The organism is Methylobacterium adhaesivum, from assembly GCF_022179065.1.
In the GTDB taxonomy this organism is placed as follows: Bacteria; Pseudomonadota; Alphaproteobacteria; order Rhizobiales; family Beijerinckiaceae; genus Methylobacterium; species Methylobacterium adhaesivum.
Genome location: NZ_BPQD01000006.1, coordinates 55,947 through 111,401 on the forward strand (window position 1 = coordinate 55,947; position 55,455 = coordinate 111,401).

Annotated in this window: 55 protein-coding genes (1 of these 55 cut by a window edge); 28 read left to right on the forward strand and 27 right to left on the reverse strand. The window is 69.9% G+C overall.

What is annotated here, in order from left to right:
* Positions 1-222 precede the first annotated feature (222 nt).
* On the forward strand, positions 223-1,557 hold the full coding sequence (locus tag MFF01_RS06995; protein ID WP_238223361.1) for a GNAT family N-acetyltransferase: 1,335 nt from the start codon (positions 223-225) through the stop codon (positions 1,555-1,557).
* A 77-nt stretch (positions 1,558-1,634) separates the two neighbouring features.
* Positions 1,635-2,804, forward strand: a complete 1,170-nt coding sequence (locus MFF01_RS07000; RefSeq protein WP_238223365.1) for a GNAT family N-acetyltransferase — start codon at positions 1,635-1,637, stop codon at positions 2,802-2,804.
* A gap of 162 nt (positions 2,805-2,966) precedes the next feature.
* On the opposite strand, the gene MFF01_RS07005 is transcribed toward MFF01_RS07000, so the two are convergent.
* Positions 2,967-4,373: a lipopolysaccharide biosynthesis protein gene (locus MFF01_RS07005; protein WP_238223368.1), complete on the reverse strand. Its 1,407-nt coding sequence runs from the start codon at positions 4,371-4,373 to the stop codon at positions 2,967-2,969.
* 76 nt (positions 4,374-4,449) lie between these two features.
* On the reverse strand, positions 4,450-5,592 hold the full coding sequence (locus MFF01_RS07010) for a glycosyltransferase (RefSeq protein ID WP_238223369.1): 1,143 nt from the start codon (positions 5,590-5,592) through the stop codon (positions 4,450-4,452).
* Positions 5,593-6,015: 423 nt separating this feature from the next.
* Between MFF01_RS07010 and aptA the strand changes: the two genes are divergently transcribed.
* From aptA to MFF01_RS07025, 3 genes are all read left to right on the forward strand, one after another.
* Positions 6,016-7,347, forward strand: coding sequence for an omega-aminotransferase AptA (gene aptA / locus MFF01_RS07015; RefSeq protein ID WP_238223370.1), 1,332 nt, complete (start codon positions 6,016-6,018; stop codon positions 7,345-7,347).
* Between the two features lie 126 nt (positions 7,348-7,473).
* Positions 7,474-7,767, forward strand: a complete 294-nt coding sequence (locus tag MFF01_RS07020) for a hypothetical protein (RefSeq protein WP_238223371.1) — start codon at positions 7,474-7,476, stop codon at positions 7,765-7,767.
* A gap of 295 nt (positions 7,768-8,062) precedes the next feature.
* Positions 8,063-8,437, forward strand: a complete 375-nt coding sequence (locus MFF01_RS07025; protein ID WP_238223372.1) for a YciI family protein — start codon at positions 8,063-8,065, stop codon at positions 8,435-8,437.
* A 133-nt stretch (positions 8,438-8,570) separates the two neighbouring features.
* Here MFF01_RS07025 and MFF01_RS07030 read toward each other — a convergent pair whose 3' ends face one another.
* Entirely contained in the window at positions 8,571-8,858 is a 288-nt protein-coding gene (locus tag MFF01_RS07030) for a hypothetical protein (protein WP_238223374.1), read from the reverse strand.
* A gap of 123 nt (positions 8,859-8,981) precedes the next feature.
* Between MFF01_RS07030 and MFF01_RS07035 the strand changes: the two genes are divergently transcribed.
* The gene (locus MFF01_RS07035; protein ID WP_238223376.1) at positions 8,982-9,284 is read left to right on the forward strand and encodes a hypothetical protein; all 303 of its coding nucleotides are present in this window, start codon (positions 8,982-8,984) and stop codon (positions 9,282-9,284) included.
* Between the two features lie 25 nt (positions 9,285-9,309).
* Here MFF01_RS07035 and MFF01_RS07040 read toward each other — a convergent pair whose 3' ends face one another.
* The 6 genes from MFF01_RS07040 to MFF01_RS07065 form a co-directional block, all read right to left on the reverse strand.
* A complete protein-coding gene (locus MFF01_RS07040) occupies positions 9,310-11,295 on the reverse strand; it encodes a methyl-accepting chemotaxis protein (protein WP_238223379.1) in 1,986 nt (661 codons plus the stop codon).
* A 296-nt stretch (positions 11,296-11,591) separates the two neighbouring features.
* A complete protein-coding gene (locus MFF01_RS07045; protein WP_238223380.1) occupies positions 11,592-12,572 on the reverse strand; it encodes a DctP family TRAP transporter solute-binding subunit in 981 nt (326 codons plus the stop codon).
* 483 nt (positions 12,573-13,055) lie between these two features.
* Positions 13,056-14,129 carry a tartrate dehydrogenase gene (locus MFF01_RS07050; RefSeq protein ID WP_238223381.1) on the reverse strand — a complete coding sequence of 358 codons (1,074 nt, stop codon included), beginning with the start codon at positions 14,127-14,129 and terminating at the stop codon, positions 13,056-13,058.
* A gap of 174 nt (positions 14,130-14,303) precedes the next feature.
* Positions 14,304-14,708 carry a hypothetical protein gene (locus tag MFF01_RS07055; protein ID WP_238223382.1) on the reverse strand — a complete coding sequence of 135 codons (405 nt, stop codon included), beginning with the start codon at positions 14,706-14,708 and terminating at the stop codon, positions 14,304-14,306.
* A gap of 259 nt (positions 14,709-14,967) precedes the next feature.
* Positions 14,968-16,080, reverse strand: coding sequence for an asparaginase (locus MFF01_RS07060; protein WP_238223383.1), 1,113 nt, complete (start codon positions 16,078-16,080; stop codon positions 14,968-14,970).
* Between the two features lie 172 nt (positions 16,081-16,252).
* Positions 16,253-16,612, reverse strand: coding sequence for a hypothetical protein (locus tag MFF01_RS07065; protein WP_238223385.1), 360 nt, complete (start codon positions 16,610-16,612; stop codon positions 16,253-16,255).
* A 102-nt stretch (positions 16,613-16,714) separates the two neighbouring features.
* On the opposite strand from MFF01_RS07065, the gene MFF01_RS07070 reads away from it, so the two are divergent.
* The 5 genes from MFF01_RS07070 (at position 16,715) to MFF01_RS07090 (ending at position 20,433) form a co-directional block, all read left to right on the forward strand.
* Positions 16,715-17,665: a LysR family transcriptional regulator gene (locus MFF01_RS07070; protein ID WP_238223388.1), complete on the forward strand. Its 951-nt coding sequence runs from the start codon at positions 16,715-16,717 to the stop codon at positions 17,663-17,665.
* A 19-nt stretch (positions 17,666-17,684) separates the two neighbouring features.
* Positions 17,685-17,861 carry a hypothetical protein gene (locus tag MFF01_RS07075; protein WP_238223390.1) on the forward strand — a complete coding sequence of 59 codons (177 nt, stop codon included), beginning with the start codon at positions 17,685-17,687 and terminating at the stop codon, positions 17,859-17,861.
* Between the two features lie 172 nt (positions 17,862-18,033).
* Positions 18,034-19,677, forward strand: coding sequence for an acyl-CoA synthetase (locus MFF01_RS07080; RefSeq protein ID WP_238223392.1), 1,644 nt, complete (start codon positions 18,034-18,036; stop codon positions 19,675-19,677).
* Between the two features lie 295 nt (positions 19,678-19,972).
* The gene (locus MFF01_RS07085) at positions 19,973-20,122 is read left to right on the forward strand and encodes a hypothetical protein (protein WP_238223394.1); all 150 of its coding nucleotides are present in this window, start codon (positions 19,973-19,975) and stop codon (positions 20,120-20,122) included.
* On the forward strand, positions 20,119-20,433 hold the full coding sequence (locus MFF01_RS07090; protein WP_238223396.1) for a hypothetical protein: 315 nt from the start codon (positions 20,119-20,121) through the stop codon (positions 20,431-20,433). Before MFF01_RS07085 ends, MFF01_RS07090 begins: the two co-directional genes overlap by 4 nt.
* A gap of 184 nt (positions 20,434-20,617) precedes the next feature.
* Here the strand turns inward: MFF01_RS07090 and typA are convergent, their stop codons facing one another.
* The 3 genes from typA to MFF01_RS07105 all read right to left on the reverse strand — a co-directional run bounded on the left by typA (position 20,618) and on the right by MFF01_RS07105 (position 25,513).
* Positions 20,618-22,438 carry a translational GTPase TypA gene (typA, locus tag MFF01_RS07095; protein WP_238223398.1) on the reverse strand — a complete coding sequence of 607 codons (1,821 nt, stop codon included), beginning with the start codon at positions 22,436-22,438 and terminating at the stop codon, positions 20,618-20,620.
* Between the two features lie 187 nt (positions 22,439-22,625).
* Positions 22,626-24,068: a hypothetical protein gene (locus tag MFF01_RS07100; protein ID WP_238223401.1), complete on the reverse strand. Its 1,443-nt coding sequence runs from the start codon at positions 24,066-24,068 to the stop codon at positions 22,626-22,628.
* 323 nt (positions 24,069-24,391) lie between these two features.
* A complete protein-coding gene (locus tag MFF01_RS07105; protein WP_238223403.1) occupies positions 24,392-25,513 on the reverse strand; it encodes an aldo/keto reductase in 1,122 nt (373 codons plus the stop codon).
* Positions 25,514-25,609: 96 nt separating this feature from the next.
* On the opposite strand from MFF01_RS07105, the gene MFF01_RS07110 reads away from it, so the two are divergent.
* Entirely contained in the window at positions 25,610-26,503 is an 894-nt protein-coding gene (locus MFF01_RS07110) for a LysR family transcriptional regulator (protein WP_238223405.1), read from the forward strand.
* 175 nt (positions 26,504-26,678) lie between these two features.
* Here MFF01_RS07110 and MFF01_RS07115 read toward each other — a convergent pair whose 3' ends face one another.
* From MFF01_RS07115 to MFF01_RS07145, 7 genes are all read right to left on the reverse strand, one after another.
* Complete coding sequence (locus MFF01_RS07115) at positions 26,679-27,932, reverse strand: cytochrome P450 (RefSeq protein ID WP_238223407.1); 1,254 nt, start codon at positions 27,930-27,932, stop codon at positions 26,679-26,681.
* Entirely contained in the window at positions 27,925-29,244 is a 1,320-nt protein-coding gene (locus tag MFF01_RS07120; protein WP_238223410.1) for an NAD(P)/FAD-dependent oxidoreductase, read from the reverse strand. The genes MFF01_RS07115 and MFF01_RS07120 overlap by 8 nt, the downstream gene beginning before the upstream one ends.
* Positions 29,241-29,489, reverse strand: a complete 249-nt coding sequence (locus MFF01_RS07125) for a ferredoxin (protein ID WP_238223413.1) — start codon at positions 29,487-29,489, stop codon at positions 29,241-29,243. The genes MFF01_RS07120 and MFF01_RS07125 overlap by 4 nt, the downstream gene beginning before the upstream one ends.
* Before the next feature lie 19 nt (positions 29,490-29,508).
* Complete coding sequence (locus MFF01_RS07130; RefSeq protein WP_238223414.1) at positions 29,509-29,691, reverse strand: hypothetical protein; 183 nt, start codon at positions 29,689-29,691, stop codon at positions 29,509-29,511.
* Positions 29,688-30,977: a glycosyltransferase gene (locus MFF01_RS07135; protein ID WP_238223415.1), complete on the reverse strand. Its 1,290-nt coding sequence runs from the start codon at positions 30,975-30,977 to the stop codon at positions 29,688-29,690. The genes MFF01_RS07130 and MFF01_RS07135 overlap by 4 nt, the downstream gene beginning before the upstream one ends.
* 118 nt (positions 30,978-31,095) lie before the next feature.
* Positions 31,096-32,841 carry a patatin-like phospholipase family protein gene (locus MFF01_RS07140; RefSeq protein WP_238223416.1) on the reverse strand — a complete coding sequence of 582 codons (1,746 nt, stop codon included), beginning with the start codon at positions 32,839-32,841 and terminating at the stop codon, positions 31,096-31,098.
* Positions 32,838-34,004 carry a DUF3095 domain-containing protein gene (locus MFF01_RS07145; protein ID WP_238223417.1) on the reverse strand — a complete coding sequence of 389 codons (1,167 nt, stop codon included), beginning with the start codon at positions 34,002-34,004 and terminating at the stop codon, positions 32,838-32,840. The genes MFF01_RS07140 and MFF01_RS07145 overlap by 4 nt, the downstream gene beginning before the upstream one ends.
* 380 nt (positions 34,005-34,384) lie before the next feature.
* On the opposite strand from MFF01_RS07145, the gene MFF01_RS07150 reads away from it, so the two are divergent.
* From MFF01_RS07150 to MFF01_RS07200, 11 genes are all read left to right on the forward strand, one after another.
* Positions 34,385-35,080 (forward strand): DUF1223 domain-containing protein, encoded by a 696-nt coding sequence (locus tag MFF01_RS07150; protein WP_238223418.1) that lies wholly within the window; start codon positions 34,385-34,387, stop codon positions 35,078-35,080.
* 3 nt (positions 35,081-35,083) lie between these two features.
* The gene (locus tag MFF01_RS07155) at positions 35,084-35,752 is read left to right on the forward strand and encodes an NrsF family protein (RefSeq protein ID WP_238223419.1); all 669 of its coding nucleotides are present in this window, start codon (positions 35,084-35,086) and stop codon (positions 35,750-35,752) included.
* A gap of 8 nt (positions 35,753-35,760) precedes the next feature.
* The gene (locus MFF01_RS07160; protein ID WP_238223421.1) at positions 35,761-37,848 is read left to right on the forward strand and encodes a protein-disulfide reductase DsbD family protein; all 2,088 of its coding nucleotides are present in this window, start codon (positions 35,761-35,763) and stop codon (positions 37,846-37,848) included.
* An 83-nt stretch (positions 37,849-37,931) separates the two neighbouring features.
* Complete coding sequence (locus tag MFF01_RS07165; RefSeq protein WP_238223423.1) at positions 37,932-38,174, forward strand: pentapeptide MXKDX repeat protein; 243 nt, start codon at positions 37,932-37,934, stop codon at positions 38,172-38,174.
* A 91-nt stretch (positions 38,175-38,265) separates the two neighbouring features.
* Complete coding sequence (locus MFF01_RS07170; protein WP_238223424.1) at positions 38,266-38,856, forward strand: sigma-70 family RNA polymerase sigma factor; 591 nt, start codon at positions 38,266-38,268, stop codon at positions 38,854-38,856.
* Positions 38,849-39,538 carry an NrsF family protein gene (locus tag MFF01_RS07175; RefSeq protein ID WP_238223425.1) on the forward strand — a complete coding sequence of 230 codons (690 nt, stop codon included), beginning with the start codon at positions 38,849-38,851 and terminating at the stop codon, positions 39,536-39,538. The genes MFF01_RS07170 and MFF01_RS07175 overlap by 8 nt, the downstream gene beginning before the upstream one ends.
* An 84-nt stretch (positions 39,539-39,622) precedes the next feature.
* Positions 39,623-40,117, forward strand: coding sequence for a peptide-methionine (R)-S-oxide reductase MsrB (msrB, locus tag MFF01_RS07180; protein ID WP_238223426.1), 495 nt, complete (start codon positions 39,623-39,625; stop codon positions 40,115-40,117).
* A gap of 38 nt (positions 40,118-40,155) precedes the next feature.
* Positions 40,156-40,899, forward strand: coding sequence for a peptide-methionine (S)-S-oxide reductase MsrA (gene msrA, locus MFF01_RS07185; protein ID WP_238223427.1), 744 nt, complete (start codon positions 40,156-40,158; stop codon positions 40,897-40,899).
* 59 nt (positions 40,900-40,958) lie between these two features.
* Positions 40,959-41,603 (forward strand): cytochrome b/b6 domain-containing protein, encoded by a 645-nt coding sequence (locus tag MFF01_RS07190; RefSeq protein ID WP_238223429.1) that lies wholly within the window; start codon positions 40,959-40,961, stop codon positions 41,601-41,603.
* Positions 41,600-42,370, forward strand: coding sequence for a molybdopterin-dependent oxidoreductase (locus MFF01_RS07195; RefSeq protein WP_238223431.1), 771 nt, complete (start codon positions 41,600-41,602; stop codon positions 42,368-42,370). Before MFF01_RS07190 ends, MFF01_RS07195 begins: the two co-directional genes overlap by 4 nt.
* Before the next feature lie 291 nt (positions 42,371-42,661).
* Positions 42,662-43,336 carry a glutathione S-transferase family protein gene (locus MFF01_RS07200; protein ID WP_238223433.1) on the forward strand — a complete coding sequence of 225 codons (675 nt, stop codon included), beginning with the start codon at positions 42,662-42,664 and terminating at the stop codon, positions 43,334-43,336.
* Positions 43,337-43,667: 331 nt separating this feature from the next.
* On the opposite strand, the gene MFF01_RS07205 is transcribed toward MFF01_RS07200, so the two are convergent.
* Genes MFF01_RS07205 through MFF01_RS07220 form a run of 4 tightly spaced genes read right to left on the reverse strand, consistent with a single transcriptional unit; the run spans position 43,668 to position 47,218 of the window.
* A complete protein-coding gene (locus MFF01_RS07205; RefSeq protein WP_238223435.1) occupies positions 43,668-44,960 on the reverse strand; it encodes an ArgE/DapE family deacylase in 1,293 nt (430 codons plus the stop codon).
* 39 nt (positions 44,961-44,999) lie between these two features.
* Positions 45,000-45,338 carry a DUF3325 domain-containing protein gene (locus MFF01_RS07210; RefSeq protein ID WP_238223436.1) on the reverse strand — a complete coding sequence of 113 codons (339 nt, stop codon included), beginning with the start codon at positions 45,336-45,338 and terminating at the stop codon, positions 45,000-45,002.
* Between the two features lie 33 nt (positions 45,339-45,371).
* Positions 45,372-46,892 carry a PepSY-associated TM helix domain-containing protein gene (locus tag MFF01_RS07215; RefSeq protein WP_238223438.1) on the reverse strand — a complete coding sequence of 507 codons (1,521 nt, stop codon included), beginning with the start codon at positions 46,890-46,892 and terminating at the stop codon, positions 45,372-45,374.
* A complete protein-coding gene (locus MFF01_RS07220) occupies positions 46,889-47,218 on the reverse strand; it encodes an iron transporter (RefSeq protein WP_238223440.1) in 330 nt (109 codons plus the stop codon). The genes MFF01_RS07215 and MFF01_RS07220 overlap by 4 nt, the downstream gene beginning before the upstream one ends.
* Positions 47,219-47,646: 428 nt before the next feature.
* On the opposite strand from MFF01_RS07220, the gene minC (MFF01_RS07225) reads away from it, so the two are divergent.
* The 4 genes from minC (MFF01_RS07225) to minE all read left to right on the forward strand — a co-directional run bounded on the left by minC (MFF01_RS07225) (position 47,647) and on the right by minE (position 50,291).
* Positions 47,647-48,306 carry a septum site-determining protein MinC gene (gene minC / locus MFF01_RS07225; RefSeq protein WP_238223491.1) on the forward strand — a complete coding sequence of 220 codons (660 nt, stop codon included), beginning with the start codon at positions 47,647-47,649 and terminating at the stop codon, positions 48,304-48,306.
* 187 nt (positions 48,307-48,493) lie between these two features.
* Positions 48,494-49,195: a septum site-determining protein MinC gene (minC, locus tag MFF01_RS07230; protein WP_238223441.1), complete on the forward strand. Its 702-nt coding sequence runs from the start codon at positions 48,494-48,496 to the stop codon at positions 49,193-49,195.
* A gap of 14 nt (positions 49,196-49,209) precedes the next feature.
* Positions 49,210-50,025, forward strand: a complete 816-nt coding sequence (gene minD, locus MFF01_RS07235; RefSeq protein WP_091970454.1) for a septum site-determining protein MinD — start codon at positions 49,210-49,212, stop codon at positions 50,023-50,025.
* Positions 50,022-50,291: a cell division topological specificity factor MinE gene (gene minE / locus MFF01_RS07240; RefSeq protein ID WP_238223444.1), complete on the forward strand. Its 270-nt coding sequence runs from the start codon at positions 50,022-50,024 to the stop codon at positions 50,289-50,291. Before minD ends, minE begins: the two co-directional genes overlap by 4 nt.
* 75 nt (positions 50,292-50,366) lie before the next feature.
* Here the strand turns inward: minE and MFF01_RS07245 are convergent, their stop codons facing one another.
* A complete protein-coding gene (locus tag MFF01_RS07245) occupies positions 50,367-51,617 on the reverse strand; it encodes a NupC/NupG family nucleoside CNT transporter (protein WP_238223446.1) in 1,251 nt (416 codons plus the stop codon).
* Between the two features lie 140 nt (positions 51,618-51,757).
* Here MFF01_RS07245 and MFF01_RS07250 point away from each other — a divergent pair, with 140 nt between their 5' ends.
* On the forward strand, positions 51,758-51,886 hold the full coding sequence (locus MFF01_RS07250; RefSeq protein WP_238223448.1) for a TFIIS helical bundle-like domain containing protein: 129 nt from the start codon (positions 51,758-51,760) through the stop codon (positions 51,884-51,886).
* A 68-nt stretch (positions 51,887-51,954) separates the two neighbouring features.
* Here MFF01_RS07250 and MFF01_RS07255 read toward each other — a convergent pair whose 3' ends face one another.
* From MFF01_RS07255 to MFF01_RS07265, 3 genes are all read right to left on the reverse strand, one after another.
* The gene (locus MFF01_RS07255) at positions 51,955-53,595 is read right to left on the reverse strand and encodes an ABC-F family ATP-binding cassette domain-containing protein (protein WP_238223449.1); all 1,641 of its coding nucleotides are present in this window, start codon (positions 53,593-53,595) and stop codon (positions 51,955-51,957) included.
* Positions 53,596-53,753: 158 nt separating this feature from the next.
* The gene (locus MFF01_RS07260; protein WP_238223450.1) at positions 53,754-54,938 is read right to left on the reverse strand and encodes a patatin-like phospholipase family protein; all 1,185 of its coding nucleotides are present in this window, start codon (positions 54,936-54,938) and stop codon (positions 53,754-53,756) included.
* Positions 54,939-55,059: 121 nt separating this feature from the next.
* Positions 55,060-55,455, reverse strand: partial view of an ABC transporter ATP-binding protein gene (locus tag MFF01_RS07265; protein WP_238223452.1) — the 3' portion only. 1,482 nt of this gene lie beyond the right edge of the window; only the last 396 of its 1,878 coding nucleotides appear in the window; its start codon lies beyond the right edge, outside the window — the gene reads right to left on this strand; the stop codon is at positions 55,060-55,062.

The window sequence follows — 55,455 nt, forward strand, 5'->3', positions numbered from 1 at the left end:
CCCCGAACGTGACGCGACCGCCCCGGTTCGGGACACGTGTCCCCGACGGATCAGATCGCCTCTCTCAATGGCTCAATTTCGTAAATCCCCCGTAACGAGACAGGCGCACCCACCGGATAGTCCCTTCACCAAACGGATACCTCGTCGAGACATCGAAAGTTATCGAATTCAATTCGATAGAGAACCCGATCACTTCGCCTGTGTTTTGAAAGGCCTCCTTCGATGAGCACGCATACGCTCGCGCGGCAGACCGTGGGCTCCCCTCCCGCCGCGACCCGTCCCGTCGTTCGCGTCGCGCACGGGACGATCCGGATCGAGACCGTGCGGACCCTGGAGGGCCTCGCCCGCCATCGGGAGGCCTGGGATCGCCTCGCCACGGAGGCGCCGCAGCAGATCCCGACCCTGACGCCGGTCTGGGTCGAGGCCTATTTCCGGCACGCGCTGCCGGCCTCGCAGGCCTGGCTCTGCTGCTTCGCCTACGCGGGCGACCGCCTCGTCGGGGTGCTGCCCCTCGTGCCCGAGCCCCACCCCCTGCTCGGGCGGCGCCATCCCCGGCTGCGGACCCTGCGGGTGGGCGACTTCGCGCCCTCCGGCGATATCCTGCTCGCACCGGACGTCGCGGGCGCGGCCCTGTCGGCGCTCCTGGGCGAGGCCGACCGCGCGGTACCGGGCCATGTCGGCGTCGCGATCCAGGCGGTCCACGAGGCCTCGCCCCTGTGGGAGGCGGTCCGGGCCGGCGTGACGGACTACACGGCCCATGCCCACGCGCGCCATCGCTATTCCTTCGTCGACACCACCCGTCCCCTCGACGACTACATGGCCAGCCTCGGCAATATGCGCCGGAACCTGAAGCGATACCGCAAGAAGCTCGACGCCCAGGGCCCCGTCACCGTCACGATCGGCCGGGAAGGTGCGGAGGACCCGGCCCTCCTCGACGCCTTCCTCGCCCTTGAGGCCGGAGGCTGGAAGGGCCGCAACGGCACCGCCATCCTCAACCACCCCGACACCACGGCCTTCTACCGGACCCTGGCCCGGGACTTCGCCGCCCTGGGACGCTGGGACTGGCAGGTGATCCGCGTCGACGGCCGGCCCGTCGCGGCCGGGATGGGGATCCGCTGCGGGCGCACGGTGATGCTGCCGAAGATCGCCTTCGACGAGGATTTCTCGGCCGCGATGCCGGGCAACCTCCTGACGGAGGCGGTGGCGCGCGCGGCCTTCGACGATTCCGAGACCGATGCCCTGGCGCATATGAGTTCGGCGCCCTGGCACGAATCCTGGCGGATGGACGCGCACCGCTACGACGACCTCTACCTCGTGCGCCGGACCCTCGCGGCGACCCTGTTCCAGCGCCCCTGGGCGGGGGGGCTCGCGTTCTACAAGACCGAGATCGCCCCGCGCATTCCCGCGCGGCTGAAGCAGTGGCGCGAAACCCTGCGCTCCCGCCGCGTGCGCACCGCCAAGGAAGCGACCTCGGCGGAAACCACTTCGAAGGAAACCACTTCGAAGGGGGCGGCCTCGAAGGACGCCGCGCCCGAGAACCCCGCCGCGAAGGCGTGACCCGGCCGGCGAACGCGCCGGTCGGACCCATTCTCACCGATCGCCCCCGACCAGTGCGGGGCTGCACGGGGACAGACATGACGGCGGCAGCGATGGATGTGCGGATCACCGGGGACTGGGCGTCGATCCGGCCGGCATGGCCGGGCCTGTCCGACCTCGGCCAGGGCATCGACGGGTTCATCTTCCAGACCCGGGACTGGATCGACGGCTGGTTCGCGACCCTCGGCGAGGCGGGGGATACCGAGGGCCTGTTCGCCGTCCTGAGCCAGGGCGGAACGGACCGGGTGTTCCTGCCCTTCGTGGTGCGGCGAGCCCACGGCCTGCGGATCCTCGAAGGCTTCGGGGACGGCACCGCCGACTACCATGCCCCCCTCGTCGCCCACGGCGCCGCCTTCGGACCGGCGGAGGCCGACGCCCTCTGGGCGGCGCTGAACCGCCATCCGCACGCCCCCGACGTCATCCACCTCGTCAAGGCCCTGGCCGAGATCGACGGCCGACCGAACCCCCTCCTCGCCTGGGGGGCCACCCCCTATCCGATGTCGGGCCACATCGCGCGCCTCGAAGGCGGCTGGGAAGCGTGGTTCGGACGCCATTTCGGCCGCGAGACCCAGAAGACCCTCGCACGCAAGCGGCGCAAGCTCGGCGAGATCGGCCCCGTCGAGACCCGCTTCGCCCGCGACGACGCCGAGGCCCTGGCGTGGCTGCGCGCCCTCATCGCCGGCAAGGCGGCCCAGATGGCGGGCGCGGACGTCGCCAACGGCCTCGCGGGCGCGCGCACCGCCGCCTTCTACGAGCGTCTCACCCGCGACGATCCGGCGGCCCGGCACGTGAAGGTCTACGCCCTCACGGTGGGGGGGACGCCCGTGGCCCTGCAATGGGGCGTGGCGGCCGGCAGGCGCTTCACCAACCTGCTCACGAGTTATGCCGCCGGCGACTGGACGCGGTTCTCGCCCGGCCTCATCATGTTCCGCGACCTCCTGGAGGACCGCTTCGCGAACGGTGACGAGACCTTCGATTTCGGGATCGGCGACGAGGGCTACAAGGCCCGCTTCAGCGACGATCCGGCCTTGATCCTCGCCGGCATCCTGCGCGCCCGGACCCTGCGCGGACACGGCTACGTCGCCGCCCAGCACGCCCGCCACCGCCTGCGCGAGGCCGGCTTCGTGCAGCGGCTGCGCCGGACCCTGCGCGGGCTGCGCGTGACCGACCGGGCCGGGGCGACGGACGCGAAGGCCGAGGCGGCGTGAGCCGGGATCGTCGGGCTTAGAGTGCCTCACAAAACTCCCGATCACCGCCGGTTCTCACTCTGGATGCGGCGGCGCAGCGGGAGTTTTGTGAGAGACACTTACGCCCGACATCCGCCGAAGGGACGATCCCTTCAAAAATCCCGTGACCGGGGGGAGCGTCCCTCAGGCCGGCTGGCGGCGGGCGGGCCAGAACTCGCGGAACAGCAGGGCCAGGGCGGCGAGATAGAGCGTGCCCGTGGCCGCCACCGTCGCCGTGAGGATCAGCTTGCTGGGCTGGGCGGGGGCGAGGGCGAGGCCCCCGACCATGAGGACCGTGGCGAGGCCGATCTTCGCCACCGGCCAGAGGGGGATGCGCAGGCCCGCCCTGTAGGCCCGGTAGAAACAGGTGAGGAAGCCGACGATGCTCCCCGCGAGGCAGCCGAGGCAGGCACCGAAGAGGCCGCCCTGGAGGAGGCCGATCCAGCAGCCCGCGAGGGTCGCGACCGCTTCCACGAGGGTGATTTCGAAGAGGACCCGCGGCCGCTCGCAGAGCAGGAACACCTGATCGATGCAGTGGACGCGCAGGTTGCGCACGGCCGCCGCGAGGGCCGCCACGGGCAGGATGAGGCGCGTCGCCTCGCGGAACTCGGCTCCGATGAAGAGATCGACGAGGGCGGGCGTCAGCCAGATCACCCCGGCGGTGGCCGGAACCACCACGGCCATGAGGAAAATCCCGTTGCGTGCGACCTGGGCATAGGCCTCGGCCGGGCCGGCCTGCTCCATGCGCCGCACCGCCAGGGGAAACGCCGCCGCCGTCACCAGCATGGCCGCGACCGACAGGAGCCGCTGGCCCAGCCCCCAGCCGACGGAGAGGAGACCCACGGCCGCCGCCCCGTCGAGGCGCTCGACGAGGATGCGGATGCCGTTCACCGAGACCCAGGCGATGCTGCCGCCGAGCAGGAGCGGCGTGCTGTAGATCAGGGCGACGCGCACGATGCGGGTGTCGAGGCGGATCGTGCGGGTGTGGGGCAGGCGCAGCCACACCAGGGGCAGAACTGCGGCATGCGCGAGGGCGAAGCCCGTGAGCACGGCGGCGGCCGAATTCTCGGCCCGCGCCAGGGCGATCGCCAGGGCGAAGCCCGCCACGGGGCCGGCCGTCTGCGCCAGGGTGTAGACGCCGATGGCACCGCCCGCCCGGGCGCGCTCGGCGAGGTGCGTCGTGAGGGTGCGGGAGATGGTGAAGCCGAGGGCGGCGGCGAGGAAGCCCGGCGTCAACGGCGTCGTTCCCGTCGCGAGCACGGCCCAGGTGACGCCGATCTGCAGCCCCGCGCTGATGAGAAGCACGGCGTTCTCGTGCGCCGCCTGCCCGGCCCGCCCATCGGCGCCGAGGCCGGCGCCGTAGCGCAGGACGTAGGCCGACCACCAGGCGAGGCAGAGCTGGAACACGAGTTCCTGCAGGGCCATGACCAGGGCGACGACGCCGTATTCGTCCGGCGGCAGCCAATGCGTCCAGGCGACGACGGCGGCGAACTGCGCCACGGGCCCGATGAGCTGGGCCGGCAGGTACCGAAGGGTATGGCTCAGAAGCACGGCTCCCCTCCTGTGGTGGTTCGCGCGACGATGGACCGACCTTGACCCGATCCGTCCTTCCAAGCCGTGAACGCCGTCACCGCCGGTCCCGACCCGCGAGCAGCGTGTCGAACAGGGCCTCGTAGCGGGCGACCGCCGCGTCCACCGAGAAGGTGGCGGCGCGGGCGACCCGCCCGTCCGGGGCCCCGGGATCGGCCAGCATCGCGTCGATGGCGGCGGCGAGTGCCGGGGCGTCGCCCACGGGCACGAGGGCGCCGAAGCGCCCGCCCGCGAGGATCTCCACCGGCCCGTCGCAGGCCGTCGAAGCCACGGGCAGGCCGTGGGCCAGGGCTTCCACCAGAACGTTGCCGAAGGCCTCGGCCCGCGAGGAGGCGGCAAAGCAGGCCGCCTCGCGGTAGAGGTGCCAGGGCCGCTCGACATGCCCCGTCAGGGTGACGCGGGCCTGAAGGCCGAGGGTTTCGACGAGGGCTTCGAGGGCCGGGCGCTCGGGCCCCTCCCCCACGATGACGAGGCTGGCGTCGCTCCGGACCCGGGCGAAGGCCCGCAGGAGGGTGGCGAAATCCTTGGCCGGGGCGAGGCGCCCGACGGCGAGCACCCGGCGCGGCCGGGCGAGGAGTTCGGCGGCATCCCGGGCGGGCCGGGCGGCGGCCACCTCCACGGGGTTGTAGAGGCGCACGGCGCGTCCGGGCGCGGCGCCGGCTTTGCGGACGTAATGCGCCATCAGCCCGTCCGAGACGAAGATCGACCCGGCGGTGAGGCGGGTGAGCACCGGCGTCGCGGCGTTGCCGAGGCGGCTGAGGCGTTGCGGCTCGCTCGCCGGATGGCCGTGGAAGGAGAGGACCGCCCGGCGGGCGCGCCCGGCCAGGAGGGCGGCGGCCGCGTGCTTCAGGTTCGAGACGGCCAGGGCCGAGAGCGACAGATCGGGCTTCTCCCGCGCGAGATGGCGGGCGAGGCGCGCCACCGCGACGGCGTGGTTCGCCCCGAGGGCGAGGCGGCGCACGCGCGGGTCGAGGGCCGCCTCCGCCCCGTCGGCATCGTGGTCGTAGGCCAGGGTCACGGTGTGGCCCCGCGCGGCGAGGCCGGATGCCAGGAGGGCCCAGACCCGCTCGGCTCCGCCCCCCGTCACCGCATGGGTGTAGAACAGGAGCGAGCGGCGGACACGGGGGCCCTCGTCGCCATGCCCTCGCGGGCCCTGCCCCGCTTCGCCGTTCGGCGCCATGCGCGATCCTCTCATCCCATCGGCCCCGCACCGAGCGTCGTTCGTAGAACGCCCGGTGGGCCGCCCTGCCCGGAGCGAGACCTGAGGATGACCGGAAATCCTGCAAGGCACCGTTACCACCGGACCATGGCCGGCACCGGGCTCCGCCCATGGCGATCTCGAGGGGCCGCGACGACGGTTCGCCGGTCCGCGCCGCCGTGCGGCTTCGACGCCACGCCGAGGTGCTTCGGGGACCGGCGCCCGCGTAAGGCGCCCCGGCCGATATGGAACGAATCTTGACTGCTCTCCCAAACTGCGGCCCCGAAACGCGATCGGATCGAGCCAACACCCCGTCCGGTCGCCGTGGATTTCGCCGCGATCGAAAACAGCTTGCCCGACCGCGCGAACCGGGATCCCCTGGCGCGGAACCACCGAAGGACCAGCATGCCCGCCACCGCGAACACCCCCGGCCTCGACGCCTACTGGATGCCGTTCACGGCCAACCGGCAGTTCAAGGCCGCGCCGCGCCTCCTCGCGGCGGCCGAGGGCATGCACTATCAAACCCCCGACGGCCGTACCGTCCTCGACGGTACGGCGGGCCTGTGGTGCGTCAATGCCGGGCACGGGCGGCGCGAGATCGCCACGGCCGTCGAGCGCCAGCTCACCACCCTCGACTTCGCACCCTCCTTCCAGATGGGCCACCCCCTCGCGTTCGACTTCGCCGAGCGCCTCGCCGCCGTGGCGCCGGGCGGCCCCGAGGCCGGGCTCGACCGGGTGTTCTTCACGGGCTCGGGCTCGGAATCCGTCGACACCGCCCTCAAGATCGCGCTCGCCTACCAGCGGGCCATCGGCCAGGGCACCCGCACCCGGCTGATCGGGCGCGAGCGCGGCTATCACGGCGTCGGCTTCGGCGGCATCTCGGTGGGGGGCCTCGTCAACAACCGCCGGATGTTCCCCCTGCTGCCGGCCGTCGACCATCTGCGCCACACCCACGACCTCGACCGCAACGCCTTCACGAAGGGCCAGCCCGCGCACGGGGTGGAGCTCGCCGACGACCTCGAACGCCTCGTGGCCCTGCACGGGGCCGAGACCATCGCGGCCTGCATCGTCGAGCCCTTGGCCGGGTCCACCGGCGTCCTCGTCCCGCCGGTCGGCTACCTCGAACGCCTGCGGGAGATCTGCACCCGCCACGGCATCCTGCTCGTCTTCGACGAGGTGATCACCGGATTCGGCCGCCTCGGCGCGCCCTTCGCCACGGATTACTTCGGCGTGGTGCCCGACCTCGTCACCACCGCCAAGGGCCTCACCAACGGGGCGCTGCCCATGGGGGCGGTGTTCGCCGCGCGCCGGGTCCACGACGCCCTGATGCACGGGCCGGAGGCGGCCATCGAACTCTTCCACGGCTACACCTATTCGGGCCATCCGGCGGCCTGCGCGGCCGGGCTCGCGACCCTCGACATCTATGCCCGCGAGGGCCTGCTCACCCGGGCCGCCGCCCTGAGCACGCACTGGGCGGAGGCGGTGCATGGGCTGAGAAGCGCCCCCCACGTCATCGACATCCGCACCCTCGGCCTCGTCGCCGGCATCGAGCTCGGCAGCCGCGAGGGCGCGCCGGGGGCCCGGGCCTACGACGTCTTCGTCGACTGCTTCGAACGCGGATTGCTGGTTCGCGTCACCGGCGACATCGTCGCCCTGTCGCCGCCCCTCATCGTCGCGGCGGAGGAGATCGACACCATGGTGTCGATCCTCGGCGACGCCCTCGCGCGGGTGGCGTGAGCCCCTCGTCCAGAGCCGGGACGGAGCCGGATCCGGCGTGTTTACCGAGCGGTAACCGTGCCGCGCGTGAATGGTGGCCGGGCACCGTCCGTTCGGGCAGGCTTGCCCTCGCCCGGAGGCGCGCCGATGTTCCCCCTGATGTTCGTCGCCATCGCCGCCGGCCTCGGCACGGCCGCCGCCGTGGCCCCGACCAGCATCGCCCTGGCGGTGGTCTCGGCCCCCTTCGGCGGCAGCTTCGCGGCCTTCGTGGCCGGCCTCTACATCGCCCACCGCAACGGCACGGCGCGCGAGCGGCCCCACCCGGACGCCACGGACCACACGGACAGCATGGTGGCGGCCCTGCGCAGCCTCGAAATCCATGATCGCGCCCGAACCCGCCCGCCGGCGGCCGAGCCCGACCCGAAGCGCCACGTCGCCTGATCCGCCGCCCTGAAGCGAGGCCTCATCGGCACAGGAATGTTCGTCCCTTCGTATCCGTCACGACGATACTGACATTCCGCCGACTGTCTCGCCCGATCCTCTGTATCGACGCCGAAGAATGGCGGTTCGGGCATCGTATCCGCGCATTCCGGGCGGAATGGAGCAGTGTCAGAGGCGATAAAGCCTCGTGTTGCGTGCCGTTTTCGCACAAAGCCGCTTTCGCTTTTGCCGCAGCCCCCCTAGCCTGATGCGAACAGGATGCGGGAAAGACCCGCATCTTCGGGGAGATCTAGCGATGCGCGTCATGATCCTGGTCAAGGCGACCGCCGACAGCGAAGCCGGAACCATGCCGTCCCTGGATTTGCTTCAGGCCATGGCTCAGTTCAACATGGAACTGAAGCAGGCCGGAATCCTGCTCTCGGGCGAGGGCCTCCACCCGTCCGCACGCGGGCGGCGGGTCGCCTTCGACGGGGCCGAACGCACGGTGAGCGAAGGCCCGTTCGGGCCGACCGAGAGTCTCGTGGCCGGGTTCTGGATCTGGAACGTGACCGACCTCGACGAAGCCGTGGCCTGGGTGCGGCGCTGCCCCAACCCCATGCCCGGCCCGAGCGAGATCGAGATCCGTCCCCTGTACGAGGAAACGGATTTCCTCGCCGCCGCCACGGACTGACGGTCCGGGCGGGACCTGAGGATCGACTTCATTCTCCGAAAGCCGGACGCCACCGTTCGGGACGATACTTTGGAGTCCTGGTTTTCGCATCGTCTCGTCCCGAAAGCCGGAGGCCACCTTTCGGGACGATGCTCTAGCGCCGGGGCTTCTGCATCTTCACGACGGTGTTCTTCGGCTTGCCGAACGGCCGCAGCGGGGCTCTGGCTTCGAGGGCGATGCGGGCGAGTTCCTGGGGCCGGGGCGCCCCGGCCGCGATGCGCCGCAACGCGTCGGCCATCTCCTCGAGGGTCTGGGCCGCCTCGCCTTCGAGGGTTTCCTCGGGGCGGATGCCGTTGAGTTCGGGGGCGATCTCTTCGGCCGCCTCGCGCAGCTCTTCGATGAGTTCGGCGGCGGTGTAGCGGGGCGGTGGGGACGTGGCCATGGCGGGACCATGGCAGGCCCGCGCGGGCCGGACAAGCGCGACGACGGCTCGGCGCCTCCCCGGCGTGAACCCTCGGGCCGGCTCGGGTGTTGCGTGAGGACACGCAACCGCACGAACGGCCTCATGACGCGCACCTCGCTTGCCCTCGCCACCCTCCTGACGGCGCTTTCCGGCCCCGCCCTCGCGCAGACCCTGGCGCCGACGGGGGGCGCCGGCAACACCGGGGTGACGACCCCCGCGATGCAGCCGGACGAGGGCCTCCAGTCGAAGGACCGGCCCCTGCGTCCCGCCCCCAACGTCGTCGGCAACCCCAGCCCGGCCGCCGTCCCGGGCAGCACGCCGGGCGTCAACGTCGGCGGCACGCCCACCAGCGGCCCACCCGGCACCGGCGGCACGGCGGGCGGCCCGTCCCTCAGCGGCCGCTAGGCGGCGCGGCCGAGATTCGAGCGAATCAGGCAGCCTTCACCTCGACAAGGAAGGCGCTGACCTCGCGGGTCAGGCTCTCGGAGTGCCTTGAGAGCTCCTGGGCGGCGCTCAGTACCTGGGATGCAGCAGCGCCCGTTGCCCCGGCGCCATTCCGCACATCGGCTATGGCGCCAGTGACCTGCTCAGTCCCGCTGGCGGCTTCCTGGACGTTGCGGGCGATCTCGTGCGTCGCAGCGCCTTGCTGCTCCATGGCCGCCGCGATGGCAGAGGCGGTTCCAGCCATCTCCGAGATGGTCCGGCCAATACCCCGGATGGCGCCCACCGACTCCTGCGTCGCCCGCTGGATGGCGCCGATCTGGGCGGCGATCTCGTTCGTCGCATGTGATGTCTGCCCCGCCAGATCCTTTACCTCGGCGGCGACTACGGCGAACCCTCGACCCGCCTCGCCCGCGCGCGCCGCTTCGATGGTGGCGTTGAGGGCGAGGAGGTTGGTCTGGCCGGCGATCTGGCCGATCAACGCCACGATGGTGCCGATCCGCTCGGCGCCCGCGGCGAGTTCCTGAACGAGACCGTCGGTGCGACGCGCCTCGGCGGCGGCTTCGAGCGCGATCCGGGCCGACTGGCCGACCTGCTGCGTGATCTCCTGGATCGAGGCCGACATCTCCTCGCTGGCGGCGGCCACCGTCTGGACGTTGGCCGAGGTCAGTTCCGCCGCCCGTGTCGCCGTCACCGATTGGTGGCTGGTCACATCGGCGGTTCCAGTCATGGACCGGGCGGTGGCTTCCATCTCCGTCGCCGCACCCGAGAGGCCCTCGGTGAGAAGCGACACGTTGGACTCGAAGGTTCGGGTCAGGTGGTCGAGCCGTTCAGCTCGCCGCAGCTTGGCCTCAGCTTCCTCGGCATCCCGCAGCTCGGCGAGGCCCTTGGCGATGAGGGCGTCCTTGAACACTTGCACGGCCCGCGCCATAGCGCCGAGCTCGTCCCGGCGGTCGCCGCCTGGGATCGCCGCAGTGACGTCCCCCTGGGCCAAGCGCACCATCGCCCCGGTCATGGCGGTGACGGGCAACGCGACGCCACGGCCGACGCGCCACGCGAGCGCGCCACCGACGATCAACGCGAATGCCCCCACGGTGAGGACGAAGGTCTGCAATCCGTCAGCGTCCGCGCTCATCACTCGCATGAGTCGGGTCTGCTCACCGGCGGCGGAACTGTGCGCATCGCGGACCGCACCCAGGAGGGCGTCACCGGTCTGGCGCAGTCGCTGGAAGGCGGCGTCGATCTCGGCGGCGCCACCGATAACGCTGGCGAAGGCGGCCTTGAATGCGGCCGCCTTGGCGGCGACCACCGCCAGGGGCGCCCGCAAGGCGCCCGTCACGTCGGCCGCGCCGAGGGCGGCGATCTCGCGGCCGTAGCGCTCGAACTCGACCGCCGCCGCATCGGCGTCGGCGGGATTGCCGCTGGACCGGAAACCTGCGAGGGCGCCGAGGCTGTCCTGCAGGGCTCGGTCGGCGCGGAAGGCCGCGAAGGCGAGGGTCGGGTCCGCCGCGCCGCGATCCGCCATGGCGTAGCCTGCATTCGACAGGGCGACGCCGACCTTGGTCAGGTCGAAGACGGCCGACTTACGCTTCTTGACCTCGGCCATGAAAACCTTCGCCTGGGATACGTAGTCCCGGCTGTTCGCCCGGACCCTTTCCGCCTGCGCCGAGTCGCCGAGTTCATCGCCTGCGGTCGCGAGGGCGGTGAAGTTCTTCTCGATGTCGACCAGCATGTCGCCGGCCCCCGTGCGGAGGTAGTTCAGGAGGAGACGACGGGTCTCGTTCAGCTGCAGCTCGAAGGCGCTCGTGCGGTCCGCGAGATGCACGCTCTCTTCCGCGGCGGTGATGTCGGTGTTGAGGCGCGCGACGCTCAGGAAGGTCGCGAGCGCTGAGGCTATCAGAAGAAGCAGGACGACGCCGAATCCCGCACGGATGCGTTGCGCGACGGAGAGACGATCGAAACGAAGAGCAGACATCGGGAATTCTCACGCACCGAACGCATGGCCCCGGACGGGAGGCATCGCGTTTCGATTGGAAAGAGGACGGCACCTGATTGCCGCGAACCGGTCACTGCTTCGGTGGATGAAGCTTTGAGCAGGTTCCGCAACAGGGATTACTGGTCTTGTGAAGCGAATGAAGAAAACACGGCCCTCGGAGGGCGAAGCGGCGGCCTAACCAGCGCAGAAGTGCCTTACGAAAATCCCTGTCGGCATCGGTTCTCGCTCTGGCCACGGCGGCGCGGAGGGAGTTTTGTAAGAGGCACGGAGTCCGCTCATGGGACGGCCTTGATCCGCCGGACGATCTCGGGGCCGAAGGTCCGACCGAACTCCGCGTTCGTCTCTTGAAGGCGGCGCTCGAACGCGGCGCGGTCGATGCCAGCGACGACCTGCATGCCGGCTTGGCGCAACCTGTCCACGCCCTCCGCCTCGGCCCGGCCCGCGGCCTCGCGAGAGACTTGGCCGCCAGCCCGGGCGGCTTCGACGAAGGCCTTCCGGCCGCCCGAATCGAGGGTGTTCCACACGGAATTCGAGACGACGATGACCGCCCAGGAATAGACGTGCCCGCTGAGGGTGAGATGCTTCTGAACTTTTTCGAAATGCGACGCGGAGATGACCGCGATGGGGTTCTCCTGGCCGTCGAACTGCCCTGTCTGGAGGGCGCCGTAGAGCGCCGGGAAGGCCAGGGGCTCTGCCTTGACGCCAAGGGCACGGAAGCCCTTCAGCATCACGTCCGATTGCGGCACCCGCATCGACAGGCCCTCGAGATCCTCCGGCTTCGTCACGGGCCGCTTCGCGTTCGTGATGTGGCGCATGCCGTTTTCGCCCCAGGCGAGGGCGACGAGGCCCTTCTGCGCGAACTTCTCGAGATAGGCCTGGCCGATGGGGCCATCGAAGACGGCTTGGGCATGCGCGGCGTTTCGGAAAAGGAACGGGATGTCGAACACCCCGAATTCGGAGATGAGATTGGCGAAGGGGGCGTTCGTGATGAAGGCCATGTCGAGGTGGCCGAGGCGCAGCTCCTCCACCATCTCGACCTCTCCGCCCACCGTCCCGTTCGGGTAGGGCTCGATCCGGTAGGCCCCGCCCGTCCGCTTCGCGACCTCTCGGGCGAAGGTTTCCGCCCCCGCGCCGAGATGCGAGGTCTGAGAGAAGAGATAACCGAGGCGTAGGACCCGTTCGGCGGCCGCCACGGGCGAGGCGATCCAGATCGACAGAAGAGCCGCCCAGGCGGCGATCGAAAGCTGCTTTCTCACGGCACATCCCTTCTAACAGTGGATGCCTTATAAAAAAGACAACTTAATTTGGAGTTTCGATGATTTGCAGCTTGCTCAGGACAATATGGCAATTAACCCTGGACATTCCATCATATAATACGACTAAAAAGTATCATTCATCTCGCGGCGGCCATCTCTTGCCATTTCAGGTCTGATTACGAAATTTATATCAAAGAATGGGACTCAGGTCCCGCCATCCGAAGAAAGACATCAATGGCGTAGGAACCACAGCTCTGCTGTAAAAGCATGGACCGCATGTGCTTTATGCGGTGCTGATCGCCGCCGGTTGTCGCTCCGAGATCGCCGGCGTGGCCAGTCTGCCCCAGCGGACAGTGAATTCACCCATCGGCGAATTCACCGATCGACCGGTCTCTCGAGACCGGCCGGGTGGCCGAGACCCGAGGCCTCAACCCCAAGCCCTCACCCTAAAGTCCTTTTCCCCCAGTCTTTAGCTCAAAATTCTCAGCCCAGGGCCTCCGCGACGGCCTTGCCGCATTCCTCCGTGCTGGCCCGGCCGCCGAGGTCGCTGGTCCTCCCGGTCGGCTCCGCCAGCACCCGCTCGATGGCCGTGACGATCTCGGCCGCCGCGTCCGTCTCGCCGAGGTGTTCGAGCATCATGGCCCCCGACCAGATCTGCCCGATGGGGTTGGCGATGCCCTGACCGAAGATATCGGGGGCCGAACCGTGGACGGGCTCGAACAGGGAGGGCTGGCCGAGGTCGGGATTGATGTTGCCCGACGGCGCGATGCCGATGGTGCCGGTGCAGGCGGGACCGAGATCGGACAGGATGTCGCCGAACAGGTTCGAGGCCACCACCACGTCGAACCGATCCGGGTTCAGGACGAAATGCGCCGTGAGAATGTCGATGTGGTACTGGTCCCAGCGCACGTCCGGATAACGGCCCGCCATGGCGCGGACCCGCTCGTCCCAGTACGGCATGGTGATGGAGATGCCGTTCGACTTCGTCGCCGAGGTGAGGTGCTTCTTCGGGCGCTTCTGGGCGAGGTCGAAGGCGTAGCGCAGGATGCGGTCGACCCCATGGCGGGTCATGATCGTCTCCTGCAGGACGAATTCCCGGTCGGTGTCGGCGAACATGCGCCCGCCGGCATTCGAGTATTCGCCTTCGGTGTTCTCGCGCACGACGTAGAAGTCGATGTCGCCAGGGTTGCGGCCGACGAGGGGACACGGCACGCCGGGCATCAGCCGGGCCGGGCGCAGGCTGACATACTGGTCGAAGGTCCGCCGGAACTGGATCAGCGAGCCCCACAGCGAGATGTGGTCGGGCACCCGATCGGGCATGCCGACGGCGCCGAAGAAGATGGCCCGGGGATTTCCGAGCTGCTCCTTCCAGTCCTCCGGCATCATCCGCCCGTGCGCCGCGTAGTAATCGCACGAGGCGAAATCGAACCAGGCGAGGTCGAGGGTGAAGCCGTGGCGCCGGGCCGCCGCCTCCAGCACCCGCACGCCCTCGGGGACGACCTCCTTGCCGATGCCGTCACCGGGGATGACGGCGATGCGATAGTGGCGGTCGGTCATGGGAGCTCCCTGGCGTGCCGGCGGGGTCGAGGCCGGTCCTTCGCGCGGGTCGCACGATAGGACGGGCGCACCCGCCCCGCCAACCGGGCGGGCGCGCCGGTCGGACGGAATTGGCCGGACGTCCCGTGGTCCCGCTGGTCTCCCGATCCGCCGGCGGCGTGGGCGAGGGTTCGATCAGCGCACGGTCACGTGGTAGCGCACCTGCAGCGGAGCGCCGTAGGGATCGACCCGTTCGATCGTGAATTCGTCTTCGCCCGTATACCCCGCCGGCGCGGTGTAGAGGAGTTGCGTGGCCGCCACCTTGCGCGTGTTGCAATGCGCGCGGGCATTGGCCTGCACGAAGCTTGGGAATTCGCGCCCCTCGGCGACTTCGACCCGGCCGGCATGCGGTCCGCTGAGCATGTTGATGGTGATCGGACCGATGGTGTGACAGGTCGGATCGAGGGCGAGAAAATAACCGAGCTTCTGGGTCTTGCCCGCGCTGACGACCCGCTCGGCGCGGAAGGTCGGCTGCGCGAGGGCGAATCCCGGCGCCGCGATGAGAAGAACGGTGGTGGCGAGGAGACGGATCGACGACATCCCGGTATGCCCCGAAGAGAGTAGTGGCCACACGAACCCGCAACGTATGGGTGTGGCGGACTCCTTCTAAGGGCGGTTTCGCGCGCCTGTCGATCAGCGATGTGTAAGGATTTGTGTCTGGACGATCGGCCTTCGTCGACCGCCCGGCTTCGAGGTTCGGCGCCTGATCGAGCCCCCTCGGAGGGCTTCACGGAATGCCCGATCCCCGCCGGTTCCCGCCCTGGGCACGACGGGGCGGCGGGAGTTCTGCGAACGCCCCTCAGTATTCCCAGAAGATGCGCTGCAGATCCTTGGCGTCGCGGGGTTTCGTCAGGGCCACGGCGGCCAGGATCTTGGCCTTCTGCGGGTTGAGGTCATGGGCCACGACCCAATCGTACTTGTCGTCGGGCTGTTCGGCGTTGCGCAGGACGAAGCCGTCGCCGACGCGCGACGAGCGGATGATCTGCACGCCCTTGGCGCGGATGTCCTTCAGGGTGTCGACGAGGTAGCCGGCCACCGAGCCGTTGCCGGTGCCCGCATGGACGATGGCCTTGGCGCCGCCCGCGACGGCGGAGGTGTAGGCCTCCGGATGCATGTTGCCCGAGCCGTACACGATGGCGACCTCCGGCAGGGCGTCGATGCTGTCGATGTCGAACTCCGATGTGGTGCCGTGGCGCTTCACCGGCGCGCGGAACCAGTAGGTCTTGCCCTCCACCACCATGCCGAGGGGCCCCCACTGGCTGAAGAAGGCCGAGGGCTTGATGTTGACGCGTTTGGTGGTGTCGCGGCCCGCCTGGATCTCGTCGTTCATGGTGAGGAGCACGCCCTTGGCGCGGGCATCCTTGGCGCCCGCCACGGTCACGGCGTCGAGGAGGTTGAGGGCGCCGTCGGCGGAGATCGCGGTCGAGGGCCGCATGGAGGCCACCATGACGATGGGCTTGTCGGTCTTCACCACGAGGTCGAGGAAATACGCCGTCTCCTCCACGGTGTCGGTGCCGTGGGTGATGACGACGCCGTCGACGTCGTCGCGCTTGACCAGCGCCGAGACCTTCTTCGCGAGGTCGACGAGCTGCGCGTTGGTGAAGCTCTCGGACGCGATCTGGAACGCCTGCTCGCCGCGCACGTCGGCGACATTCGCGATGGCCGGCACGGCGGCGATGAGTTTGTCCACCGGCACCTTGGCGGCCTGGTAGGTGGCGCTGTTGGCCGCATCCGCGCCCGCGCCCGCGATGGTCCCGCCCGTGGCGACGATGACGACGCGGGGTTTGGCCGGTGCGGCGGGCGATGTCGCGACCGTGGCGCCGGGGGCGGCGGGGGCCGGGCCTTCGAGGGCGACGGCGGATGACGCCCCCGCCAGCATCAGGGCCAGGAGGGCGGCCGGGGTGCGTCGCATGAATCGGTCCTGGGTCGGTTGCAATCGGGCCATTGTGTCCCGCGCGGCCGCGCGCGCCCAGGCCAAAAGTTGGCGCCCCCTGCCTTTCGCGAGGCATCCGGCCCAGTCCGTCATCGAACGGACCCTCCCGGCCGGTCCGGCCGGGAGGGCGAAGGGCGGCAACGGCGCCGCCTCAGTTCAGCGCCGCCGCCTCACGGGCCGGCGCCGGACGCTGCCGGGACACCGCGACGGTGTCGCCGGTGCGGCTGATCTCGACGGCGTCCGCCGCCGCGCCGAGTTCCTGCGGGGTCGAGAGGATCACGCTCTGGCCCGAGGCGAGGACCGCCTCGAACCGGACGGCGCGGGCGGCGTCCGTGCGGGCCAGGGTCACGACGACCCGATAGCCCTTGGGCTCAGGCGTGTAATAGGCGACGCCGGAAAGGTCGCCGAGGTTGACGCTGCCGCCGTCGAGGGGGCGGATGGTCTCGGCCGAGGCGGTACCCGTGAGGGCGGCGACGGCGGCGGCGGCGAGGGTGAAGGTACGGAACGTCATGGGGTCGGGTCTCGCTCTCGTATGGGCAGGGGCCGGTGTGTCCCTGCGTCTGGACCCGATATGCAGTGCGGTGCATCATGGATCAAACAGAACGAATCGATAATGACTATTGATCACATCGATCTGAGCCGGATCGATCTCAACGGCCTGGTCGCCCTCGATGCCCTGCTGACGGAGCGCAGTGTCACCCGGGCGGCGGCGCGGGTCGGCATCGGCCAATCAGCCATGAGTTCGTCGCTGGCCCGCCTACGGGTCCTGTTCGGCGACGAACTCCTGACCCGGGCCCCCGAGGGCATGCGGCCGACGCCGCGCGCCCTGGCGCTCGCCGAGCCCGTCCGCGCCCTCCTGCGGCAGGTCCAGTTCCTCGTGCGGCGCGACGCGGCGTTCGATCCGCGCACTGTGACCCGCACCTTCACCCTCGGCCTGCCCGACAGCGCCGAGGTGCTGCTCGGGCCGAAGCTCCTCGCCTACCTGCGGGCGGAGGCGCCGGGCATCAGCCTGCTCCTGCGCTCCGTCGACCGCATCCGCATCCTGCAGGAGCTCGATGCCGACCGGGTCGATCTCGGCATCGGCTTCTTCACGGAGGGCCAGACCCACCACAAGCGCCGCCTGCTCTACCGCGACAACTACCTCTGCATGTTCAACGCCGATCTCGTCGGCGTCACCCCGCCGATCTCGCTCGAAGACTACGTGCGCTTTCCCCACGTGCTGACCAGCCTGAAGGAGACGGCGCACGGAGTGGTAGACGATGCCCTGGCCAAGCTGGGCCTCAGCCGGACCCTCGCGGTGACGACGCCGCGCTTCCTCGCCGTGCCGTTCCTCGTGCGCAGCGCCCCCGTGATCACCACCATGCATGCGCGGCTCGCCACCTTCTTCGCCGGGGCGCTCGGGCTCAGCGTCAGCCCGGCCCCCGTGAATCTGGAGGACGTGGCGGTCTCGATGCTGTGGCACGCCTCCTACGACGACGACCCGGCCCATCGCTGGCTGCGCGCCACCATCCTGCGCCTCGCGGAAGCCGACGAGCCGGGCACCGCCTTCGGTGCGGCGCGTTGAGGGGGACAGGAGGACGCCCGTGACGAACGATCCCAAGACTTCCAATACCCCGAAGACTTCCGACGCCCCGAAGAAACCCGCCAACACCGCCCCCGACGCGGTGAAGGACCCCAACGAGAAGACCGACGGCAAGCCCGGCCTCGGCCCATCCGGCGGCAACACGCCGGACGGCGAGACCGATCCGGGCGGCGGCTGAGCCTGCATTCGGGTTCGAAGGGCAAGCCCTTCGTGGGTCCAGGGCAACGCCCTGGAAAGATGTCGGGCTTGAGCCCGACACCCGCCAAAGGGATGATCCCTTTGGAAGCCCGGTGACTTGCTTTGTTAGCGGGGGCAGGATCGGTACTGTTCTCCCGAGAGGGAGACACGCTATGAATGCCCCCGACCCCAAACCGTCGATCTACGACCGCGACCTCGACCGCAACCCGGCCAATCATCAGCCGCTGACGCCGCTTAGCTACCTCGACCGGGCGGCGCGGGTGTTTCCCGACCACGTCGCGGTGATCCACGGGCCCCTGCGCCGGAGATACGCCGATCTCTACGCGCGCAGCCGGCGCCTCGCCGCAGCCCTCCAGGCACGCGGTATCGGCCGGGGCGACACCGTCGCGGTGATGCTCGCCAATACGCCCGAGATGATCGAGTGCCACTACGGCGTGCCGATGACCGGCGCCGTGCTCAACACCTTGAACACCCGCCTGGACGCCGCCGGCCTCGCCTTCTGCCTCGACCACGGCGAGGCGAAGGTGCTCATCACCGACCGGGAATTCTCGAAGGTGGTGGCCCCCGCCCTGGCGCAGGCGACCGTGAAGCCCCTGGTGATCGATGTCGACGATCCGGTCTTCACCGGCGAGGGCATCGCCGTCGGCAACGTCGCCTACGAGGCGCTCCTCGCCGAGGGCGACCCGGCGGCGGACTGGGCGATGCCGGCGGACGAGTGGGACGCCATCGCCCTCAACTACACCTCGGGTACCACGGGCGACCCGAAGGGCGTGGTCTATCACCATCGCGGCGCCGCCCTGCTGTCGCTGGGCAACGTCATCACTGGCAACCTCGGCCAGCACCCGGTCTATCTCTGGACCCTGCCGATGTTCCACTGCAACGGCTGGTGCTTTCCCTGGACCCTGTCGGTGGTGGCCGGCACCCATGTGTGCCTGCGCCAGGTCCGGGCCGGGGCGCTCTACGAATCAATCGCCGAGCACGGCGTCACGCATCTCTGCGGCGCGCCCATCGTGATGCAGCTTCTCCTCGGCGCCTCCGACGCCGAGCGCCGCCCCCTCCCCCACCGGGTCGCCTTCCTCACGGCCGCAGCCCCCCCGCCCCAGGCGGTGCTGGCCGCCATGGGGGAATCCGGGTTCGACGTCACCCACCTGTACGGACTGACCGAGACCTACGGCCCGGCGGTGGTGAACGCCTGGCACCGGGACTGGGACGCGTTGGATGCGGACGCGCGGGCCGAAAAGATGGCGCGCCAGGGCGTGCGCTACCCCGTGCTCGAGGGGTTCGACATCCGCGATCCCGAGACGGGCGAATCCGTGCCCGCCGACGGCACCACGCTCGGCGAAGCGATGTTTCGCGGCAACGTGGTGATGCGCGGCTACCTCAAGAACCCGGCGGCGACGGAGGCCGCGTTCAAGGGCGGCTGGTTCCGCTCAGGGGACCTCGGGGTGAAGCACCCCGACGGCTACATCCAGCTCAAGGACCGCTCGAAGGACATCATCATCTCGGGGGGCGAGAACATCTCCTCCATCGAGGTCGAGGACGCCCTGTTCCGCCATCCGGCCGTCGCCGCCGCCGCCGTGGTGGCCCGGCCGGACGCCAAGTGGGGCGAGACCCCCGTGGCCTTCGTGGAACTCAAACCCGGCGCCACCCTGGAGGCCGAGACCCTCATCGCGTGGTGCCGGACGCGGCTCGCCGGCTACAAGCTCCCGCGCCACGTGGTGTTCGGCGAGCTGCCGAAGACCGCGACCGGCAAGGTGCAGAAGTATCTTCTCAGGGAACGAGCCAGGGAGGGGTGAGGCCGGCACCGTCGCAGCGGCTCCAATCGAGAAAGGGTTTTAATCCATCAATCTTAAGTGAAATCAGATGGAGGAACGACTTTCTCAAGTCTTGCTTGAGATCATGTGCTTCTAAGCTTTGCGCGATCGCCCAACCCTGCGCCTGCAACCGGGTGCCTCGTTGGGTGCACTCTCGGTCGGACCATCCCAGTCCGACGTCGCTCCTTCGGGCAGCCGGCAAGCTTGGACGCGATGCGATGCCGAGGGCCGCTCAGCGGTGGGTGGCCGAGACAATCGACTCGAGAGGCGCCAGTTCATGGAAACTTCGGCCAAAGCGCACGATGTCCCCGGGGAGAAGCGGTTATCGAAAAAAGCCCTCTCTATCCTGGCGATCCTGGCGGTGCTGATCGCGATCGTGTTCTCCGTGCTGTACGTCTTCGGCGAACGTTTCGGAGTCCCGGTTTGAGAGTGCCTCCGCTCGATACGCTCCCCGGGCCGAGCCATGCGCAGGCCCGGGCGAGACCATCCCGGCGATGGGGCCTCGTCACCGCCCTGTGGGGGTTCGGCTGCCTCATGCTGGCCTGTCCCGAGGCGAGCGCGAGAGCGTCGAGGGCCGATGGCGCCGTGACGAAGGCGGCTTGGACGGCGAAATGCGAGGCGCGGGCCAGCCGCAACGGCATGCGCCGGAAGCTCAGGGCGCCGTTCATCGAGCAATGCGTGGCCGGCTATCGGATCAACGCCAGCCCGGATCTTCAGGACAGGAAGCAGAAGTTCTAGGGCATCGCCCCAGACGGGGTCCGACGTTCGGGACGATGTTCGCGGACCGGCTGCTCTGACGCTTACCGCGTGAGCCACGACACCCGCCCGGGCGCACCCCGTGGGTGCGGGACGATGGTCGCCCCCAAAAGAAAAGGCCGGGCGAGAGACCCGGCCTTTTCAGTCGATCCCGAGGGGGCGTCGCTTACGCGACGCTGCCCGAACGCTCGAAGCGCTTGCGCTCGTTGGGGTCGAGGTAGGTCTTGCGCAGGCGGATCGACTTCGGCGTGACTTCCATGAGCTCGTCGTCCTGAATCCAGGCGAGCGAGCGCTCCAGGGTCATGCGGATCGGAGGCGTCAGGCGCACGGCCTCGTCCTTCGAGGTGGTGCGGATGTTGGTGAGCTTCTTGCCCTTGAGCACGTTCACCTCGAGGTCGTTCTCGCGGTTGTGCTCGCCGATGATCATGCCCTGATAGACCTTGGCGCCGGGCTCGATCATCATCGGGCCGCGATCCTCCAGGTTCCACATGGCGTAGGCCACGGCCTCGCCCTTGTCGTTGGAGATGAGCACGCCGTTGCGGCGGCCGGGCATCTCGCCCTTGTAGGGCTCGTAGGCCTTGAACAGGCGGTTCATGATCGCGGTGCCGCGCGTGTCGGTCATGAGCTCGCCCTGGTAGCCGATGAGGCCGCGGGTGGGCGCATGGAACACGAGGCGCAGGCGCGAGCCGCCCGACGGGCGCATCTCGATCATCTCGGCCTTGCGCTCGGACATCTTCTGCACGACGACGCCGGAATACTCCTCGTCGACGTCGACCACGACCTCTTCCACCGGCTCGAGGACGTTGCCCTCATCGTCCTTGGAAAGGACCACGCGGGGACGCGAGACGGCGATCTCGAAGCCTTCGCGGCGCATGGTCTCGATGAGGATGGCGAGCTGCAACTCACCACGGCCCGAGACGAAGAACGAATCCTTGTCGGCCGCCTCCTCGATCTTGAGCGTGACGTTGCCCTCGGCCTCCTTGAACAGGCGGTCGCGGATCATGCGGCTCGTGACCTTGTCGCCCTCGGTGCCGGCGAGCGGCGAATCGTTGACGATGAACGACATGGTAACGGTGGGCGGATCGATGGGCTGAGCCTGGATCGGGGTCTCGACCTGCGGATCGCAGAACGTGTCGGCGACGGTGCCCTTCACGAGACCCGCGATGGAGACGATGTCGCCCGCCTCACCGACCTCGATGGGCGCGCGCTCGAGGCCGCGGAAGGCCAGGATCTTCGAGACGCGGCCGGTCTCCACGAGCTTGCCCGTGCGGTCCATGACCTTGATGGCCTGGTTCGGCTTCACGGTGCCGGACGCGATGCGGCCGGTGATGATGCGGCCGAGGAACGGGTTGGCCTCGAGCAGGGTGCCGAGCATCCGGAAGGGGCCGTCCTCGACCTTGGCCTGCGGCACGTGCTCGAGCACGAGGTCGAACAGGGGCGCGAGGCCCTGGGACTGATCGCCGTCGGGAGCCGTCGCCATCCAGCCGGAGCGGCCCGAGCCGTAGAGGATCGGGAAGTCGAGCTGCTCGTCGGTGGCGTCCAGAGCCGCGAAGAGGTCGAACACCTCGTTGACGACTTCGGTGATGCGGGCGTCCGGACGGTCGACCTTGTTGATCGCCACGATGGGCTTGAGGCCGATCTTGAGCGCCTTGCCGACCACGAACTTGGTCTGGGGCATCGGGCCCTCGGCGGCGTCGACGAGCACGATCACCCCGTCGACCATGGACAGGATGCGCTCGACCTCACCGCCGAAATCGGCGTGGCCGGGGGTGTCGACGACGTTGACGCGGGTGTCCTTCCAGACGACGGACGTCGCCTTGGCCAGGATGGTGATGCCGCGCTCCTTCTCGAGGTCGTTGGAATCCATGGCGCGCTCTTCGACGCGCTGATTCTCGCGGAACGAGCCCGACTGCGACAGGAGCTTGTCGACGAGCGTGGTCTTGCCGTGATCGACGTGGGCGATGATGGCGATGTTGCGAAGCTTCATAGGGTATCCGGAAGCGAGAAGAGCCCGTCACGCGACGGGCCGCAGGAATGCGGCCGGCTGCGCCGGGTCACGGGATCGAGCTATCGCGTCGCAATAGAAGGTGTCGGGCCATCCGGCAAGGCCCCCAGGCCACGCGCCTGGGCATGGCGGCCGCCCGCCGGGCGCACGGCCCGGCCGCAGAAGGCCGTCACCGCGCCTCCAGCGGCCGCACCGACCACGTGCCCCAGTAGATCGGCCGGCCGAACACCGAGGACGGGCCCGGGCCATCGGACCCCGGGGCGCGGCGGTCGAGCCAGGTCAGGAAGCCGGCCTTGCCGGGATAGCTCGTCGGGGTCGCGAGGTTGCCGTAGCGGTCGGTCATCCAGAAGTGCTGGGCCCGCCCGAACCGGCCGGTGCCGTCGCCGCCCGAGCGCAGGCCGAGATAGGCCGGCGAGCGCATGATCGCCGTGGGCTCGGAATACCAGGCGAGACCCGCAATGGACCCGAGGGCGAGATCGGCGGTGTACTGGACGCACAGGTCCGCCACCGGGCCGTCCATGGTGTTGGAGGGGCGGTTGCAGGTGTAGGCCACGACCCAGCGGTCCATGCCTTTGGCCTTGGCGACGCGCACCAGGGCCTCGCCCGGCAGGGGCTCGGCGACGAGGCGGGCCGACGACCACGGCCGGTCGGCCGCGAGATCCCGGCTCGTGCGCAGGTAGAGGCCGAGGCGGCGCTGAGCCGGGGGCGCGGCGCAATCGGTCGGCAGCACGTCGGTGTAGAAGTAGTGGTAGACCTGATCGACCACGCTGATGGAGCCGACGAGGTCGTTCCGGTCGAAGCCCGTGCCGGGGCAGTTGCCCACGACGCCGCCGCCGGTCTCGTCGAGGACGGGGCTCGGGGCGGGATTGCCGCCGCGCCGCGACCGGCGGCGCCCGCCCGCCTCCGGCGTGAACGGCACCCAGGCCGCGCCGTCCCCATCGGCGCCCCGGATGTCGAACCGCTCGAAATCGGCGGTGCGGGCCTGCATCAGGGCGTGGCGGTTGCCGCTCGGACCCGGGACCGTGGTGAGGAGGAAGACGTAGCTGTAGACGTCCCCGCTCCAGTCGCGCCCGGCCACCACCATGGGATGGCGGGCGGCGATGCCCTCGGGCACGGTCTCGGACGCCTCCGGGGCGCGGGCGCGCCGGCCCCTCCGGCTGCGCCCCTCCGGCTGCGCGACCCGGGCGAGTTCCCACAGGCGGGCCTGCGTCGGCGGCATGGTCGTGGCGAGCTGCTCGGGCATGGAGCCGGAGCGCACGGCGCCGCCGTCGAGGGGGGTGACGGCCCGGCGCGGCGCGCAGGATTCCCCCCGGCGCGCCCGCGCGGGCGTCTCGGCCTGATAGACCACCTGAAGCCGGTTGCTGCCCTCGGCCGGGCGAAAGATCTGGACGCCCGAGGCCGATTCGCACGGCCGGGGCACGAACAGGACACCCTCGGCCTCGCCGCCCCGGCAGATTTCGAGGGCACCACCGGCCGTGGGATAGCAACCCGCATCGGGCGTCTGGGCCGGCGCCGGGCCGGCCGCGGCCGCAGCACTTCCGAGGACGAGGGTGCCCGCAAGGGCCTGACGCGCCCGATGGATCGCGGCGGAGAGAGGGTAGAACTGCGTCACGATCACGGGTGTCGGCGTGCCTTACGAAAACGCCCGGTCCCGGGCCGTGCTCGCTTAAAGCAACTTCGGCCGTAATTGGATGCCGATTGGGCGAAGAAAAAGCGATCGGGCAGAGGGGTCGAACCCGATCCGTTTGACCGCGCGAGGGATGGCCTACCAGTCATTGCAGCCCTGGCGTGTGCTGTCCCGCTCCGCAGCAGCCTGAACAAGCGATCAAAGTCGCAAGATTGATCGGAGCGCGATGGTTCCGATGCCAAGCATTAGCTCATGCGGACATGGGAGGCGGGTCCCCCTGAAACCGCGCAAGCACGGGAGGGTTTTCCTCAGGGCATCTCGCCGGGGGCTTCGACCCGCGCGCCGCCGAACACCACGGCCTGCCGCAACGATGGTCGCGACAGGCCGTAGATCAGGCGCGGTTCCACCGGTGCGCTCACCGCATCCAGCGCGGCGCGATGCTCCGGGGCGAGCACGAGATCGAGCGCCGCGATGTTGTCGGGGACCTGTGCCGGGCGGCTCACCCCCATCAGCGTCGAGGCCACGCCCGGTCGTCCGACCACCCAGGCGAGCGCGACGCGCGCCGGTGACTGCCCGATGGCCTCCGCCACCCGGCGCACCTCTTCGACGATCGTCCAGTTGCGCGGCGTGAACAGGCTGTCGCCGAACGGATTGGCGCCGTCGAGCCGCTTGTCGTCGGCGGGACGCCCCTCGCCCGCCCGCGCCGCATCCTTCGGCAGGCCGCCGGCTCGCGGTCCCGCCGCGTCCACCGTCGCGCGGTCGTACTTGCCGCTCAGCAGCCCGTAGGCGAGGGGCGACCAGGGCACCAACCCCATGCGGGACGCGGCCGCGAGGGGGATGTGCTCGTCCTCCACCTCCCGGTTCACAAGCGCGTAGAAGTATTGCAGCGCGATCGGCCCCGGCAGGCCCCGCAGGGTGGCCAGGGTCGCGAGGGTGGCAACGTACCAGGCGGGCGTGTTCGACAGGCCCCAGTAGCGAATCTTCCCGGCGCGCACGAGACCCGCCATGGTCTCCAGCAACTCCTCGGCCGGCGTGACCCCGTCCCAGACGTGCACCCAGTAGAGATCGACGTAATCGGTCCGCAGGCGGCGAAGCGAACCGTCCAGCGCCGCGTGGACGTGCTTGGCTCCGTTGCCGCCCGCATGCGGTCCCTGGCCCGTGGCGAACCCCGACTTCGTCGCGAGGACGATCCGGTCGCGCAGGGCGGGCGTGTCGATGAAGCGGCCGAGCATCGCCTCGCCCTCGCCCCCCGCATACACGTCGGCCGTATCCACGAAGTTGCCGCCCCGCTCCAGATAGGCGTCGAACACGGCGCGGCTGCCGGCCTCGTCCAGCCCCCAGCGCGCGGTGCCGAAGGTCATGGTGCCAAGCGCCAGCGGACTGACCGCGAGGCCGGAACGGCCGAGCGTGCGGTAATGCGTGAGGTCCATTGTTGCATATCCCTGCTGATGGCCCACAGGGTAGCGGCCCCCGTCACGGGGGATTAGCCACGATGATCGGCATGGGTTTGTGAGCAGGGTTCAGCAATGCGGCGTGGCATGCTCGACGATCTCGCGGCCTTCGCCATGGTCGCGCGCACCCGCAGCTTCACGCGGGCGGCGGCGGAACTCGGCCTGTCGCCCTCGGCCCTGAGCCACGCCGTGCGGGGGCTGGAGGAACGGCTCGGGGTCCGGCTGCTCGCACGCACCACGCGCAGCGTCGCGCCGACGCCGGCGGGCGAGCGGCTCGTGCGTTCCCTGGCCCCGGCCCTGGCGGAGGTCGAAAGCGGGTTGGCGGCGCTCGCCGACTGGCGCGGCGCACCGTCCGGTCTACTGCGGCTGACAACCTTCTCCTCGGCCGCGCGCCGCGTGCTCGATCCGGCCCTGCCGCGCTTCCTCCTCGAGCATCCGGCCGTCTCCGTCGAAATCGTCATCGACGATCGCCTGACCGACATCGTCGCGGACCGGTTCGATGCCGGCATCCGCTTCGGCGAGACGGTGGAGCGCGACATGGTCGCGGTGCGCCTGGGCCCAGACCTGCGCACGGTCGTGGTCGGCACACCCGCCTACTTCGCACGCCATCCGCCACCCGAGACACCGGCCGACATCGAGGCGCATAACTGCGTCAACTACCGGCTGGTCGGCGGGGGTGGATTGCTGCCGTGGGAGTTCACGGGGGGCGGCCAGGAGGTGCGCGTGCGCGCAGGCGGGCAACTCACCGTCAACGATGCGGCCCTCGTGGGGGCGGCCGTGCGGGCCGGGGCCGGGCTCGGCTACATGCTGGAAGAGGATGTCGCCGCCGACATCCAGGCGGGCCACCTCGTGCAGGTTCTGACCGCGTGGTGCACGCCCTTCCCCGGCTACCACCTCTACCATCCGAGCCGGCAAGCGACTCCGGCGCTTCGCGCCCTGATCGATGCCCTGCGTTGGGTTGAAGCATGACCGATTTCGATCGAACGCGGTCGCCAGGTCGGACGACCGCTTCTTGATGGTTTGGCTCCGCGGCCGTCCGATTGCCGAGGAGAGGGGTGGACTGACGAAATCCGGTCGTGAACCACCGGGTCGCCCGACGATCGACGAGCCTGGTTGTGCGACGATCAGTGTCCTCCTTCGTCTCCTATGACAGTCGCGGCCCGATCCCGTCGATGCCGATGCCGAGGTGCTCTGGGCCGCGCAGGGAGGCGCCGGGCCTGTAGGGCGGGGGATCCGCCAGGAGCCGGGGCGCGATCAGGCGGCGGCTGAGAGCCACCAGGGCGATTTCGGCCTCGATCCGCGCGAGTGGCGCGCCCATGCAGTAGTGCAGTCCGCCACCGAAGCCGAAATGCTGGTTGTCGTCCCGGTCGGGATCGAAACGGTCCGGAGCGTCGAAACGGGCCGGGTCCCGATTCGCGGCGGCGAAGAGCAGGATGACCGGCGTGCCCTTCGGAATGGTGTGCCCGGCGATCTCGATGGTCCCGAGGGCTTTCCGGGTCCGGAAATGCACGGGCGGCTCGTAGCGCAGCAGTTCCTCGATCACGCGCGGCGCACGCTCCGGGTCGGCCCGCAGCCGGGCGAGTTCCAGGGGATGGCGCAGGAGCGTGAGCATGCCGTTGGTGATCAGGTTCACGGTGGTCTCGTGGCCCGCGACAAGCAGGAGGATCGCCGTCGAGATCAGGTCGAAATCGCCCATCACGGCCTTGCCGTCGGGCCCCGGTGCCGCGAGAGCGCTGAGCAGGTCCGGGGTCGGCCGCCGGCGCTTCTCGCGGATCAGGGCACGCATGTAGCCCGAGATCGCGTCGAAGGCCGCCACCGTCCTGTGCCGGCTGGCCTCGTCGTGGCGGGCATCGGGCTCGAGGGCCGTGGCGAGCTGCGTCGCCCAGGCCTGGAACTGCGGTTCGTCCGCCTCCGGCACGCCGAGCATGTCGCAGATCACCGCGACCGGGAGCGGGTAGGACAGGTCCTCCACGAGGCAGACCTCATCGCGCCCGACGCAACCCTCGATGAGAGCGTCCACGTCCTGCGCGATGCGCTGCCTCAGGGCCTGCACCCGCGCCACCGTGAACTCGCGCATCACGGCGTGGCGCAGGGTGTCGTGGTCGGGCGGGTCGCGGAAGATCAGCGGTCGATGCGCCGTGGCGATGCGGTTCTTGATGGGGTTGAGAAGCCAATCCTTGAGCGGGTTGCCGGTGCGCGGGCGGCGGGAGGGCGGCAGGTCCTCGGAGCTGAGGCGGGGGTCAAAGATCAGGCTGCTGATCGCCGCGTGCGTGCTGACCACGACGCTGCCGTCGCGCTGGCGCGAGACCGGGGTCTCGCGAAGCCGGGCGTAGATCGGATAGGGGTCGGCCCGGTTGGCGGGGTCCAGGACCTCGGAAAACAGCGTGTCTTCAGCCATGACGGGCCTCGATGTGCGTGGACGCGGCACGCGGTGGCGGAAAGCCCGGCGCCATGGGAGTGAAGGCGCCCTGGTCGCTCGCATCGCGGATCGGCGGAAACGCTTGGCCGCCCGTGATCGCCTCGGCGTAGGCCGGGAGCCAGCGCGCCTGATCGAACGACACGGCGGCGATGCTGCGTCCGGCCCGGCCATAGACGGCGAGAAAGCGCCGTGAGGCCCGCGACCCCTGAACGATCGCGACCGTGTCGGCGCCCTCAGTGAGGCCCACGGCTTTGATGTTGATCCCGAACTGGCTCGACCAGAAGGCCGGTAGGTGGCGATAGGCCTGCTGCGCCTCCGCCGGCGCCAGCATGTTGCGCGCGGCGTGCTCGGCCTGCGCGACGGCGTTGCCCCAATGCTCCACCGACATCAGCCGGCCGCCATAGAGGGGATTGGGCCAGCGCGCGACGTCCCCGGCGGCGTAGATGTCCGGGCACGGCGTCCCATCGGCGCCGAGCACCCGGCAGGCGCCGTCGCAGGTCACGCCGCCGGCATCGGCCATCAGTCCCGCACCCGACAGCCAGTCCGTGGCGCGCGTCGCGCCGAGCGCCACGATCACGAGGTCAGCCTCGACCGCGCGCCCATCCGCGAGGTGGGCGCGAACGACCCGGCCCGAGGCATCGCCCTCGAAGCGGAGCACCTGCGCGCCCGCGTGAAAGGTCGCGCCGGCCTCCTTCAGGCACTCGGTGATCACGCCGCCGACCCAGGTGCCCAGGGACCGCGCGAGGGGCGTCGGATTGGGGTCGACCAGGGTGACGGGCAATCCGAGATCGCGGCAGCACGAGACCGCCTCGCACCCGATCAGGCCGGCGCCGACGATGAGGACGCGCCGGGGCGTCTCGGCCAAGGCGGTTCGCAGGCGGGCGGCATCGTCCCGGCCGCGCAGGGTGAAGATGTTCGCCAAGCCGCCGCCCGCGGCGTCCGGCCAGGGCCGGGCCTGCGCGCCGGTGGCGATGAGGAGGCGTTCGTAGGCGAGATCCGTCCCGTCCCTCAGGCGGATCGTGCGGGCCGCCCGATCCAGGGCGACCGCCGCATGACCCAGGCGCCAGTCGGCGTCGAGGGCGACGAGTTCCGGCAGTTCTGTGGCGTTCGGAGCCAGTTCGCCCGACAGGACGTGCTTCGACAGGGGCGGCCGGTCGTAGGGACGATGCGGCTCGTCGCCCACGATCGTCAGCCGGCCGCCATAGCCGGCGCGACGCAGGGCCTCCGCGCCCCGCAGACCGGCCAGGGACGCGCCGACGACGACGATGCCGGCTGCCTGCGCGGCGCTCACGGCGTGTCTCCGCGATCGGCCTGGAGGCTGATGGCGCGGACGGGGCAGGCCTGCACGGCCCGCTCGATCTCACCCCGTCGCGCGCGCGCCGGAGCGGGATCGTAGAACAGGATCTCGTGGCCTCGAACATCGAAGACGCCGGGCGCCGCATAGCAGCATTGGGCGTACCCCTGGCATCGGTTGAGGTCGACCACGACCCTGAGCGGCGCGGCCTCGCCTGGAACGGGCTCGGTGAGGTTGGGCATGGCGGTGTCTCGCTGGTGGTCAGAGGCCGAGGAACCGATCGGCCGGATCGTCCGCCTGCGGCATCAGTTGAGCGACCGACCCCAGGGGCAGGCCGGTGATGGCCGCGAGCACGAGGGTGGCGGCGAACACCACCGGCCGGGGCGTCCGCCTGCCGGTGCGGGCCCGGCCCCGGATGCGATCGAAGAGCCGGAGAGCGGTCATGCGGCGATGTCCTGGACGGCCGGGCAGCTGCGAACCACGCCATCGATGCTTGCGAGGACCGTCCGGCCCCCGTCCAGCTCCGAGAAGGCGCGTGCCAGGCATGCGGCCCGATCGCGGAAACGGGGCTCGGCCAGCACCGTCTCGATCGCCTCCCGTAGCGCCTGGACCGACGGCGCGTTGCTCGCGAGATTGAGTCCGGCGCCCGACCAGCCGATGCGTGCGCCGATCTCCGCCTTGTCCTCGGTGAGCCCAGCCGAGACGAGGGGCACGCCGGCCGCGAGGGCCTGCGAGACGGTGCCGTATCCGCCGTTCGTGACGAGGACGGACACCTCCGGCATCATCGCGTCGAAGGGCAGGAACGGCGCGATCCGGGCATTGGCCGGCACGGCTCCCCGCACCGCCTCGACGGGGCGCCCGCCCGTGGTCGCCACCACCAACAGGTCGTCCCGGTCCGCCAGGGCCGCGAGGGTCGGCTCGAGCAGTTCACCGAAATCGGCATTCGCCAGGGTGCCCTGGGTGACGAGGACGACGGGCTTGCTCCTGTCGCGGGCCTGCCACCACTCGGGAAGCGCCGCCTCGGCCCTCGGCGCCGGCAGCTGCCCGGTGAAGCGGAGATTGGGCGGCAGCGTCCCGAAATCGTACTCGAACGCCGGCACGGTCGGCTGGAGGAACAGGTCCGGCAGCACGGCGATGGAATGCGGCAGCGAGGCCGGCAGGGGCGGCAGGCCGAGGCGCGCCAGCTGCGCATCGGCATGGGCGCGCACGGGATCGACAAAGGCGGCATCCATCCCGGCCTTCAGCAGCGCGTAATGGGCGCGCTCCGCGTCCGTTCGGGCCGGCGGCAGGCCGAGACCGACCGGGGCGGCGTCGGGCCGGTCGAGGAACAGGAAGCTGACGTTCAGGACGACGATGGGGGGACGCGGCTCGGATCCCAGCAGCAGCGGCAGCACGCCGAGGAACAGGCTGCCGGCGACGATCACGTCGGGCCGCTCCGCCGCGACGAGACCGCGCAGGACCTCGGTCTGAACCGGGATCGGATCGATGAAGCGGCGGGCGAACTCGCGCCGGTAACGCTCGGGGCCCGCCGGCAGGCCGGTCTCGCGGTACGACGCGGCATCGCCGTCGTCGCAGGGCGAGAAGCGCAGGCCCGCCGCCTCGACCTTTCCACGAAATCGCTCGGCGGTGGTCATGACGACGCTGTCGCCGCGGGCGGCGAGGAGCCGGCCGACGGTGAGGAGCGGATTGATGTGCCCGGTCAGGGCGGTGGCTGCGATCAGCACCTTCATGGCGATAGGAGTCCTCAGTGCGTCGGTTGCGTTGCAGGGAGAATCGCTGCAGCGCACAGAGAGGTTACAGGCATGCGCTCGGATGGGTGCGCTGGCGCACCCGGTTTCCCAGGACGCGTCATGTCGGGCCCCCGCCGCCATCCTCGGTCCAGGCCCGCAACCGGCCCTCGGCGAGGGCCTCCTTGGTGTGGCGATAGCCGATCTCCGCGATGGCTTTGAAGCTCGACCAGGCGCGCAGGTCGATGCCGGCCAGCGGCGGCTTCAGCACGGCGGTGGCGTAGCCGACCGCCATCGTCGCCTGCGCGTCGCCCGACACGGTCGCGGCCCGCAGCAGGAGCGGCGCGATGCCCGGCATGGCATCGGGAGCGCCCAGGATCCGCCGGATCAAGCGTCCACGCCAGGAGCGCATCGTCATGGCGCCGAAGGCGCGGTCGCTGCCGACATCGATGGCGAGCACCGGACCCCGATCGAGGTCGGCCAAGACGTCGGCCGGCAGGTTGTTCATCATGCCCCCGTCCACCAGGACGCCCTCGTCGGTGCAGACCGGCGGGAGCAGGCCCGGGATCGCGATGCTGGCGCGGAGCGCTCCCGGCAGGTCGCCACTGCGGTGGACCATCGCCGTACCGCTCGTCAGGTTGGACGAGACGCAGAGGAACGGGAGCCAGAGATCCTCGATCCGCGCGCCGCCGAACCACGCCGCAAGACCCGCATCGACCTTCGCTCCACGGGTCAGCGCGTGGTAAGGCAGCGTGTAGTCGTTGAGGGGATTGTTGCCGACGAAGAACGCCACCGTGCTCGCGCGGATGCGGTCGATGCCGAGATCCATGGCGACGCTCGCCGCGACCACCGCTCCCATGCTGGTGCCGCCGACGAAGTCGGGGGCGTAGCCGGCCTCGTCCAGGGCCTGCATCACCCCGAGATGGGCGAGGCCGCGCGCGCCGCCGCCACCGAGGACGAGGCCCCGGGCCGAGCCGCTCGCCAGGCGTGCGAGGCGGCGAAGGTCGCCGCTCCTGCCGGCGCGAACCGGGATGCGTAGGGCGACAGGCAGGGCCGCGACCTCGGGATGGACGGGGCGGGGCAGGACCGCATCCGCGTCCTGCGGGACGGCGAGATCCATCCGGATCCAGTCCGACCGCACGCTCCCGAGCCAGGCGGCGGCCCCGGGGCGGGGCGGCCGCCCGGGTTCGGCGAGGAGCAGGACGTGGTCCGCGTGGCGCAGGCAGAGGCGGCACCACGGGCAACCGACCTCGTGGGCGACGAAGACCGTGCGGGCATGACGGGTCTCGTAGGCATGGAACCACGTCTCGTCCGCGCCGGCCGGCCAGCGTGTCAGGCAGCCGGTGCGGCCCGGCAGGATCCCATCGAGGGCCGTCGCCAGGGCATGGCCGAACGCGGCCGCGTCGAGGCCTTCCGTCACGGCGAGCACGGCGAAGCTGCGCGGCTTATGACGGATCGTCTCGCCCGCCTGGGCGGTCCGCATGCGCTCGGTGAGAAGCCGTGCGAAGTAGAGCAGCATCCGGGGATGATGCGCGGTCAGTTCCTCGAAATCCGCGCGCGCCAGCCGCAGCAGCCTGGAATCCCGCAGGGCCGTGGCCGTCGCGGAGCGCGGTGCCGGCGACAGCAGCGCCATCTCGCCGAAGCTCTCGGGCGGATTCAGCCGGGCGATCCGGCGCGGCCGCCCCGCAGCATCCTCGGCCGAGATCCCCACGGCACCGGAGATCAGGGTGTAGAGCGCGTCCCCGGCATCACCCTGCGCGAACAGCGTGCTTCCGCCGGCCACGGCGACCGAGACCATGCGGGCGCGCACGGCGGCAGCGGCCTCCGGGTCCAGGCCGGCCAGAAACGGGATCTCCGAGCCCGTCATGGCTGGCGCTTGAGCATGGCGGCCGCCCGGGCGTATCCGCCATCGGCCCCATCGACGAAATGGACGTGGTCGTCGCGCAGCACCGAGGGCGAGATGCAGGTCACCACCGCCGCTTCCTGGCGGTGCAGGCCGTACCGCACCAGTCCCGCCGACCGCGCGGCCGCGAGCCGCGCCTCGATCCGGTCCGCCATGGCGACCGGACAGGTCACGGTGAGGCGAAGCCCATCGTCGTACTTTCGAAAATCCGCATTGGCCGCGAGCCGCCTGCGATAACGGCGCGGCGAGAATCGGCCGAACGGCACGCCCAGGCGGAACAGCACGAAGGCCCCGCCGCGCGACAGGAACAGGTGCGCGAGGCGCAGCAGCCCCGCCCCCGTCGACGCCCCCGCGCCGCGCGCATCCTCCCGAAGACCCCGCCACGGCGGCCGCATCGCCGGGCCGTCGGCCGGCAAGGGACGCCCGTTGCTGGGGCTTGCCTCGATCTCGGCCAGCAGCCCGCCGAGAACCGCCAGGACGGCGTTCCGGTCGGCGCCCGCCTCGGGCAGGGCGATGAGCGAGAGGACCAGGCCCTCTCGGGCCGGAACCGCCTCGAACCGGCAGGACAGCCCGGTGAGATCGGGCTTCGCTCCCCTCGGGGCCGCCGCGACCCCGTGGAGCCCACGCTTCACCGCAGCCTCCGCGTAGGCGAGGCCTCCCCCGGAGAACATCGCGTAATCGACCGTCGGGGAGACCGCGTAGCGCGCGATCCGCAGATCGTGGCCATTGGCCCGCACCGCCGCGACGGGGATCAGGCCCGCGCGCAGTTCGAGGTCCAGCGCCTCGCGGACCCAGGTCACCGTCATGGCCAGAACCGCCTCGACGGTATGGCGATGCTCGGGGGGAACCAGCAGGGTCGCACCGTCACCGCCGAAGACGAACGGCGTGTCGGCCTCCGGCAGGGCGTTGCGTACGGCCGCGATCAGGGCGGCGCCGGCGATGTTGACGGACCGGTAGCGCCCCGCCTCGATGGCCCGGGTCGACATCACCACGTCGCAGAGGGCGATCCACCACGCGTCGGGCACCGGGACATAGCGGGCCTCGTCGAGCACGTCCGAAAACCGCGAGAGACGCGGAACGGCGGTGTAGCGGAACGACGGAGGGGCGCCGGCTTCCTCAGGGTCCATCGGCGTAATAGCCTTGGTGAATAGGCATCGCCGGGTGTCGATTCTACGCCGATGACGATGAATCACAAGGAGATCTTCGCCTGTCGAGCGTACGGCCATGACAAGGTTCTATCGTCCAACCCATTAACATTTGTGTAAAAAGGACAGACCCCAGACCGTCGATCGGTTTCGACTGATATCGGTGGGTCGGGCGGCGGATAGGGATCAGCCGACGGAGGTGATCCGGTCGCCGTAGCGGAGTCGAGCAGAGCGGTGTCGTTTCTCGACGCTTAAATGCTCAAGACAAAAAACCTCGAGGGTCACACAGCATCGTCGATAGGCTGTAACCGGGCGTTGCCCAAGACGAATGAGGGATATCCCGCCTCGTTACGGAGCACACGATGTCGTCCCGCCTCACATCCCTCATCATCGGCCTGATCCCGATCTTTCTCGTGTCCGAGCCCGTGATGGCGCGTCCCGTGGTGGTGGAGCTCTTCACATCGCAAGGGTGCTCGTCCTGCCCGCCGGCGGAGGTGCTGCTCGGCGAGTTGGCCGGGCGCGACGACCTCTTGCCACTGGGATTCCACGTCACCTATTGGGACGATCTCGGCTGGAAGGACACCGCTTCCTTCGAAGGCGCGACCGAGCGGCAGGCGGAGTATGCGGCGCGGCTCGGCGAGGGGAACTTCACGCCCCAGCTCGTGATCGACGGCCGCCGGAGCGTGGTGGGATCGCGCCGCACGGAAGCCGCCTCGGCCGTCGCGGCCGCCCGGGCCGAGATCGGCCTCGACACCGAAGTCGCCGTTGCGCGCCGGGACGGCCGCATCGCCGTGGCGGTCGGCTCCGGCAAGGGCAGCGGACGGGTGATCCTCGTCGGCTTCGACCACTCCGTGCGCACGCCCGTGGCACGGGGTGAGAACAGCGGGCGGACCCTCGTGCAGGCCAATGTCGTGCGCTCTCTGCGCACTCTTGGCACCTGGTCGGGAGAGCCGCTGCAGTTCAGCGAGGCGCTGCCGGCCGGGCAGGATGCCGCCGTGATCGTGCAGCGCTCGGACGGCCGCATTCTCGGAGCGGCACGCCTCTCGCCAGGGGCCTGAGGCATGACCGCATGGAACGAGGAGCCGATCCCCGTGGCCTCGCGCCATATGCGCCTGATCGACGCGCTGGCCCGAGGTCTCGTTCCGGTCCGGCAAGTCAGCTCGCCGCTCCAACGAATGCTCGACTGGCTCCGCATCATCATTCTCCCCGGCGCCGGACTCGTCTTGGTTGCCCACCTCAAGGGGGCACTGGGTCGTCACGCCGTCGAACCGGAGTTCGTTCTGGCGGCCATCGGATCGGTCGCCACGGCCGTCACGGCGGCGGCGGCGGCAATCCTGGCGATGTTTCCCGACCGTGATCCGCGTTGGGCCCTCCTGCCCGTGCCGAGCCTCACGCTCTGGATCGGGGCGAGCCTCTCGGGCGCCAGCGCGAAGCACGGAGCTCCGATGTCTCTCTCGGACGCCTGCACCTGTGTCGGCTTCATCCTGGGGCTCGGCGTTCCCTTCGCGCTGCTCCTGGCAACGAACCTCAAGGGCGGCTACGCCCTTTATCCATCCCTGAGCGGCGGCCTCGCCGGCCTTGCAGCAGCGTCTGCTGCAGCGTCGATCCTAGGCCTCTTCCACCCCTTCGCCACGACGCTGAACGACCTCGCCCTGCACGCGCTCGCGATAGCATTGCTCTCAGGGGCCGGTGCTCGGTTGGGCCGGCCCTTCCTCGGCGGGCGCATGTGAGAATGGTCATGCTCGATGCGCTTCGGCGACGCCTGCTCGCATGCCTCGCCCTCTTCGTTCTCGGCGTCTTCCCGGTCTATGCGGCCTCAACCGCGTGGATCGGCGACGACAGGGCGGCGGTGCGGCTCGTGACGGCCACGGATGCCGCGAGCCACGGAACGCCCATCGAAGCGGGGCTCGAGTTCCGGTTCGGTGAGGGCTGGCATGGGGCATGGCGCAGCCCGGGCGATGCCGGCCTCGCCCCGACCTTCGACTGGAGCGGATCGGACGGTCTCCAGTTCGAATCCGTCGCCTGGCCGGCGCCGGTACGTCTCACCGTCGGCGATCTCCAGACCTTCGTCTATCAATCCGGCGTCGTCCTACCGCTCCGATTCCTACGACACGGCGATGGTGCCGCGCATCTTCGCCTGCACCTCGTGCATGCGGTCTGCGGCGAGGTCTGCGTGCCCTATCGCGCGACCCTCGAACTCACGCTGCCGGAGGGAACGGATCGCCCCTCGGCGGAAGCGGACCTGATCGGAGCCTGGCGCGCGCGCGTTCCTGGGCGACCAGAGACTGCCGACTTCGTCATCGCGGGGCAGGCACGCGAGGGACCGCCGCACGACCGGCGCCTGGTCTTGCAGATGACCAGCGAACGCTGCCCCTTCGTGGCGCCCGATATGTTCGTCGAAGGACCGAAGGGCGCCGTGACGTCGCCGCCTGCGATAACCTTAACCGATGGCGGCCATGCGGCCCGGCTCGCCGTGAGGCTACCACCGGACCTTGCGGATGCCGCGCTCCGCGTCACCGTGGTGGATGACGGCCGCAGCGCTGAAGCGTCGGTTCCACACTTGGCCGGCATCATGTGGGGCGAGTGGCTGGCGATCCTGGCGACGGCCCTGCTCGGAGGTCTCGTTCTCAACGCGATGCCCTGCGTCCTGCCCGTCCTGTCCCTCAAGGCATTCACCGTGATGCGGGCGGCCGGATCGGATCAGGGGCGCGTCCGGGCCGAACTCCTCGCCACGGCGGCGGGCATTCTCGCGTCCTTCCTCGCCATCGCCGTGTTTCTGATCGCCCTGACGGCGTCGGGGGCCAGCGTCGGCTGGGGCGTCCAGTTCCAGGCGCCATGGTTTCTGGCCGGCATGGCCCTCCTTACGGTGCTGTTCGCCGCGAGCCTGTTCGAATGGATCACCATCGGGCTACCCGGTCCCCTTGCAGCCCTCGGATCCCTGCGCGGGACGGGTCATCTGTCGGAGGCCTTCCTCACCGGTGCCTTCGCCACCCTGCTGGCCACGCCATGTTCGGCCCCCTTTGTCGGAAGCGCGGTCGGTTTCGCGTTGACCCGGGGGAGTCTCGACATTCTCACGGTCTTCGCGGCGCTCGGGATCGGAATGGCGCTCCCCTTCGCGCTCCTCGCATTGAACCCGGGCTGGACGCGCCATCTGCCGCGACCGGGTCCCTGGATGATCCGTCTTCGGAGCGGGTTCGGCCTTCTCCTCCTTGGAACGGCCGTATGGCTCATGATGGTTTTCGCCGAGGTGGCCGGCATCCCTCGGGCAATGGGGTTGGCGGGCATCCTGGCCCTTCTTCTTGGTTGGCTCGCCCTGAGCCGAAGGAGTTTCGCCCCCGATCGTCGCCGAAGCCTCGTTGCGGCGTCCCTCGTCCTCGCGCTTGTCCCCGTCACGGTTTGGCCGTCCACCTCCGGAACGTCCCCGGCGGCTCGGACGGAGGACGGGCCTTGGCGCGCCTTCGCCCCTGAGGCGATCCCGGCCCTGGTGGCAGAGGGCAAAGTCGTCATCGTCGATGTTACGGCGGCGTGGTGCCTGACCTGCCGAATCAATGAGGTCACCACCCTTGATCGGGGCGAGATCCGCGCGCGCCTGTCGGCGCCCGATGCGGTCGCGATGCGCGCCGACTGGACCCAATCCGATCCAGCCATCCTCGCCTTCCTGCGCCACTTCGGTCGCTTCGGAATCCCGCTCGTGGCCGTCTACGGGCCCGGTCTGCCGCGCGGAGAGGCCCTGCCGGAATTGCTGACCCCGGCGATGATGCGGGCCGCACTCACTCGTGCGGAGCGCGGGAGGCGAGCGCAGAGCGAGCCAGAATTTTTGCGCTGACCTGTAACCGTCGTGGACGCCCCTTCGAAACACTGTTCAGTACCGCCAACATGTTCGGTACGCCCAAGAAGGATAAACTTATAATGAGCACTGTCTTCCGCGTCGCCGCAGCCCTCGTCCTCGCCACCGCCGTCTCCGGTGCCCCGGCCTATGCGGTCGACTCCATGTCCAAGGACTCTATGTCTAAGGACTCCATGTCTAAGGACGGTATGTCCAAAGACGGCATGAAGAAGGACACCATGGGCAAGGATTCTATGGCCAAGGACGGCATGAAAAAGGACACTATGGGCAAGGACGGGATGGCTAAGGATTCGATGAAGAAGTAGGCTCGGCCGCAGGCGGACGGTGCGGGTCGGCCTTCCGAGCCGCCCGCTTCTGATTCCGGCTAATCCTGAAGCGTCCGGAATTCCTGCTCCGATGTCTCCTCGACCGACCCTGTTGCCCGGCGAAGCCTCGTTCTCCGTCGCGATGCAAGCAGCACAGGATGGGGATACGGCGGCCTACCGGGCGCTTCTACGGGATTGCGTCCCGATCATCGCGGCGATGGCACGGGCCAAGGGTGTCCGGGGCGCAGCGCTCGACGACGTGGTCCAGGACACCCTGCTCACGGTGCATCGGGCGCGGGCGACCTACGATCCGGCCCGGCCGTTCCTGCCCTGGCTGCGCGCCATCACGCAACGGCGAGCCATCGACGCGCTGCGCCACATGGGCCGTCGCCCGCGGGAGGTTCACGAGCCGCTCGCCTATGAGGCGCATGCGGATGAGGCTGCGATACCGGGCGATGACCTCGAACGTCGCGACCGCGCCGCGATCCTCGCTGCGGCTGTCGCGCATCTTCCGGACGGACAGCGGGAGGCGATCGAGCATATTGCCCTGCGCGAGCTTTCCCTGGAAGAAGCCTCCGCACTCACCGGCCGGACCAAGGGAGCGCTCAAGGTCAATTTCCATCGCGGATTGAAGTCCCTCCGCACCCTTTTATCACCCCGTCACGAGGGCACGGATGTCTAACCACGACCCGCCCATCGACGACCTCGTCGAAGATCTCACTCGGTCGCTCACGCCGACGCGCCGACTGCCGGGACCGGGCCGCAGGGCCCTCGCCTGGTTCGGCGCAGTGCTCGTAGTCGGCCTCGTTCTCGTGCCGATGTCCGACGTCTCGGGGTTGCGGGAACGCCTCGGCGTGCCGGATCTGCAGTGGGCAGCCTTCGGCGCGATCCTGACGGCCTTTGCCGCCGCCCTCGCGGCTTTCCAGAGCAGCGTACCGGGGCGCAGCCCGGTTTGGTCATGGCTCCCGCTCCCTCCGCTTGTGATCTGGCTCGGTGCCAGTGGACTCGGCTGCATGCGGGGCTGGCTCGCGCCGGCCGCCAATATTGCCGGGCCGGAGGAGATGCGCGGCTGCTTCGTCTTCCTGATGGGGGTCTCGCTGCCGCTCTCGGTGCTTCTGGTGCTGATGCTGCGGCGGGCCTGCCCGCTGCGTCCCAATCTCACGGCGGCCCTCGCGGGCCTCGCGGCGGCCGCGGCCGCGGCGGCCTTGCTGGTGCCGTTCCACCCCCACGACGCCACCGCCACGGACCTGCTGATCCACTTCGTCGCCGTTCTCCTCGTCGTCGGCCTCAACGGTCTGTTCGGCGGCCGCCTCCTCGACGGCACGGCCGGGTCCTTGTCCCGGCGCCGCAAGGCCAGCCTGTAACCGGCCCGATGCCGGCTGCGAATAACAGTCCAGAACCTCGGCCAAGAAAATCGACCAAGGAACTCGACCAAGGAACCCGGCATCATGGACCGCAGACAATTCTTCACAGCCGGCGTCTCGGCCATCGGCGTCATGGCGGCCCTGCGCGTCGCCGGATTGCTCCCGGCCGACGACAGCGCGGCGGCCGAGACCTTCGCCGTCGTCAAGAGCGAGGCCGACTGGAAAGCGCAGCTGGGGTCCGCCGCCTACGCGGTCCTGCGCCGGCACGGGACCGAACGCGCCGGCTCGAGCCCCCTCAACGCCGAGAAGCGTGCCGGCCGGTTCGTTTGCGCCGGCTGCGATCAGCCGCTCTTCGCCGCCCGCGCGAAATTCGAGAGTGGAACCGGCTGGCCGAGCTTCACCGCGCCCCTCCCGGACTCCGTGGGGACGCGGACGGATTCCGGCTTCGGCATGGACCGGACCGAAGTGCATTGCCGCCGCTGCGGCGGCCATCTCGGTCACGTCTTCACCGACGGACCCGCCCCCACGGGGCTTCGCTACTGCATGAACGGCGTCGCGCTGCGCTTCGAGCCCGCCTGACCGATCACGACGACCGTCCAACCCGAGGAGCGACCGCCATGCCGCCGACCATCAGACCCGTGACCCGGGCACGTCGCACACGTCCGACCGTTGCCTTCGCTGGCGCCGTCCTGGCCCTGCTGGGCGTCGGTCTCGGGCTGACGATCGCATGGGCCGGCGCCGAGGAAGCGAGCCGGCGTCTGCCGGCCGCGGCGACACCGTCGCGGGAACCCGACCAGCTTCAGAGCGCGGTATTCGCCGGCGGATGCTTCTGGGGCGTCCAGGGCGTGTTCCAGAACATCCGCGGCGTGACGCAGGCCGTCTCGGGCTATGCCGGCGGAGATGGCGCGAGCGCGCATTACGCCACCGTCTCCAGTGGGCGCACGCGACACGCCGAGGCGGTTCGGGTGACCTACGATCCGCGCGTGGTCTCCTACGACACCCTGCTCCGCGTCTTCTTCTCGGTCGCCCTCGATCCGACGCAAGTCGATCGGCAGGGGCCGGATCACGGCCCGCAATATCGCTCGGCGCTGTTTCCGAACAATGCCGAGCAGGCGAGGGTCGCACGGGCGTACATCGCCCAGCTCGACGCTGAAGGGACTTACGACGCGCCGATCGCGACCCGGATCGAGCCGGGGGCGTCGTTCTATCCGGCCGAGGCCTACCACCAGGACTTCATGGCCCTGCATCCGGCCCATCCGTATATCGTCGCCAACGACGCCGCGAAGGTGCGTGACTTGAAGCGCTTCTTTCCCGAATTCACCGCGCCGGCTCCGATTCTGACCGACGGTGACCCCGCCTGAGGCGGGCACGCCCCGCGAGCCCGACACTCCGCACGCCAACACTCATCAGGACGGCTCCGATGCATCCCCCTTCGCCGCGCGCCGCGCGCCCGATTCACCCCCTCGTCGTCCGGATCACCCATTGGGTGAACGCGCTGGCCATGCTCATCATGATCGCCAGCGGATGGCGCATCTACAACGCCTCGCCGATCTTCGGCGAATGGTCCTTCCCGAAGGCGATCACCCTGGGCGGCTGGCTCGGCGGCGCCCTGCAATGGCACTTCGCCGGGATGTGGCTCCTCGTCGCCAACGGCCTCGTCTACCTGACCTATGGTCTGGCCTCGGGCCACCTGCGCCGGCGCCTCCTGCCCCTGCGGCCGCGCGAGATCGGGCGCGACTTCGTCGCGGCCCTGACGTTCCGCCTCCCCCACGACCCGGGAGTCTACAACGCCGTTCAGCGCCTTCTCTACGTCGTGGTCCTGCTCGTCGGGATCGTGATCGTGCTCTCCGGTCTGGCGATCTGGAAGCCGGTTCAGTTCGCCCCGCTGACGGCCGTCATGGGCGGCTACGATACGGCGCGAATCGTCCATTTTCTTGCCATGGCCGGCATCGTCAGCTTCGTGGCAGTGCACCTCGCCCTCGTGCTTCTGGTTCCCAAGACCCTGCCGACCATGATCATCGGCCGGGAGATCCATTTCGGCCACGACCGCGCGGTGAAGCCATGAAGATCCTCGATCGTTTCCTCCGCCCTTCACGCTCCGATCTCGCGGTTCCCGACACGCACCTCGTCCAGGCCGATCGCCGCCTGCTCCTGCGCGGTGGCCTTGTCGCGGCCGGGAGCCTCGCGCTCGGCGGCTGCGACATTTCCGACAATCCCCAAGTCGAGAGCACCCTCGGGGCGATCTCGCGACTGAACGATCGCGTCCAGGCCGCCCTCTTCGGCAGCACGCGTTTGGCCCCGACCTTCGACGTCTCGGACATCACCCCGGACTTCCCGTTCAACGCCTATTATCCGGCAAGCAAGATCCGGGTGATCGATGGCGCGACCTGGAAACTCGAACTCGCCGGCCTCGTCTCCGACAAGACCCCGTGGACCCTCGACCGCCTGAGGACCCTGCCGCAGGAAGCCCAGATCACCCGTCACGTCTGCGTCGAGGGCTGGAGCGCCATCGGACAATGGTCGGGCGTGCCGTTCCGGACCTTCCTCGAACACATCGGGGCGGACACGACGGCCCGCTATGTCGGCTTCACCTGCGGCGACGACTACTGGACGAGCATCGACATGCCGAGCGCGCTGCACCCCCAGACGATTCTCGCCCTGGACTACGCCGGTGCGCCCTTGCCGCCGAAATACGGCTTCCCGGTCAAACTGCGCATTCCGACCAAGCTCGGGTTCAAGAACCCCAAGCACATCATGGCGATCACGGTCACGAACGACTATCCGGGCGGCTACTGGGAAGACCAGGGCTACAACTGGTTCTCGGGAATTTGAACCTGAGCGGAAACCTTGCGGCTCGATGACAGACCATGGATCGTGCAAGACGCACAAATCTGATCAGGTCGATCTTAAAGATGCCATTACACCGGAATAGGTCGCCGTCTCGCTCGGTCTCTTAGGCCCGTCTTTTCAGGCCCGAGATCTTATGGGTGATCGACGGCGACGTGCCGGCAAGAATGGCATTTCGAGGACTTGTCTTCCTAGCCATTCAAGCCGGACGTCCACCCATGAACCGAGGCCGCGCGCTTCAGCTCTCCGCTCCTCGACAAGCATGAGATCAGTACAATGCTGAAATTCTTCTTCAACGGTTCTCCGAACCCGACGAAGGTCGCCCTGCTGCTGGAAGAGCTCGGTGCTCCCTACGAGCCGATTCCGATCGACACCCGCAAGGGTGACCAGTTCGCCCCCGAATTTCTGAAGCTCAACCCGAACGGCAAGGTGCCGGTCCTCGTCGACGACGGCGACGTGATCTTCGACAGCAACGCCATCCTGCTCTACCTCGCCGAGAAAACGGGTCAATTCCTGCCCGCCTCCGGTGGCGACCGGGCATCGCTCCTGTCCTGGCTGATGTTCGTCGCGACGGGCGTCGGTCCGTACTCGGGCCAGGCGGTCCATTTCCGGCACTTCGCCCCGGAACAGGTGCCCTATGCCCAGGCGCGCTACAGCTACGAGGCGCGCCGTCACTACGACATCCTGAACGCCCGCCTCGCGCAGCGCCGCTATCTCGTGGGCGACGCGTACACCATCGTCGATATGAGTGCCTGGGGCTGGGCCCGCATGATCCCGTTCGTGCTCGGCGAGACGGCCTGGGCGGAGCTGCCCCACCTCAAGCGACACCACGACGAGATCGCCGCCCGCCCGGCCGCCGCGCGGGCGGTCGGCCTGAAGGACCGCTTCCCCTTCAAGGCCGAAATGGACGATGAAGCGCGGGCCAATATGTTTCGGCACCTGAAGTCCTGACGATCGTCTCCGCCCTGGAGGATCGTCGGAGCTGGTCTTCGACACATCCGTTGTCGTCTCGATGCTGCGAGGGACGTTCCAAAACGTTGAACGTCCGACTGGCCGCTTCGGTCCCCCAGTAAATCAGCCTGTTCGGCACTGTCGAGCCTGAGCCGGAACGTCCCCTTCATCGTGGAAGGCCAGGGTCCGCTTCCACCCTCAGAGGCCCTCGAATACCGTCAAGCGGATTGGGTTTCGACCCGAGCGCGCGAAGGCCGTCGGCACAGGGCTCGCTCGGGCCGCGTCCATTCACCGCGAAGCCGATCGCGGGCGCCGCGTGAAGCGATCCCCGTCAGGCGCGCGAAATCGCCTCGACCCCGCACCATTCGGCGACGAACAGGGCGATGGCCGTGGTGATGCGCTGGACCGAGGCGAGACTGACCCGCTCGTCGCAGCCGTGGATGTCGCGGCTGACGGGGCCGTAGCACAGGGCCGGCACCCGGTCGTAGAGGGCGTGGACCCGGGTATCGAGGTAGCTCGGCGACAGGAAGCTTTCGAGGGCGGTGCCGGTGGCCCGCTCGTGGGCGGCGGCGAGCACGGCCTCGGCGTCCGAGCCCGGCGCCAGGACGTAGCCCTCGGCGAAGAAGCCGTCGAAGACGACGCGCGGCGGCGCGGAGGCCAGGAACGGGTCGGTGCGGGCGAAATCCCGCACCGCCGCCTCGACGGCCCGGGCCGCCTCCGCCGCCGCCACGCCCGGATAGAGGCCGATGCGGCAGGCGATCCGGCACCAGGCCGGCACCGAGGAGGCCCAGTCGCCGCCCTCGATCCGGCCGATGTTGAGGTTGATGGCGTCGGCCTCGCCTTCGAAATGCGGGCGCCCGGCCTTGTCGGCGTTCCAGGCGGCCTCCAGGGCGCGCAGGGCCCCGACGATCCGGTAGGCGGCGTCGATGGCGTTGGCGCCGGCCCCCATCTCGCGGACATGGGCGGGGCGGCCCTGCACTACGACGGTGAACCACAGCACCCCGACATTGGCGCGCACGAGCTTCTCGTCCTGCGGCTCGGGAATGAGCACGGCGTCGGCGCGGTATCCCTTCAGGTGGGCCATGAGGGCGCCGTTGCCGGTGGATTCCTCCTCGACCATGGATTGGAGGATGACGGGGGCGGCGGGTTGCAGGTCGAGGCGCGCCAGGGCGTCGAGGGCGAAGAGGTTGGCGGCGTGGCCCGCCTTCATGTCGGCGGCGCCGCGCCCGAAGAGCCAGTCGCCCTCGACGACGGGATCGAAGGGCGGATGGGTCCAGAGGTCGGCGGGACCGGGCGGCACCACGTCGACATGGGCCTGGAGGATCAGGGAGCGGCCCGTGGCGTCGCGGGGGCGGTGATGCGCGATGACGAGGGGCGCGCGGGAATGCCCCTCCCCCATCCGCCCGGCCCCCGGATGGCCGCGCAGGGCCTGGAAATCGAGGGCGACGCGCTCAGGGCCGTAGCCGCGCGCCGCGTAGGCGTCGAACACGAAATCCTGGATCGCGTCCTCGTGGCCCCGGATGGAGGCGAACCGAACCAGGGCTTGAGTGTGGGCGATCTGCTCGGCGAACCCCGCCGCGACGGATTCGGCGATGCGGTCGGCGAGGGCGGGATCGAGGGGCATCGGCACTCCTGTCGAGAGGCCGAGCATAGGGTGTGCACTTCAGGCGAGGAAGGCAGCGGCGGCGGCAAGCGGCAGGGCAGCCAGCGCCGCCGGACGGATCCAGCGTGGCCGGTAGGACACGAGGCCGACCACGAGGAGGGCCGCCCCCGTGAGCGAGCCGAGCCATTGCACCGGCCCGAAGTTCCAGTCCGCCAGGATCACGGCGGCGGCGAAGGAGGCGGCAATCCCGCACCACCCGGCCCCGCGCAGGGCCCGTGCCTGCCGCCGCGACGGCGCCACGCGGAAGATCGCGCGGTGGTGCCGGTCCATGGCGAGGCACAGGGCGCTGAGCCCGGCGAAGCTGAGGGCGAGGTTGAGGAGAACCGAGGACGGGGTCATGTTGTTCGAGCCGGATTCATGCGCGGGCCGGCCTCACGCCCGGGCCAGGGCTTCGGGGGCGGTCGCCGCGCGCAGGCGCGCCGGGCCGCGATAATGCGAGACCTTGCGGGCGCCCCAGGCGAGGGTAAGGCCGATGGCGATCATCGCGGCGTCGAACCCGGCGAAGTCGAGGCCGCGATCCGTGGTGAGGTCGCTGACGAGGGGCACGGACAGGAACAGAAGGGCGGCCGCCGCCCCCATCTCGCGCCAGGTCCGGGCATACGGCCGGGCGAGGCCCACCATGGCGGCGAGCCCCCAGGCCGCGAAGAACACAGCCCCCTCCCAGGTAGCCCGCTCATTCATCGCCACGGGCAGGAGCCGGTTGGCGAGGAAGAAGGCCGCGATGCCGATGGGCAGGCCGAGGATGGTGCCGAGGTTGAGCCCGCGCACGAGGCTTAAAGCGAAGCCCGGCACCGCGCCGGCCTTCGGCGCCCGGGCCACGGCCCACAGGACGAGGCCGGTGGCGATGGTGGCCGAGCCCAGGAGGCCGCATAGGAAGAACAGCCCCCGCAGGGCCGGCCCGGCGAAATGTGCCTCGTGCAGGCCGAGGAAGCTCGTGAACACGTGGGCGGCGGGCTTGAGGGTGCCGAGGCGGGCGATCACCGCGCCCGATGTCGCCTCGAACACCACCTGCGGGTGGCGGTGGGCGAGGCCCTTGGGCTCCTCGAACACGGCCACCACCGTGGAGGCCGCGTCGCCCGGATTGTTGATGATCGCCATCTCAAGGGGCTCGGACACCTCCGCCTGCGCCCGCGCCATGAGGGGAGCGAGCGGCAGGGCGTCGGCGGGACGCCCGGCGGCGGCCCGCCAGGCCGGACTCTGGCCGGCCTCCACGAAGAAGCGCAGCTCATCGCCCCGGTAGGCCGAGGTGATGCCCCAGGGCATCAGCGTGAACGCGAGGGTCACGATGCCCGTGTAGGTGATCATGAGGTGGAACGGCAGGGCGAGCACGCCCGTGACGTTGTGGGCGTCGAGCCAGCCGCGCTGGGCCGACCTGTCCCGCCGGAAGGTGAAGAAGTCCGAAAAGATCCGGCGGTGGGTGACGATGCCCGACACCAGGGCGACGAGGAGAACGAGGGCGCTGGCGCCGACGATCCAGCGCCCGAGCCCCGGCATCATCTGCAGTTCGTAATGGAAGCGGTAGAGGAAATCGCCGCCCTGCGTCGCCCGCACCGTGGTGGGCGCGCCGGTCCCGGCATCGAGGGTCGCCTGCCGGATCGGGGTCTCGAAGCTGTCGAACCAGTAGACGTCGAGGAGGGGCCGCTCCGCCTGTGGCACGGAGACGAACCACGCCACGGCTTTCGGCGCATGGACCTTGAGATAGGCGGCCCCCCGCTCGACGGCGACCCCCGGCTCCACGGCGGCGGCCTGCAGCTCGGGACGCATCCAGTGGGAGATGTCGGCCCGGTAATAGGTCGCCGTGCCGGTCACGAACACGCAGAACATCACCCAGCCGGTCACGAGACCGGCCCAGGTGTGCAGCCACGCCATGGATTGGCGAAACCCGGGCTTCATGCCGGCGGCGCCGTGTCGACGAGGGCGAGGGCGAGCCAGAGGCCGGCGGCGAGCAGCGTGGAGGGCACGGCGAGGCCGAGGGCGGCCCGCGACAGGGTGTGGGCGGAGAACACCCAGATCACGGCCCCGACCATGATGGCAAAGCTCAGGAGTGTCGCCGTCGCAACGGCCTCGGAGCGGGCCATGGGCAGGGCGAGGGAGAGGAACGCCGTGGCCAGGGCGGCGACGCCGTAACCGCCGAACGCGGCCAGGGCCACGCGGCCGGCGACCAGGGCGCGCCATCGCCAGCCGAGGCCGGCGGTTCTGAGGGCGGCTTCGTCCGGCATCGGCGGCACCTTCTCGGAGCGGGACGGCGGAGCGAACGCCTATCCGGGAAGACGCCGCACCGTCGCGAAACATAGAGGCCCTGCTATAGCGACCCGCGTCTTCCACCGGCAATCGCTATGTTATGGAACCATTCCAAGGTTGCTTGGCAGTCGCGGCGCAGCCTTGCCGAAACCTCCCGTCCGGTGTTTCCCCAGGAACGCGATCCCGGTGCCGGTCCGCGCCGAAACGTGTTGACGGCCCGAAAGGATGTCCACGGGAGCGCCGCTCCGGGTTAACATATCGGTCATACCCGCTCCGGCCAGGACCCGTCCCGCCGGGAACCGTACGGGCATCCGGCGCGCCGGACCCAAGCCCCTCTCGTCAGAAGATCGATTCCGTGACCGCACCCCCCGCCCGCCCTCCGATTCGCTTTCGCGGCCGTTCGTTCATGGCGCTGGTGCTGGCCCCCGTGCCGCCCGTGTCCGACTGGCTCGCGGAACTCGACGCCCTGGCGCGCCGTTCGCCCGCCTTCTTCGTCGGCCGTCCGGTGATCCTCGAGGTCTCGGGCGCGGGCCTCGACCGGGAGGGCCTGCGCGCCCTCGTGGCCGAACTCTCCGGCCGCAGCGTCACCGTGATGGGCATCGAGGGCGCCGGGCCCGGCCTGCTCGGCGAGGGCCTGCCGCCGCCGCTTGCCGGGGGGCGACCCGTGGAGGAGGTGGCGGCGCCGGAAGCGGACGCGCCCGAGGCCAGGGTCTCCGTGAGCCAGGCTCCGGCACCGGCCCGCTCCCTCATCCTCGACGCGCCCGTGCGCTCGGGGCAGACGGTGCTGCATCTCGAGGGCGACATCACCGTCATGGGGTCGGTGGCGTCCGGGGCCGAGGTGATCGCCGGGGGCTCGCTCCACGTCTACGGCGCCCTGCGCGGCCGGGCCATCGCGGGGGCGGCGGGCAACCCGGAGGCGCGCATCACCTGCCGCAAGTTCGAGCCCGAGCTCATCGCCATCGACGGGCTCTACCGCACGGCCGACGACCTCGGGGCCGTGCAGCGCGGCCAGCCGGCGCAGGTGCGCCTGGAGGGCGACGCCATCAAGGTCGCGGCGCTGGAATGATCCGGCCTTCCGCTCGACCGAAGCCCGCAATCGCCCTCCCGAAGGGATCGACCGGGACGAGGCGAATGCGGTCCTGGGATCAAAGAATCCCGGAACGGGAGCAATCATTCATCCTGTGAGCACGGGCCGTTAACGAAGCGGTAACCATACCGGGCATCAATGGTCTGGTAAGGAATCGCGAGACGCCGTGACCAGCGCCCCCACTCCCCGCCGATCCGTTGAGCTTCGTGGCCGTGCCTTCAAGGCGCTCGTCCTGGCCCCGGAGCTGCCGCTTCCCGATTGGTTCGCCGATCTGGACGAGGCCCTGAAGCGCTCGCCGACGCTGTTCGACGGGCGCGCCCTGATCCTCGACGTCGCGGCCCTGGCGCCGGACGCCTCAAGTCTCGACGGTCTGCTGTCCGACCTCGGCAGCCGTCACATCCGGATCCTCGGCATCGAGGGTTCGGCCCTTCCCCTCGTCGGTCCGGGGCGCCCGCCCCTGCTGAACGCGGGACGTCCGGTCTCGACCATCGAGATCCCCACGGTGCCGGACGAGCCGACGCCGCCGCCGGAGCCCGCCACCACGTCCCTCACCATCGAGGGGTCGGTGCGGTCGGGTCAGTCCATCGTCCACCCCACCGGCGACGTCACCGTGATGGGCTCGGTCTCCTCGGGAGCCGAGATCCTCGCCGGCGGGTCCATCCACGTCTACGGCGCCCTGCGGGGACGCGCCATCGCCGGCGCCGCCCGCAACCCCCGCGCCCGCATCTGCTGCCGCAAGTTCGAGCCCGAACTCCTCGGCATCGACCGCCTCGTCCGCACGGCCGAGGACATGGGCACTCACCTGCGCGGTCAGGCCGTGCAGATCTGGCTTGATGGCGGCGCCATCAAATTCGCATCCTTGGATTGAGGGAAACCACTCGTATGGCCAAGATTCTGGTCGTGACATCAGGCAAGGGCGGCGTCGGCAAGACGACGACGACGGCGGCCCTCGGAGCGGCGCTCGCTCAGGCGGGCCAGAGCGTGGCGGTGGTCGATTTCGATGTCGGCCTGCGCAATCTCGACCTCGTGATGGGCGCCGAGCGGCGCGTGGTCTACGACCTCATCAACGTGGTCAACGGCGACGCCAAGCTCAACCAGGCCCTCATCCGCGACAAGCGCCTGGAGAACCTCTCCCTGCTGCCCGCCTCGCAGACCCGCGACAAGGACGCGCTGACCGACGAGGGCGTCGCCCGCGTCATGGAAGAGCTCCGCGAAAAGTTCGACTGGGTGATCTGCGATTCGCCCGCCGGCATCGAGCGCGGCGCGACGCTGGCCATGCGCCACGCGGATCTGGCCGTGGTGGTGACCAACCCGGAAGTCTCCTCGGTGCGCGATTCCGACCGGATCATCGGGCTGCTCGACTCGAAGACCGTCAAGGCCGAGCGCGGCGAGACCATGGAGAAGCACCTCATCCTCACCCGCTACGACCCCGCCCGGGCCGACCGGGGCGACATGCTCAAGATCGACGACGTCCTCGAGATCCTGTCGATCCCGCTCCTCGCCATCATCCCCGAGAGCATGGAAGTGCTGCGCGCCTCCAACGTCGGCTGCCCCGTCACCCTGAACAACCCGCTCTGCGCCCCGTCCCGCGCCTACATCGACGCGGTCCGTCGCCTCAAGGGCGACACGGTGCCGATGGCGGTTCCCTCGGACAAGAAGTCCCTGCTCAACAAACTGTTCACCCGGAGGGCGGCATGAGTCTTCGCAAGATGTTCAACCGGCGCGGATCCGCGCCGGTGGCCCGGGATCGCCTGCAGCTCATTCTCGCGCATGAGCGCGGGAATGCCGGCGGCTCCGACCTGGTCATGGTGCTGCGCGAGGAGATCCTCGCGGTGATCGCCAAGCACGTGGTGGTCGAGCAGGACAGGGTCCAGATCCGCCTCGAGCGCGGCAAGGACGTCTCGACGCTGGGCGTCGACATCGAACTGCCCGTCCCCCTCGTGCCCCGGCGTCAGGCCGCTTGAGCCCGTCGCCCACAGCCGACCCCTTGCGTGGGGCACCCATGCCCCACGCAAGGTCCATCCAATCCGGGGATGTCTTCACCCTCCGATGAACAATCCCGCCAGCGCCGCGCTGGTGAGGTTGGACAGGGTGCCGGCGAGGATCGCGCGCAGGCCGAACCGGGCGATCTCGGGACGCCGTTCGGGCGCGAGGCTCGACAGGCTCGCGAGCTGGATCGCCACCGAGGTGAGGTTGGCGAATCCGCATAAGGCAAAACACAGGATCGCGCCCGTGCGCGGATCGAGGGTGCCCGCCTTCAAGGTCGGCGAAAGCTGGGCGTAGGCGAGGAACTCGTTGAACGCGATTTTCTGGCCGAGCGCCCCACCGACGAAGCCCGCCTCCGCCCACGGCACGCCGAGGAGCCAGGCGAGCGGCGCGAACACCGCGCCGAGCACGCCCTCGAGGCTGAGGGCGGGATATCCGAAAACACCGCCCGCCCAGCCGGCAAAGCCGTTCACCAGGGCGATGAGGCCCGTGAAGGCGATGAGCATCGCGCCCACCGACACCGCCACCGCCAGCCCCTTCTGGGTGCCGTCCGCCGCCGCCTCGACGACGTTGACGGCCCGCGCCTCGCCGAAGGTGACGCGGGTGGAGACGATGCGCGTCGGTTCCGTCGTCGGCACCAGGATCTTGGCGTAGAGGAGCCCGCCCGGGATCGCCATGACGCTCGCTGCCAGCAAATAATCCATGGGCACGCCCAAAGCCGCGTAGCCCGCCAGGATGGTGCCGGCGGTCGAGGCCGCCCCGCTCGACATCACGGCGAACAGCTCGGCCGAGGTCAGCGCCGCGAGGAACGGGCGCAACGCGATGGCGATCTCGCTCTGGCCGATGGCGATGGTGACGACGGCCGCGAAGGTCTCGATGGGCGAGGTGCCGATCACCCGCCGCAGCACCGCCCCGATGGTGCGGGCGGCGGCCTGCATGATCCCGAAATGATAGAGCACCGCGATGAGGGCCGAGACGTAGAGGATCTGCGGCAGGATGCGGAAGGCGAGGATGAAGCCGCTGCCGCCGAAGAGTTCGACCATGCGGGGCTCGACGAGCCCCCCGAACAGGAACGCGGTGCCGCGGTCGCCGTAGCCGAGGACCGTCTGCACCAGGGCGGCGGCCGCCGCGAGACCGGCCCGGCCCCAGGGCACGAACAGCACGAGGGCGCCGAGCGCCACCTGCAGGGCCAGGGCCGAGAGCACGACACGGGGGCTGATGGCCCGTCGGTTGGTCGAGAACAGCAGGCCGACGGCGAGGAGAACCACCACGCTCGCGCCCGCATGGAGAAGTCTTTCGGTCATCCGGCCCCGCCTGATTTCCCGGGCCCCGAGCAAGGCCGGTGCCGCGCGGCGGCCGCCCCCCATGGAACACGGATCGCCGCCTGCGTGTTGATAGGTCAAGCTGCGCCGTTCTTATCGGTGCCCTACTCCAGGAGACCGCCATGAGCCTGATCGGACGCCTCGTCACCAAGATCCTCGGCAACGAAGACCGCCCCGTGGTGCGCGACGAGCGCAACTACGATTCGAGCAGCCCCATCGGGCGGCTCGTGACCAAAATCCTGCGCAAGTAGAACCCCGCCGAGCGCCGCCTCCCGCGACGGCGCTCGTTCTTAAAGTTCACGTCTCCGTCCGGGCGACCTCACGCCGCCCGGCGCTTGGCTTTCTTTTCACGGCCTTGCTTCTCCCGCCCCTGTCCCGGCGCGCGCTGGCCGGCACGGGTGCGGTCGAGGACGAACTTCGCATAATCGTCCATGTCGCCGGCGAAGGGCGTGACCGTGTTGTCCGCGGCCAGCCACAGGCGGTCGGCCACGAGCTCCATGAGCGAGCGGTCGTGGGTGATGAGGATCACAGCGCCGCCGTAATCGTTGAGGGCGTCGAGGAGCGCGCGGCGGCTGTCGATGTCGAGGTGGTTCGTCGGCTCGTCGAGGATGAGCAGGTGGGGCGCTTGCATCGCCACGAGGTTGAGGAGCAGGCGTGCCCGCTCACCGCCCGACAGGGCGTCCACCGTCGTTTCCTGCTTGTCGAAGGGGAGCCCGAAGCTCGCGAGCTTGGCCCGGCGCGCCGATTCGCTGTCGTCGGGACGCTCGCGGCGGATGATGGCCAGCGGCGTGTCCTTCGGGTCCATGGCCTCGATCTGGTGCTGGTGGAACCAGCCGACCTGCACCCGTCCTTCCCGCACCATCCGCCCTTCGCGGACCTGCAGCGCGCCCGCCGCCATCTTGGCGAAGGTGGACTTGCCGGCGCCGTTGACGCCGAGCAGCCCGATGCGGTCGTCGATGTCGAGGGTGAGGTTGAGGTCGCGCAGGATCGGGGCATCGTCACCGTAGCCGATGGAGGCGTCGGTCAGGTGCATGAGGGGCGGCGCCAGGGGACGCTTCGGCGACGGCAGGTGGAACGGCGCCACGTGCTCCTCGATGGTGGTGGCGATGGGCTCCATCTTGGCAAGCCGCTTCATCCGGGACTGGGCCTGGGCGGCCTTGGAGGCCGACGCCTTGAAACGGTCGACGAAGCTCTGGAGGTGGGCGCGCTCGGCCTCCTGCTTCATCTTGGTCGAGGCCTGGAGGCGGGCCTTCTCGGCGCGGCGCTTCTCGAAGTCGTCGTAGCCACCGGTGTAGAGTTCGAGCTTGCCGCCCGCGACATGCAGGATGGCGTCGACGGAATTGTTCAAGAGTTCGCGGTCGTGGCTGATGATGAGGGCCGAATGGGGGTAGCGCTTCAGGCGTGCCTCCAGCCACAGGGCGCCCTCGAGGTCGAGGTAGTTCGTCGGCTCGTCGAGGAGCAGCATGTCGGGCTCGGCGAACAGGGCGGCGGCGAGCGCCACGCGCATGCGCCAGCCGCCGGAGAACTCCGCCATCGGCCGCTCGAGATCGGCGACCGAGAAGCCGAGGCCGGCGAGGATCTCGCCGGCGCGGGCCGGCGCCCGGTCGGCGTCGATCTCGATGAGGCGTCCGTAGATCTCGCCCATGCGCTCGGGCTGGGCGGTCTCGAGTTCGGCGTTGAGCGCCTCGCGCTCGGTGTCGGCGGCGAGAATCGTGTCGATGAGGCTGACCGGGGTCGCCGGGTGCTCCTGGTCGACGCTGGCGACGCGGGCGGTGCGCGGCAGCAGGATCGCGCCGCCATCGGGCTGGAATTCGCCCAGGATGATCTTGAACAGGGTCGACTTGCCGACGCCGTTGCGGCCGACCAGGCCAACCTTGGAGCCCGGCGGCACGGCGACGCTCGCCCGGTCGAAGAAGCGCCGGCCCCAGGCGCTGAAGGTGAGGTCTTCGATCTGAATCATGCGGGGGCCACGGCTGCGCGAGCGGGCGCGGGCCTTGAGCAACCCACGGGGGCCTCGGGTGACCCACGCCTTCCCCTACCGCATCGCACCATGCGGCACGAGGGCCGCCCCCGCAGGGGGGACCCTCGCGCCGCGCTGCCCTCTGGCGGCGCGAGCCCTCAGCGGGCCTCGGCCACGGTCTTCAGCAGGGGCGCCGTCGGCACGTTCTTGTGCCAGAACGTGCCGGTGCGGCCCGCCTGATAACCGGCCTCGTAGAGCCCGCGCATGTAGCTCGTGTCGAAGCCCCGCGCCGCCGTGGTGTTGGGGGCCGATTCGTCGATGTAGGTCAGGTTGAAGCCGATGCCGTTGGCGCGGGTGAAGGCGTAGGTCGTCGCCATGGTGGCCCGGCTGCGGGCGCGGCTCGCCGTGGTGAACGAGCGCTCGACGATGGACAGGGTGTTGTTCTGGGCGAGGTCGAATTCCGGCTCCAGGCGCCCGTTGATGATGACGTAGATGTCGGACTTGGCACCGGCCTTGAAGCGCCCGTCGCGCAGGATGAACGATTGCGGCAGGGTGAACACCGGGGTCACCACCGAGCCGTCGACGTGCATCTCCTGGAAGGCGCGCCCCTCCGCCTGCACGTCGAGGAGCTGGGGCGGGAACACCGCCGGGATGCTGGCCGAGGCGGTGAGCACGTCGGCGAACAGGTCGAGGGCGGTGGGGCCGCCGTTCGTGGCGATGGCGCCCATGTTCCAGATCACGGCGCGCTGGGAATCGAGGTTCGTCGTCACCACGAGGAGGCGGCGGCCCTTGGCGTGCTGGGCGGCGACCGCCGCGAGGAGCTCGGGCGTGACGTAGCGGCGCACGAGGCCCCGCAGGCGCCCGTCCCCGAACAGGCCGGAGCCGAACAGGATGTTGGTCACGCTCGGCGACTGCACCAGGGTGGAGGCGATGCCGCTGGTGTAGATGTCCTTCAGGACCGCGTCGTATTCCGGGCCGACGAAGGCGAAGGGCGCGATGAGGGCGCCCGTGGAGACACCGGACACGAGGGAGAATTCGGGGCGCTTGCCCGATTCGGTCCAGCCGTTGAGGATGCCGGCGCCGTAGGCCCCGTCGCCGCCGCCGCCCGAGAGGGCGAGGTAGGCGAACGGCACCTTCTTGTTCTCCGGCCGCGCGGCCATCTCGGTGAAGGTCTTGTCCGAGGCATCCGCGTAGGCGCGCACGGACAGGTCCATGCCCGGCACCGACGCGACGGCGGCCTCGCTGGCCGTGTAGGGGATGCGGGGCGTCGAGCCGCAGGCACCGAGCTGCCCGGCCACGAGGAGGGCGAGGACGCCGCGCGACCATCCGAGACGACGAGACATCGATGTTTCCTGACCGCCCGACCCCACGGGACTCTTCTAGCACGAAGAACAGGCTTGGCCGTTCGCCCGTTCCCGCCCCGCTTCCGTTCTGGCTCCCGCGTGCCTTCGCGGCAACACGCGCCTACCGATAGCCGGCGGCCTGCAGCTCGAACAATTCGGCGTAGCGCCCGCCGGCGGCCTGCAGCTCGGCATGGGTGCCGGATTCGAGCACCCTTCCGCCCTCCAGCACGAGGATGCGGTCGGCCATCCGCACCGTCGAGAAGCGGTGCGAGATGAGCACCGCCGTGCGGCCCCGGCCAAGGTCGCGAAAGCGCCGGAACACCTCGAACTCGGCCCGCGCGTCCAGGGCCGCCGTGGGCTCGTCGAGAATCAGGATCTCGGCCTCGCGCATATAGGCGCGGCTGAGCGCGATCTTCTGCCATTGCCCGCCCGAGAGGTCGACGCCCTCGGCGAACAGCTTGCCCAGGGGCTGGTCGTAGGCCAGCGCCAGGCGCGCGATCACCGCATCGGCGAGGCC

Excerpts from the sequence above, each read along its gene's own strand:
- MFF01_RS07220 (WP_238223440.1), bottom strand. The coding sequence starts at position 47,218 with ATGCCGGACGAAGCCGCCCTCAGAACCGCCGGCCTCGGCTGGCGATGG.
- msrA (WP_238223427.1), top strand. The coding sequence starts at position 40,156 with ATGCCGCCGACCATCAGACCCGTGACCCGGGCACGTCGCACACGTCCG.
- MFF01_RS07055 (WP_238223382.1), bottom strand. The coding sequence starts at position 14,708 with ATGTCGTCGATCCGTCTCCTCGCCACCACCGTTCTTCTCATCGCGGCG.
- MFF01_RS07210 (WP_238223436.1), bottom strand. The coding sequence starts at position 45,338 with ATGACCCCGTCCTCGGTTCTCCTCAACCTCGCCCTCAGCTTCGCCGGG.
- MFF01_RS07085 (WP_238223394.1), top strand. The coding sequence starts at position 19,973 with ATGGAAACTTCGGCCAAAGCGCACGATGTCCCCGGGGAGAAGCGGTTA.
- minD (WP_091970454.1), top strand. The coding sequence starts at position 49,210 with ATGGCCAAGATTCTGGTCGTGACATCAGGCAAGGGCGGCGTCGGCAAG.
- MFF01_RS07205 (WP_238223435.1), bottom strand. The coding sequence starts at position 44,960 with ATGCCCCTCGATCCCGCCCTCGCCGACCGCATCGCCGAATCCGTCGCG.
- MFF01_RS07040 (WP_238223379.1), bottom strand. The coding sequence starts at position 11,295 with ATGTCTGCTCTTCGTTTCGATCGTCTCTCCGTCGCGCAACGCATCCGT.
- MFF01_RS07255 (WP_238223449.1), bottom strand. The coding sequence starts at position 53,595 with ATGATTCAGATCGAAGACCTCACCTTCAGCGCCTGGGGCCGGCGCTTC.
- MFF01_RS07010 (WP_238223369.1), bottom strand. The coding sequence starts at position 5,592 with ATGGCGCCGAACGGCGAAGCGGGGCAGGGCCCGCGAGGGCATGGCGAC.
- MFF01_RS07050 (WP_238223381.1), bottom strand. The coding sequence starts at position 14,129 with ATGACCGACCGCCACTATCGCATCGCCGTCATCCCCGGTGACGGCATC.
- aptA (WP_238223370.1), top strand. The coding sequence starts at position 6,016 with ATGCCCGCCACCGCGAACACCCCCGGCCTCGACGCCTACTGGATGCCG.
- typA (WP_238223398.1), bottom strand. The coding sequence starts at position 22,438 with ATGAAGCTTCGCAACATCGCCATCATCGCCCACGTCGATCACGGCAAG.
- MFF01_RS07035 (WP_238223376.1), top strand. The coding sequence starts at position 8,982 with ATGACGCGCACCTCGCTTGCCCTCGCCACCCTCCTGACGGCGCTTTCC.
- msrB (WP_238223426.1), top strand. The coding sequence starts at position 39,623 with ATGGACCGCAGACAATTCTTCACAGCCGGCGTCTCGGCCATCGGCGTC.
- MFF01_RS07065 (WP_238223385.1), bottom strand. The coding sequence starts at position 16,612 with ATGACGTTCCGTACCTTCACCCTCGCCGCCGCCGCCGTCGCCGCCCTC.
- minE (WP_238223444.1), top strand. The coding sequence starts at position 50,022 with ATGAGTCTTCGCAAGATGTTCAACCGGCGCGGATCCGCGCCGGTGGCC.
- MFF01_RS07080 (WP_238223392.1), top strand. The coding sequence starts at position 18,034 with ATGAATGCCCCCGACCCCAAACCGTCGATCTACGACCGCGACCTCGAC.
- MFF01_RS07060 (WP_238223383.1), bottom strand. The coding sequence starts at position 16,080 with ATGCGACGCACCCCGGCCGCCCTCCTGGCCCTGATGCTGGCGGGGGCG.
- MFF01_RS07245 (WP_238223446.1), bottom strand. The coding sequence starts at position 51,617 with ATGACCGAAAGACTTCTCCATGCGGGCGCGAGCGTGGTGGTTCTCCTC.
- MFF01_RS07000 (WP_238223365.1), top strand. The coding sequence starts at position 1,635 with ATGACGGCGGCAGCGATGGATGTGCGGATCACCGGGGACTGGGCGTCG.
- MFF01_RS07135 (WP_238223415.1), bottom strand. The coding sequence starts at position 30,977 with ATGAAGGTGCTGATCGCAGCCACCGCCCTGACCGGGCACATCAATCCG.
- MFF01_RS07190 (WP_238223429.1), top strand. The coding sequence starts at position 40,959 with ATGCATCCCCCTTCGCCGCGCGCCGCGCGCCCGATTCACCCCCTCGTC.
- MFF01_RS07200 (WP_238223433.1), top strand. The coding sequence starts at position 42,662 with ATGCTGAAATTCTTCTTCAACGGTTCTCCGAACCCGACGAAGGTCGCC.
- MFF01_RS07110 (WP_238223405.1), top strand. The coding sequence starts at position 25,610 with ATGCGGCGTGGCATGCTCGACGATCTCGCGGCCTTCGCCATGGTCGCG.
- MFF01_RS07145 (WP_238223417.1), bottom strand. The coding sequence starts at position 34,004 with ATGGACCCTGAGGAAGCCGGCGCCCCTCCGTCGTTCCGCTACACCGCC.
- MFF01_RS07170 (WP_238223424.1), top strand. The coding sequence starts at position 38,266 with ATGTCTCCTCGACCGACCCTGTTGCCCGGCGAAGCCTCGTTCTCCGTC.
- MFF01_RS07260 (WP_238223450.1), bottom strand. The coding sequence starts at position 54,938 with ATGTCTCGTCGTCTCGGATGGTCGCGCGGCGTCCTCGCCCTCCTCGTG.
- MFF01_RS07125 (WP_238223413.1), bottom strand. The coding sequence starts at position 29,489 with ATGCCCAACCTCACCGAGCCCGTTCCAGGCGAGGCCGCGCCGCTCAGG.
- MFF01_RS07160 (WP_238223421.1), top strand. The coding sequence starts at position 35,761 with ATGCTCGATGCGCTTCGGCGACGCCTGCTCGCATGCCTCGCCCTCTTC.
- MFF01_RS07250 (WP_238223448.1), top strand. The coding sequence starts at position 51,758 with ATGAGCCTGATCGGACGCCTCGTCACCAAGATCCTCGGCAACGAAGAC.
- MFF01_RS07215 (WP_238223438.1), bottom strand. The coding sequence starts at position 46,892 with ATGAAGCCCGGGTTTCGCCAATCCATGGCGTGGCTGCACACCTGGGCC.
- MFF01_RS07070 (WP_238223388.1), top strand. The coding sequence starts at position 16,715 with ATGACTATTGATCACATCGATCTGAGCCGGATCGATCTCAACGGCCTG.
- minC (WP_238223491.1), top strand. The coding sequence starts at position 47,647 with ATGGCGCTGGTGCTGGCCCCCGTGCCGCCCGTGTCCGACTGGCTCGCG.
- MFF01_RS07155 (WP_238223419.1), top strand. The coding sequence starts at position 35,084 with ATGACCGCATGGAACGAGGAGCCGATCCCCGTGGCCTCGCGCCATATG.
- MFF01_RS07165 (WP_238223423.1), top strand. The coding sequence starts at position 37,932 with ATGAGCACTGTCTTCCGCGTCGCCGCAGCCCTCGTCCTCGCCACCGCC.
- MFF01_RS07195 (WP_238223431.1), top strand. The coding sequence starts at position 41,600 with ATGAAGATCCTCGATCGTTTCCTCCGCCCTTCACGCTCCGATCTCGCG.
- MFF01_RS07030 (WP_238223374.1), bottom strand. The coding sequence starts at position 8,858 with ATGGCCACGTCCCCACCGCCCCGCTACACCGCCGCCGAACTCATCGAA.
- MFF01_RS07020 (WP_238223371.1), top strand. The coding sequence starts at position 7,474 with ATGTTCCCCCTGATGTTCGTCGCCATCGCCGCCGGCCTCGGCACGGCC.
- MFF01_RS06995 (WP_238223361.1), top strand. The coding sequence starts at position 223 with ATGAGCACGCATACGCTCGCGCGGCAGACCGTGGGCTCCCCTCCCGCC.
- MFF01_RS07115 (WP_238223407.1), bottom strand. The coding sequence starts at position 27,932 with ATGGCTGAAGACACGCTGTTTTCCGAGGTCCTGGACCCCGCCAACCGG.
- MFF01_RS07140 (WP_238223416.1), bottom strand. The coding sequence starts at position 32,841 with ATGACGGGCTCGGAGATCCCGTTTCTGGCCGGCCTGGACCCGGAGGCC.
- MFF01_RS07025 (WP_238223372.1), top strand. The coding sequence starts at position 8,063 with ATGCGCGTCATGATCCTGGTCAAGGCGACCGCCGACAGCGAAGCCGGA.
- MFF01_RS07175 (WP_238223425.1), top strand. The coding sequence starts at position 38,849 with ATGTCTAACCACGACCCGCCCATCGACGACCTCGTCGAAGATCTCACT.
- MFF01_RS07105 (WP_238223403.1), bottom strand. The coding sequence starts at position 25,513 with ATGGACCTCACGCATTACCGCACGCTCGGCCGTTCCGGCCTCGCGGTC.
- MFF01_RS07150 (WP_238223418.1), top strand. The coding sequence starts at position 34,385 with ATGTCGTCCCGCCTCACATCCCTCATCATCGGCCTGATCCCGATCTTT.
- MFF01_RS07130 (WP_238223414.1), bottom strand. The coding sequence starts at position 29,691 with ATGACCGCTCTCCGGCTCTTCGATCGCATCCGGGGCCGGGCCCGCACC.